Raw genomic sequence first — 57,671 nt, forward strand, 5'->3', positions numbered from 1 at the left:
TATTGTTGTTGTCGCTAGGTTTATTGTTGTTGTCGCTAGGTTTATTGTTGTTGTCACTAGGTTTATTGTTGTTGTCGCTAGGTTTATTGTTGTTATCACATGGTTTATTATTGTTATTGCCAGGTTTAATATTTATTTTTTTACAAGATTTATTGTTAATAGATTTAATATTTATTTTATTACAAGATTTATTTTTGTCATTATCACAAGATTTATTATTATCGTTGTTACAAGATTTAACATTGTTAGATTTGGTATTTTTATCTAGAGAACAATTAGATACAAAGTTGTTGCATTTAGCTTTAAAATCCGATATATTGTATTTGGAGTTAAGACTTTGTGCATTTGCAGTACCTACGCTTCCTAATAATACTGCACCTGCTATTAATGATGCTGATATTTTCTTAAACGATTTTTTCATTTGACATTCCTCCTTAAAGATTTGTACTAATTTGCTTTTTGAAAATGACTGAAATTTTCTAAAAGCTTTTCTTTGTTGTACAGTATATCATTTAAAAAGAAATTTTTAAGAGGAAAATATTAACACATAAACCCCTGTATTGATCAATCGCAGTAAAATACAGGGGTTTACGTGTGCATGCTATTTTTAACTAAAATGTAATTAATATTAACTGAATTGTAATAATTTAGTCATTATTTTTCAATCTATATTCGAGGGGATACGCTATGGAACAAGTAATATTAGGCATAATACTTTTATTTTCTATATTAGGAGCTATGGATAAAATATATGGGAATAAGTTTGGATTAGGTGCAAAATTTGAAGAGGGATTTATGTCCATGGGAAATTTAGCGTTGGCTATTATAGGAATATATTCTCTGTCTCCAGTCATTGCTAATGTTTTATCCTATGCTATAGGGCCATTATTTAAAAATATAGGAATAGATTCTTCTATTTTATCAGCATCCATATTAGCTTGCGATATGGGAGGATATATTTCTTCTATGAAATTAGCTCAGTCTAAAGAAATAGGACTATTTTCAGGAGTTATATTGTCTTCTATGTTAGGTACTACGGTGATATTTACTATTCCTGTAGGTGTTGGAATTATAAAAAAAGAAGATCATTCTTATTTTGCAAAGGGAATATTAGCTGGAATAATAACTATACCGTTAGGAAGTATCGTTGGGGGATACTTGTTAGGAATATCTTTTAAAAGTCTTATTTTAAATGCTTTACCAGTTATTATGATTTCTGTTTTACTAGCTATTGGGCTTACTAAGTATCCTGAAAAAATAATAAATTTATTTAGTATTTTAAGTAGAGGAGTAACTGCTATTAGTATGTTCGGATTAGTATTAAGTATGATTGACGTAATTACTGGAATTAAGATATTAAAAGGAATGGGATCTTTTACAGAAGGACTTAAAGTAGTTGGTAGTGTAGTGATAGTTTTGTCAGGAGCCTATCCTATGATATACTTTGTTAGTAGGTTCTTTGGTAATACAATATCAAAATTGGGTAGAAGAATAGGTATAGGAGAAAAAGCTATAATGGGACTAATGGTATCTTTAGCTAATAATATACCTATGTTTTTTATGTTTAAAGAAATGAATAGCAGAGAAAAAGTTTTATGTAGTGCATTTATAGTGAGTGGAGCATTTACTTTTGGAGGACAATTAGGATTTATATCAGGAGTTGAAAAAACAGCTATAGTTCCATTTATAATCGCTAAATTAGCTGGGGGACTGAGTGCTTTGATTTTAGCTTTTATACTAACAAGACATGATGAAGTATGTGTTAGTGAAAAAGGAAGCAACAAGCTATTATCATAAAGTTATAGTTTAATTAAATGTAAGGATCATATAATGGGAGGTGCTTAATTTGACTAGAATATTAAAAGATAAAGATTTTTATAGAACTATGTTATCTATAGCTTTACCAGTTACATTACAAAACTTAATATCATCTTCTCTTAATATGATTGATACTTTTATGATTACTGGTTTAGGAGAAGCGAGTATAGCAGCTGTAGGACAAGCAAACCAAGTATTCTTCTTATTCTCTATACTTCTTTTTGGAATAAATAGTGGAGCATCTATATTTATAGCTCAATTTTGGGGAAAAAGAGATGCTTCTAATATAAGAAGAGTATTGGGATTAGGAATTATAATAGGTAGTATAGTAGGACTCATATTTACAATAGCAGCTTTAGTATTTCCAAGGACTATAATGAGAATACTCATAAATGATCCAGAAGTTATAGAGCTTGGAGTTAAGTATCTAAGAGTAGTATGTATAAGCTATATTTTTACTTCTATAACATTTGCTTATAGTGGTGCATGTAGGAGTGTAAGACAAGCAAGATTACCTATGGTAGTAAGTGGATTATCTATAATAGTTAATACTGTATTAAACTATTGTTTAATATTTGGTAAATTTGGTTTTCCACAATTAGGAGTGAGTGGAGCAGCATTAGCTACAGTTATAGCTAGAGTAGTAGAAGCATTGACTATCATATTTATTATTTATCGTGATGGAAGTAGGAATGTACTAGCAGCTAAAATAAAAGAAATGACAGATATATCTATTGGATTTGTAAAGAAATTTTTAAAGACTATATCTCCAGTTATATTGAATGAAGGATTGTGGTCATTAGGACTAGTTATGTATTCAATAGCCTATGCAAAAATAGGTAAAGAAGCTACTGCTGCAGTCCAAATAGCAACTACTATACAAAATATTTTTATGGTTTTATCATTGGGGTTAGCAGGGGCATGTGCTACAATGATTGGAAATAAGATAGGAGCTAATGAAGAAGAAGAAGGAATAAGTTATGCTAAAAAGTTTTGTATTATAGGAATTATTACTGGGACTATATTAGGAATACTATTATATGTTTCAGCTCCATTTATTTTGAAATTGTTTAGCAACATATCTCCAGAACTTTTTGAAACAGCTAAAAAAATAATAAGAGTAATTGCTTTCTATATTCCATCTAAGTTATACACAAGTATACTAGTAGTAGGTATATTTAGAGGTGGTGGAGATACTAAATACTCTATGATTTTAGAAGCTGGTTGCGTATGGATAGTAGGGGTACCACTTGCTTTTCTAGGAGCACTAGTATTAAAACTACCAGTTCACTGGGTTGTTGCGCTAGCATACTCAGAAGAAGCAGTAAAAACTATTCTAGGAACACCTAGAGCTTTATCTAACAAATGGATTAAAAATCTAGTAGATGATATATAAAGAGATTAATTATATTAAATTCTAAGGATTAATTTTAAATTAATAATATAAGTCGAAAAGATATAGAAAGAGACTATTGATAATAGTCTCTTTCTAATTATTATACATATAATAAAGCTTAATAATAAATAGTATATATAGATATACTTATCATGAATTAGAATTATAGTTTAAAAATTGACAGGATAAAACTATATTATAGGAAATATACAAAGATACTTGTCATATTTCCAGGGAAATTAATAAAAAAAGCATGTTTATGATGTCAGATTATTTGAGTTGATAAGATTATATATTTTAATGTTCTATCCTTATGAAGACATGTAAGTATATCTCAAACATGTACTTTTAATATGAAGAATAATATAATTATTAATAAGAATGTAACACATAGTAAATATATATAACTAAGTCAAATGCTTTTCAGTATATACAAGGAAAATATTTTTAAAACAATTTCTAAAATTATAAACATAAATAATTTAAAAATCTTATTGTAAATCTAATATTTTATAAAAGCTTCTAGGTAACATAGTATTTTTAAGGCTTTATAGGATATTTAATGATTTAGAATATAGATACTCTAATTAATAAAAATTTATTAACTTAAAAAATAACATATTTATTTAGGAGGTTGAGTATGGAGACTAATCATAAATTAAGGAGTCTTAGAAAACTAATGTTAGAAAAAGGCATAGATGCATATATAATACCAAGTTTTGATGCACATCAAAGTGAATATGTACCGGAACATTGGAAATCAAGAGCTTGGGTTTCAGGATTTACAGGTTCAGCAGGTACTGTTGTAGTGACTATGAATGAAAGTGGACTATGGACAGATGGTAGATATTTTATACAAGCAGAAGAACAACTTAAGGGAAGTGAAATAAAGTTGTTTAAAATGAGAGAACCAAATGTTCCTACAGTTACGGAATGGATTGAAAATAATTTAGAGTGTGGAAAAACTGTAGGATTTGACGGGAAAGTTTTTTCATGTAAAGAAGTAGAAGAAATGAAAGACAGTTTCGACAAAAAAGGAATAAGAATTAATTCTGAATATGATCTTATAATGGATATATGGGAAGATAGACCAGATCTTCCACTTGAAAAAGTATTTATTCACGAAGTTAAATACACAGGTATGACAACAAAAGAAAAGATAGAAGTAGTAAGATCTAAGATGAAAGAAAAAGGAGTAGATCAATACATATTAAGTTCATTAGATGATATAGCTTGGTTATTTAATATAAGGGGAAGAGATGTATCTAATAATCCAGTTACAATTTCATATGCCTTAATCTCGCTGGAAGATGCATATATTTTTATAAATAATAAAAAAGTTACATCAGAAGTTAAAAAATTTTTAAATCAAAATGGAGTTGAAATAAAAGAATATTTAGATATAGAAGAATCACTAAAGAGTATAGATAAAACTTCTAAAATTTATTATGATCCTTCTAAGACAAGTATATGGATTTATAATTCTATACCTTCAAGTTGTGAAAAATTAGAAGGAAAAGATATAGTAATGTTATTAAAGGCTACAAAGAATGATGTTGAAATAGAGAATCTTAAGAAGTGTCATATTAAAGATAGCGTTGCAATGGTAAAATTCCTTTATTGGCTGGATAACAATGTAGGAAAGGAAAATATAACTGAGATTTCAGCTAGTGAAAAATTAGAGACATTTAGAAAAGAAAGAGAAAACTTTATAGAACCAAGTTTTGATACTATAGCAGGATACAAGGATCATGCAGCAATGATGCACTATAAAGCTACTGAACAAAGTCAGTATGAATTAAAATCAGAAGGGATGCTTTTAGTAGATTCAGGTGGCCAATACTTAGATGGAACTACTGATATTACAAGAACTATAGTTCTTGGAAATATAACAGAAGAAGAGAAAAGAGATTTTACATTAGTTCTTAAAGGTCATATAGCATTAAATAGAACTAAATTTTTATATGGAGTTACTGGTACTAACCTAGATGTTATTGCTAGGCTTCCACTCTGGGAGCATGGAATAGATTATAAATGTGGAACTGGTCATGGAGTAGGATATTTACTAAGTGTTCATGAAGCACCTCAAAGATTTGCGATGTATTATAATGATACTGTACTTGAAAGTGGAATGGTTATAACTAATGAACCGGGAGTATATAAAGAAGGTAAGTATGGAATAAGAACGGAAAATACTTTACTAGTTGTTGAAGATGAAGAAACAGATTCAGGTCAATTTATGAAATTCGAAGTTATATCATTTTGTCCTATAGATTTAAGAGGAATAGATATAAATCTTCTTACTAATGAGGAAAAGGAATGGCTAAATAGATATCACAAAGATACTTATATAAAATTATCTCCATACTTAACTCAAGAAGAAAATCATTGGCTAAAAAATGCAACTAGAGAAATTTAGAATGATATAAATTAATATAAAGATGGAAGTCTCAGATGATATATTTTCTGAGACTTTTTCATTATATAATTTTCGTATGATAAGGAATTGATAAGTATATATAAACATAATACTTATATTATAATGAAAATATTATATATGCATTTTGAATTGAAGTGTTTGTAATTTTAGCCACTTAAAGCTCACGAAATTTAGCTAATTTAAAATTGATATAATGAATCGCTAATATATATAGAAAATACCAATATATAATTATATAAAATATGTTAATATTATGATATATTTTACATAATATAGTATATTAATGATGAAGAAAAACATTTTATGAAATTAAAAGTAGTTGAAGCTATTAATAATTACAGGGGGGATAAAAGTGGGATATTCTATGGTGTTAGATCAATTTAATAATATACTTGAAAGCTTAAAAGAAGATTATAAAATATTTGCTCCAAAGGTATTTAAAGATAAAGGAACTTATTCTGATACGGATATGATAAGGTATGGAGAGATAAGTAGTGTAAAAGAAATAGAGTTTGATCAAAAGTCTTATTACTCAGCAAAAGAGCTTATATTACCTATAACTCAAACGTTGTTTTATTTTACAGAAGATAATGTAATAGAACCTAAAGTAGATAATGAAAAAGGCATAATAATTTTTCTGCGAAGTTGTGATATAAATGCGATCGAAAGATTAGATGAAATTTATTTAAGGAATGGTCAAGAAGATCCATATTATAAAAAGTTAAGAGAAAAAGTAAAATTAGTTCTTATAGAATGTAAAAATAGTTTTGAAAATTGTTTTTGTGTAAGTATGGGATCAAATAAAACAGAAGATTATTCTTTATTCATAAGAAAGAAAGACAACGACATATTAGTTGACTTAAAAGATGATGAATTTTTAAGATATTTTGAAACTTATGATAAATCAGAAGTCTTGCCTAATTTTATAGAAAGTAATGAGATAAAAGTTAATATACCAGCAAATCTAGGAATAGATGCTTTTAGTTATGATTTATGGGAAGATTATTCTTCAAGATGCATATCGTGCGGTAGATGTAGCACTGTTTGCGGGACATGCTCTTGTTTTACTATGCAGGATATATTTTATAGCGATAACTTAAGTACAGGTGAAAGAAGAAGAGTATGGGCATCTTGTCAAATAGATGGATATACAACTATGGCAGGCGGTCATGAATATAGAAAAGATAAGGGTGAACGAATGAGGTTTAAAACTATGCATAAAATATATGATTTTAATAAAAGATTTGGATATCAAATGTGTGTAGGATGTGGAAGATGTGATGATGCTTGTCCTGAATATATTTCTTTTTCACATTGTATAAATAAATTAGACAAATTAGTTAAGGAGGTTAAATAAATGAAAAATAATATTTATTTACCTTTTAAATCAAAAATCATAGACATAATACCCCAAACCGATATAGATTTTACATTTAGAATGGAATTTAAAGGAGATGTAAAACCAGGACAATTTTTCGAAGTATCAATTCCAAAGTATGGGGAAGCTCCTATATCTGTATCAGAAATAGGTGAAGATTATGTAGATTTAACTATTAGGAGAGTTGGAAAGGTCACAGATATAATACATACATTTTCTCAAGGACAACATCTCTTTTTGAGAGGTCCTTATGGAAATGGATTTGATATAAATATATATAAGAATAAAGAAATAATTATTGCTGCCGGTGGGACTGGACTTGCACCTGTTAAAGGTGTTATAGATTACTTTATTAAGAATTTAGAAGAAGTTAAGAAATTTACTCTTATATGTGGTTTTAAGTCTCCAAAAGATATACTTTTTAAAGAAGAGGTTGAAAAATGGAATAAATATATAGATGTTATGCTAACAGTAGACGAATCAGATGAAGAATACAATGGAAGGAAAGGACTTATTACAGAACATATTAAAGATATTTCAATAAAAAATTTAGATGAAACAAATGTAATAGTGGTAGGCCCTCCTATTATGATGGAATTTACTACAAAAGAATTTATAAAAAGAGGGATAAATGAAGAAAATATATGGGTTTCTCATGAGAGAAAGATGTGTTGTGGAGTAGGAAAATGTGGTCATTGCAAAATTAATGATGTATATATTTGTTTAGATGGTCCTGTTTTTAACTATAGTAAAGCTAAGGCACTAGTAGACTAAGGGGTGAAAATATGGATATAAACACAAAAAAATTAAAGAAAAATGCTTTTAGAGTGACTAAGGAAAGAGGAAAGACAGCAGCTAGGATAAGAGTACCAGGGGGACATATAGAGTCAAAACATTTAAGAATATTACAAAACATAGCTGATAAATATGGGAATGGAACACTTCATATAACTACAAGACAAGGATTCGAAATACCTGGAATACCTATGAAATATATACCAGATGTAAATAAAGAATTACAAAGTATAATAGAAGGTTTAGAAATAAATCAAGTAAGTCCTAATAGCGGATATCCAGCATCAGGAACTCGAAATGTATCTGCATGTATAGGTAATAATGTGTGTCCTTTTGCAAATTACAACACAACTAAATTTGCCAAAAATCTAGAAAAGGCTATATTTCCAAATGATTATCATGTTAAAATAGCTCTGACTGGATGTCCTAATGATTGTATTAAGGCTAGAATGCAAGACTTTGGAATTATAGGAATGACAGATCCAGAATATGAGGCTTATAGATGTATAGGATGTGAAGTATGTGTTAAGAACTGTAAGAAAAAAGTAACTGGAGCTTTGAAATTTGAAAATTATAAAGTTAAGAGAGATAGTGAAAAGTGTATAGGATGTGGAGAATGTATATTAAAATGTCCTACTTCTGCTTGGACTAGAAGTAATGAAAGATATTATAAACTAGTTATTATGGGGAGAACAGGAAAGAAAAGACCAAGAATAGCGAAAGAGTTTGTCACATGGATAGATGAGAAAAGTATAATTAAAATAATTTTAAATACTTATGACTATATAGAGAAGTATATAGATAAAGATGCCCCAGGAGGAAAAGAACATATAGGATATATAGTAGATAGAACTGGGTTTCAGGAATTTAAAAAATGGGCGTTAAAAGATGTAGAATTGGGTGAAAAGGCTATAGTAGAGTCTAATATATATTGGGAGTGAACTACTACCACTTATAGAAGTGGATGGCTTCCTAGTCAATATCTCTAATGAGACAAGTTTATCTAGGCTCTAAAGGTTGAACCAACCTCGGAATATAGCATAAGAACTTCTATATTGGCGTATATACTTGGTTTTCGCTATACCAACTGGGCGAGTGCTTGAATATTTTACGCTATAGAGTATTTCCTATAGCAACTCTATATATTCAGTTTTTAGTTGTTCTTGAAGTTATAGCATCACAATTTAGTAAATACATCTAGTATTTACTAAATTAGTATTAGCTATCTCACACCTAGAGAGTATGGGAGAATTTCACACAGTCTGTTAAAAAGAGCAGGATTACATCCTGCTCTTTAATCTTTTGTATTTATTTAAACCTATTACAGCTGCACCTATAGCACCATTAAGTTGGGATAAAGGAGATGTGTATACTTTTTTCTTTAATTTATTGCTTATTATATTTGTAAGTTCATTACTTTGAGCGAGACCGCCAGTGAACATTATATCTTCTTCTATACCAACTTTACTTGCTAAAGTCACGATACGATTTGCAATAGAGTGTAGTATTCCACTTGCTACAGATTCTTTAGAGGAACCATTTGCCAACATACTTATTACTTCAGATTCAGCAAATACAGTACACATACTATTTATAGATTCAGGTACAGCTCCTTTTGTTAAATTATCTATATCTTTGATATCAGAACCTAGTAGATTAATCATGACTTGAAGAAATCTGCCTGTACCTGCAGCACATTTATCATTCATTAGAAAATCTACAACGTTACCGTTATTATCTAGTTTTATAACTTTACTATCCTGACCACCTATATCTAGTATAGTTCTGACATCATTATTTAAAAAATGAGCACCTTTAGCATGACATGTAATTTCTGTTAAAGTTTTGTCTGCAAAGTCAATAGATACTCTACCGTATCCCGTTGCTACTATAAAAGCGTGCTCCTTTTTTATACCTGTTTTATCTAATAGAGTTAGAAGAACTTCTTCACATGCATTTTTGGGACTCCATCCTGTAGGAATAATAATATGTTCAATTATTTGTCCATCAAATACAATGCCTTTTGTTGCTACAGATCCTGAATCTATTCCTATAGAATACAATGTGTCACCTCCTAAAGACATTAAAGCATTTCTATAAATGCAGAAATACGAGTTTGTAACTGACCAATATCTGACTTAGAATAATCAGTTTCTATACTCATATAAGGAATATTTTTATTTTCGTTTAAGAATTTTTTAATTCTATATGTTTCAACATTATATGTGTGACATGCTTGAAGAACAATATCTACAACTCCATCTACTTTATATTCATCTACTAATCTATCTAATAGTTCTATTCTGTTATCATTAGGAGATATACAAGAGCATGCAACGTTCAGATATTTATCAGTTAATGCATCAATAGGATCAATGTCTTCATTAACTAGAGTGTCATTTCCTTTGACACCAGTGCAATTCTCAAAGCAGACAACTGCTCCGCCATTTTCTTCTATTATTTGAATTACTTTTTCTGTTGCTCCACCTGTAGGACAACCAGTTATAAGTATTCTAGGAGCATCTTCAGATACTTTTCTGACACCGTTATTATATTCCTCCATAACACTTTTAATCATATTATCTATAGTTTGATTTTGTTCATTTTTATCAGTTTTAAATGTTGCACCATATAAAACTTTTAGAATTTCTAGTCCTGTGATTGGAGGAGGACAAAGAGTTCCTAATTCATAGAATTTTTTTAACATACGTCTTTCTTCATTACGAGCTTTAATAGCTTGTTTTAGATTTTCATCTGTTATTTCAACATTGAATTCTTTTTCTATTCTCTCTTTTAAAACTACCATTTCATTACGCCAAAGGTTATAAGAATCATCACCTATAGTAGTTTGAGGTAACTGCATTACATGGACAGGTTTTATGTCATTCATATATTCATACATTTTTTTCTTTCCATCGCAAGTAGTTTCACCAACTATTAAATCAGAGAAATAAAAATATGGACATGTATCTGTTATAGCAAATCCATAGCTAGACTTAATAAGAGGACAAAGATTTCTAGGAAGATGTTTTTCTGCTTCTGGAATTGGTTCATCACTCATAGCACATAAAGATATAGGAATAGCATCAGCTGCTAATATAATTTCCCAAGGAGTGAAAACACAATAAGTACCTACGATATTTTTGCCTTTCTCCTTTAACTCTTTTACATCTATGAAACCTTTTTGTCTAGCTTCATCAAACTCATTAAAAGCTTTTGGTAAACTAATAGACATTCAAATCATCCTAACTTTTTAAATTTTTTAAATTATGTCACAAAAACCATTTTATTGTAACAATCATATTTTAATATTGTTTAAAAAAATACTCTAATAGAAAAAGCCTATACTTGATTTGATGTGTATAGACTTTTCCTATTAGAACATTTAGTCTTATTTTAACTTTAACATATAGAAGTCAACAGGATAATGTTAAAGGTTGATAACATGAATTTAAGTTGAAAAATTTATCAAAGCATTTCTATAAATGCAGAAATACGAGTTTTTAACTGACTAGCGTCAGATTGTGAATAGTCTGTTTCTATGCTCATATATGGTAAATCTTTTTTGTTATTAACAAACTTTTTCACTTTGAAAGATTCAACATTATATGTATGACAGGACTGAAGGATGACTTCAATTATGCCATCTACTTTATATTGATCTATAAGTTTGTTTAATAATTTAAACCTTTTCTCATTTGGAGATATACATGAACAAGGTATATTTAAATACTTTTGTGCTAATGCGTCTATTGGATCGATATTTTCATCTACTAGTTCGTCATTGCTTTTTGCACCACCACAAGTTTCAAAACAAACAACTACTCCACCATTATCTTCAATAGTTTTTATTATTTTTTCAGTCGCTCCACCGACAGGACAACCAGTTATAAGTATCCTAGGAGAATCTAAAGATATTTCTCTCAAGCCATCATTGTATTCTTCAAGAATATCATCAGTAAGTTCGTTGATGATTTCAATCTGACTTTTTTTATCAGTTTTAAATCCTGTGCCATGAAGTACCTGTAACATTTCATAGCCTGTCATAGGTGGAGGACAAAGACAGCTTAGTTCATAAAATCTTTTTAAAGCTTTTCTATATTTATTACGAAGTTTAATAACTTCTCTGAGCTTATCATCGGTTATAATAACATTAAATTTATTTTCAAGTTTTTCTTTTAGAGAAACTATCTCGTTACGCCAAAGGTTAAAAACGTTTTCCCCTTTATTAGTTTGAGGTAATTGCATAACATGAACAGGCTTTAGCTCATTCAAAAGTTCATACATTTTCTTTTTACCATCGCAAGTAGTTTCACCAACTATTAAATCAGAAAAATAAAAATATGGACACGAATCTGTAACAGCAAATCCATAACTGGATTTAATAAGAGGACAAAGGTTTCTAGGTAAATACTTTTCCGCTTCTGGTATAGATTCTTCACTAGTACCACATAAACTAACTGATATGGCACCAGCTGCATCCATAATTTCAACAGGAGTGAATGCACAGAAAACTCCTACAATGTTTTTCCCTTGCTCTTTCAATTGCTTTATTGCTATAAAGCCTTGTTGTCGAGCGTCAGTGAAATCATTGAATTTTTTAGGTAAACTAATCGTATTCAATTGCATCACTCCTTGAAAAATATAGAAAAATAAATATAAATTATAGAGTATGGAGGTAATACTATAATCAAATTCTAGTTCATTATAGTCAATATGTCTAATAGAAAAAGTGTATATTTATATTAAACTGTATTGATAGAAGTTATTAATATAAAAAAGAAGCAGTAAATTTCTTTACTGCTTCTTGAATAATGCCTATTTTCCGTAACGATTCAAAATACCTTCTAGCATTCGTGCATGACGTCCTTCATCTTTTGCAGATTCATAGAAATAGTCTCTTGCTGATAGTAGTCCTAGTTCTTCTGCTTTTTCTGCGGCTTCTTTTTTACCTTGATTTGCAAAAATTTCTCCTTCTAACATTTGTTTAATGTTATCAAATATATTATCTTGAATCATACCATTTAATTCTGCAAAATGAGCAGCATGTTCAGCTTCTTCCCATGCCATAGTTTTTAATACTTCGGCAATTTCAGGATATCCTTGTCGTTGAGCTTGGCGTGCCATAGCAAGGTAAATTCCTGCTTCACTGGTTTCACCATTAAAATTTTGTTTTACGATTCTTTCTAAGGCTGTTCCCTTAGTTTCACCAATTTTATTTTCAATTGTTAAATTTCTTTTCTCCATTTTAATTCCCCCTATAACTATATTGGTTTGAAGACACTCAATATTTTTTTTGATATTTCTTTATTTGTACGTTCCAAGTCGGCAAAATACATAAAATTACTTCCTTTATAATCTAAAGCATCTCCAAATAGAGCCACTTCCATGGCACTACGGATGATGTTAATAATACAGTCTTCATCATGATAAAGTTGACAATTTTTACATTGATTCAAAATAAAAATAATTGAATTGATAAGTGCTTCTTCATCATAAATTTTCGTATCGTTATATGGAATTCTATCCATTCCTCCATCAATAAATTCATCTTGTTGTTTAAAACAAGTAAGTAATGATTGTTCACAATAACCTATTAGACAGTCATCTTTTTGACAAGAATTACAATGGTCTTCTGATAGACAACATTTGCCTATCTCTTGAATCAATGCATTAAAGTCAATATGTCTGTTCAATCTAATTCTCCTTTCCCCTAAAAATACTACAATGTAGTAACTACCCTAATACAAAGTGAATAAACAAATTTTAACATTTTTACCATAGCTACTATAAAATTGAGTATAAGGAGAGATAGGATAAAAATCAATACTAATATTTATTAATAAAGTTTAGTAAATGCTTATAAGGTAGAATTGAAGATTAAAAGATTCGAATCTTGCTTTTTATTTTGAAGATAACAATGGTATGTTTAATAAATATATAGAATAGAAAATAACAATATTGCAATTCAGATCCATTATCTTTTTCTATTTGACATAATTGGTAGTATTATGTAGAATTGTTTTGGATATCGATATAATTTTAACAATGAAGTCGAATGTATTTAATATCCAAATAACAAAAAAAGGGGGAAAATGTTGACTTCTGAAATAAGAAAGCTATATGACGGATAAGGTCAACATAAAGTATGAGTATTATATCTACTTTAGAGAATATTATAAGGTCATCTATTAGTGCATTAAATGGATCTTCATTTTGGATAGTTATAAGCTATGCATTAGCTGGAATTCTACATAATGTATTAAATCCGGAAAAATTTCAAAAGATGCTAGGGAATAAAAAGTTCTCCTCAATATTAAAAAGTACTATATCTGGAATGTTACTACCAATATGTAGCTGTGGAGTATTTCCTTTAGGTGTTAGTATGTATTATTCAGGAGCATATTTAGGTCCAACACTATCATTTATGACAGCAACTCCTATTATAAATCCAGCTGCAATAATATTATCTCTTGGACTTTTAGGTAAAGAAATTACAATTATATATCTTATTGCTGGCTTCACAGTACCAATAATAACAGGATTGTTGGCTAATAAATTTGCAGGAGATGAGATTTGCTACATAGATGGTGCAGATGAATTTGACGATGATTTTGACATATTAGATGATGAAGAAAAAGACAGTAGAAGTTTAAGAGAAAAGCTCGTTGAAGGGCTAAAATGGGGATTTTTAGATTTAGGAAAATCTATAAGTAAATATATAATACCTGGAATGTTACTTGCTGGATTTATTCTTACAATAGTTCCACAACACTTTATACAAGAATATCTAGGTAATCCAAGCTTGATATCATTAGGTGGTATAGCAATAATAGCAGCATTAATGTATGTTTGTGCAGTAGGTCACATTCCATTCATAGCAGCTATAGTTGCAAGTGGAGCATCACCAGGTGTTGCTATAACTTTTTTAATGGCAGGGGCTGCTACAAATCTTCCAGAGTTGATAAGTATGTATAAGATGATTGGAAAACGTACTACTACAATTTATCTATCTACTACGCTTATATTTTCTTTTATGTTTGGATATTTAGCGAATAGAACTTTATTAGAAAACTTCATTCCAGTAGTTAATTTTGATAGTTCCAAAAAGACTATAAAAATAGCTAAATCGCTGATTATAAATGCACCTGATTCTGTAAGATATTTATGTTCTTTAATTGTATTTTTTCTATTTGTATATGCTATTTGGCCAAAACTAAAAAAACTTGTAATTAGTGAGAGTGTATAAGTGTGAAAATAAAAAAAATTTTTATTTTGATAATTTCTTTATTTCTTATAGGATGTAGCAATATATCAGCTAATGAAAAGAAAAAAGATGTTGGTGTAAAAGAAAACAATAAAGCTTTAAATTATTTTAGAAAACATTTTCCAGAAAAAGAGATTATTAAATGTTCAGAAAAAGATATAAATGGAGATAAAATTAATGATTTAGTAGTAATTTTTAAAGATGGGAAAAAAGAAAATTCAATGGTTGTAGTATTTAGTGAAAATAAGAGTTATGAGGTTACAAATAAAGTTCATGCTCCAATCTCTAATCAAAATATACAGTTTAAAGATATAGATAATAAGATACCCATAGAGATAATAGTGTCAGGTTCTAAGAATAACAAAATAGGATATGCTGTTTTTAGGTTAGAAGATGGAAAGATAATAGATATATTTGGAGATGGAATGGATGATTGTTGTTAAAAATAAGGAGGTAATGAACTATGATTAAAAAAATTAAAAATATATCATTATTTTCAATAATGATATTATTGGTAGCAACTTTTATATCTGGATGTTCAAATAAAGATAGCAAAGAAAAAAATATAACTATATCTAAAACAGATAACTACAAGATAAAAGTCGGATACTACAATTGTGACCATATGGTATCAGCACCTATAGCAGATGCAGCAGGTATATATAAAGAACTAGGAATTGATGCAGAAGTTATAGGAAATGCAAAGGTTCCTCAAGCTATGTTAGCAGGTCAAATGGATGTAGGATACATAGGAATAGATAATGTAATTAAATCTGTAGATAATAAAGTTCCTATGATAATAGGAGCAGATAATCATATAGGTGGTTCATATTATCTTGTGGTATCAAATGACATAAAAGATCCAAAAGATTTAATAGGACAACCATTAGGAATAGGTTCAAATCCTGAGAAAAGTTCAGGTTGGGTTGAATTTGCAAGAGAACTTGGTATACCAGTAGAAGGTAAAAACTATGAGGCAATTGATTTTGCTTCAGATAAAGATGCTTATTTAGCATTCAAAACTGGAAAAATAAAAGGATTTATTGCTTGTGATCCATGGGGATCAATGGCGGAATATGAAAAGACAGGGAAAATATTAATAACTTCTTCAAAATTAGAAGGACAATGGGGAGATTGTTGTGTTCTTTCCATAAATAAGGATTTTGCAGAAAAACATCCAGAACTAGCTAAGAAGGTAGCTCTTGCTCATACTAAAGCTATGGAATTTGTATATCTAAATCCATTAAAAACAGCTAAAATATTTGCTAAAACTTATATGGTGCCTGAAGAGGTTGGACTATTAACTGTTTATAAGAAAACAGTTAAAGAAGGTAGAACACTGTCATGGAAGATAGTACCTGAGCAAATAAAGCATGAATTAAGTTGGAAGCAAGAAAATGGATACGTTCCAAATACAGTAACATACGAAGAACTAGTAGATAGTAAGTTTATAGATGAATCTGGAGCAGATGATTTTGATAAATTCATAAAAGAAAAAGTAGATCCTGTATTTCCAGTAGGAATGTCTTATGATGAATGGAAAACAAAGGCAAAGAAATTAGGAAAATAAAGATATAAGCACATTAAATATAGCAAGGGGTATCATATGAATAGCTTAACTATAGACAAACTATTTGCTGAAAAGAAAAAGTATGAAGATTTAAGAAAATGTATAGATAAAGGAATGTTTAAAGAATATTCATTAGATGAACTACTTATTGATAATAAATATTTGGATCTAACAGAAATTGAAAAGAAATTGAGAAGAAGCTTAATGAATTATACTTTACAATATAAAAAACCATTTAATATAAAAGCTCCATCAATAGAAGTTATAAAAGATATAGGTTTAAACATTGAAAAGCTTAATGAAATCATAAATCGTTTTGTAGAAAAGAATATAGTAGTCGTGAATGATAAGGGAGATATTAATTTTATATATCCAGTTTCAGCACTTCCTACTCATCATTTGGTTACATTAAGTGACAAGAGAAAATTCAATGCTATGTGTGCAATAGATTCACTAGGCTCAACCTTTACATTTGGACAAGATATAGAAATACTTTCTGAATGTAGTGAGTGCGGGGAAAAAATAAAGATAGAAATTAAAAATGGAAAAATTAAAAGAGTATCTTCTAAGAATATAAGAGTATTACATGTAGACTTAAATAAGCATAAAAACTGGAGTGGAAGCTGCTGAAACATAATGAATTTCTTCTGTAAGAAGGAACATTATGATACTTGGGTTAAGAATATGAATTTAAGAGAATATAAAATATTTTGCTTAGATATAAGGGAAGCATTTCATATAGGTAAGATAATTTTTGATGTAGAGTAATTGAAAAGATAAGGATTATAAGATATGAGACTTATAAACAAAAGAACAGTATTACTTTTGATAGTAATGATAATTATAGTATTAATTATAAATCTGCCAAAAGAATCATCATCAGAAAAAATTAAAGTAGGGGTTTCGGATGATTCTTCAGGTATAGTATTAAACTATATGATAAAAAATGGATTTAAAGCAATTCATATGCAAAAAGATTTTGAGACATATTCAATAAAAGACTGTTGCAGTAATACATCCCAATGGGCTTTGACATCAGATTTATTGGATATATCTATATTATGTCCAGATGCTGCAAAAGCCTTAGTAGAGAAGGATAGTAGATTTGAAATAAATTCTATAGTTATGTTGAATTCAGATATATTTGTATTGAGAAAAAATAACCCTAAGAAAATAGGAATAACGCAGAAAAGATATTATCAAAAAGACTTAGTTAAAGAAAGATTTGGAAATGATGTTGAAATAGTACCTATGATTTCAACAGCTCTTCCCTATGCTCTAGAAAAAGGGATGGTTGATGGTATTGTCATAGACATTTTAAAGGGACTGTCAATAGATGGAGAAAAACTTTCAGCACATACAAATAAGGATATACCTACTTATGTGTTAGTAGTAAGAAAAGATTTTAAAAAAGACGCAAGATATAAAGAGTTTATAGAAAACTTCAAGATAGCTACAACTAAACTTAATAACGAAGAAATACTTTTAAATGAGCTTAAAACTGACAAAGAAAATAACTTTGGTAGAAAGGAGGTTGAAAATTGGAAGAATCTCAAAGTAAAGCTAGTATATATAATAAGTCAGGAACATTAGTAAAGAGTTCTTTATTAAATAATCCTAAAATTTTTATATATAAGTTAATATTTTTTTCATTAATTATATTTATTTGGTATTTTTTGGCTAAATACTATAATAATGACTTAATACTTCCTAGTCCATATAATACAGGAAAGTCTCTGATACAGTCTATTACAAGCAAAGAAGTGATTACAAATATACTTATAACTTTAAAAAGAGTTTTAACAGGGTTTCTGTATGCTTTTTTAATAGGTGTTCCAATAGGATTTCTAATGGGATATTCTAAAATTGCAAATGGTGTTGTAGAAGGATTGATTCATTCATTAAGACAAGTTCCACTTATGGCTTGGGTACCACTTACAATAGTATGGTTTGGGTTAGGTGATGGGCCTACTATATTTTTAATAGCATTTACAGGAGTATTTCCTATTATTCTAAATACTATTGATGGAATCCAAGGTATATCTAAAGACTACTATAATGCTGCAAAAAGTATGGGAGCAGGTCCAGTTAGTATATTTAAAGATATAATTGTACCAGCTACTATTCCTAATATATTAACAGGATGTAGGATTGCTATAAGCAATGGTTGGATGTCGGTAATCTGAGCGGAGTTCATTGCTACGAGTGCTGGGTTCGGCTACTCTTTAGTTGAAGCTCAAACAATGATGCAGACAGATAAACTAGTTGCCTTAATGATAATGGCTGCATTAGTTGGATTTGGGATAGATATACTTTTACAATTACTAAATAAAACTCTTACCAAGTGGAGGGTTAATTAAATAATGCGACTTGAGATAAAAAATATTTCAAAAACTTTTACAAATAAAAAAGAAGTAAATAATGTACTTGAAGATATTAGCTTCAATGTAGGAGAAGGAGAATTTGTAACACTATTAGGACCATCTGGATGTGGTAAAACAACACTCTTAACAATTATAGCAGGATTTCAAAATCCAAGCAGTGGAGAAATCTTCTTAAATGGAAATAAAGTAACAAAACCAGGACCTGATAGAGGATTTGTTTTTCAAAATTATGCTCTTTTTCCATGGATGACTGTTAAAGAAAATATTACATATCCTATGAAACAACTAAAGTTATCTAAAAATGAACAAGAAGAAAGATTACAAAACCTTTTAAAGATAGCTCAGCTTCAAGGAAAGGAAAATTTATATCCTCATCAAATATCTGGAGGAATGAAACAAAGAACAGCCGTAGTAAGATCACTTGCTAGTAAGCCAGAAGTTTTACTTATGGATGAGCCTTTAGGTGCTGTAGACTTTCAAATGCGACAGATACTTCAAAAACAACTAGAGGATATGTGGATGAAAGACAAAACTACTGTAGTTATGGTAACACACGATGTAGATGAGGCAGTATATTTAAGTGATAGAGTTATAGTTATGTCAGACAAAAGGGGAACGGTAGTTGAAGATATAAAGATAGATATCTCTAGACCTAGAGATAGAAATAGTAAGCAATATGATTCTTATAAAAAGCATCTTATGGGAATTCTAAAAATAGCTTTAACTAAAAATCAAATTGAAAATGAGGTAGCTTTTGCTAAATAAAAGGGGGAAATCAAAGTGAAAGTAGCGTATGTTTTAAATACTGATAATTCAAGAACTATACTTAGAGATATGATTATTCCACAACTAGAACAAGGAATACATGGAGCAGAGGTAGTGGGAATGTTCTTTTTAATGGACAATACTTATATGCTTCTAGAAGATTGCGAAATAGGAGAAAAGCTTCAAAACTTACATGAAAAATTAGGAATAGTTCTTTTAGCTTGTGATAAATGTGCATTAGAAAGAGAAGTAGCAGATAAGATGATTGCAGGGGCATCTATAGGATGTTTTCCAACATTATACCCTACTTTGAATTCAGCAGGAGTAGAACATATTATAACATTATAATAAAGAAATTAGTTAGATGTAGAATAAAAAGTATCGACATATATAAGAGTTACTACTCTGTTAAACATAAAACAAAATAAGCTTATATCTTAATCTCCGAGAGAGTAAGATATAAGCTTTAAATTTTTTTATTTATGTATTTTTATAAGAACTTAATAGAAGTAGATTTATTAGAAACTAAGTTCTTTTATAAATGTTTCTTGAAATTCATCACTCATTGATAATTCTAATACTTTTATGTTTTCTTTTATATAAGACATTTTGTCTAATATATCTTTATTAATCAAAGATAGCCTAGCCCCTTCGATAGATGAATTTCCTACAAAAGTTATAGTACCTTTGAATCCTTTAGGAATTAGGGAAATCTTTTTAATACTTTCAGGATTAAGATGATATCCAAAGGCACCTGCAACTACTACTTCATCTACATCATCTATGGTCATACCAAATTGTTTTAAAAGAAGTAATATTCCTGTAGATATAGCACCCTTAGCAAGTTGAACTTGTCTTATATCACTTTGAGAAATATAGATGTCATCTGTGATATAAAAGTTTTTATCTACAAGCCTTTCTAGCAAAGGTTGAGGCATATTTTTATTAAACCTACCAGATTTCAGAACTACTTTTTTATCAATGAGTTCACTCATGATATCTATAAGGCCACTACCACATATACTTTTTGCTTTAATGTTACCTATTACCCCTATGTTAAAGTTGAAGTTATCATCTATATTAAAAGTTTCAATAGCACCACTTTCAGCTCTTGATCCACATGATATGTTCATACCTTCAAGTGCTGGACCAGCAGCAGTTGAAGTTCCAGATAAAATAGAGTTTGATATTAATACTATTTCACCATTAGTTCCAATGTCTACAAATACAGCAGTATTTTCTTTATTGTCAAATCCAGTTGCAACTACTCCAGAAACTATATCGCTTCCTACGTATCCAGATGCACTTGGAAGTAAAGTTACTATGCCTAAAGAGTTAATATTAATTCCTAGTTCTTCAGCATTTATATCAATTTTATCAAGAAATATAGGTTTGTAAGGGGCTCTTGATATAGATATAGCACTTACTCCTAATAAGAAGTGAAGCATAGTAGTATTTGCAGATATAACTACATTATAGATATCATCATTAGAATACTTATTTTCTAATAGAGAATTAACTAAAAGATTAATTTCGTTTATAATACTTTCATGTAGTTCTTTAAGTCCATTTTTATTAGTCATAGAATAAGTAATTCTAGATAATACGTCACCACCAAATTTAGATTGTGGATTTAGAGAGGAGATTTTATTTATAATTTCTCCTGACTGAATATCAACAAGGTAACTTGATATTCCAGTAGTTCCAATATCTATAGCTACTCCTAATAGATTATTAAAACTTTTATCTATATCTAGAATAGTATTGTCAAATACGATCCCTTCTAGTGAATTAATTTTATGATCTAGTAAGTAAGATAGTTTTGAATATATTTTAAGATTTTTAATATCATAATTTAAAGATTCAATATATGGAGTAGAATTAGATTGATCATATTTAGGTAAATTTATTTTTTTAAATCTACTTTCTAGTTTAGTATCTATGGAGTATCCTTTGTTTATAGTCTTTAAATCGTTAGAGTTAAACTTTAAAAGAGTTACTTCAATATCTCCTTGAATCGATGCTTGACATGCTAATCTTATATTTTCTTCATTTTTAATCAAACTTTTTTCTTCATCTAAAGGAGCTGAAAGATTACCTTTAACTTTAACTTTACATTTACCACAAGTTCCAGCACCATTACAAGGAGTTTCAAAGTCCACATTCCCTTTTCTTATAGCATCTATAAGTAGAGTATTTTTAGGAACTTCAATAACTTTATCAAGGTTCTTAATATGAACTTTAACCATTTTAATATTGTCCTTTCTTAACGTAGTCTGTCATAATCTTTAAGTTTTCTATTGGAGTTGACATACCTAGTCCACAGGCTGGAGAGACTATATTTACACCTGCATTAATACATGTTTTAGTTAAACCTTCTATTTTTTCTTTAGAGCCAAAGTTTAATACATGAGTGCTTACATTACCCATTAGTCCAGTCTTAACTATATTTCTAGTGACTTTCATACTTACTATTGAATCAAAACTTAAAGCATCTGCACCTATTTCATTTAAGCTTTCGATTATGTTGTTGGCATTCCCACATATATGAACAATTACGGGTACACCTTTCGCATGTACTCTATCTATGAATTCTTTAAATAAAGGAACAATAAATTCATTAAAACTTTTCGTGCCTAATATTTCACCTGTAGCAGTTGGGTCAGAAACAGCTATAACATCTGCACCAGCATCTATCATACATTCAGCATAGTCTATAGTATATTTATTTACGAATTCTAAAAATTCATGAGCTTGTTTTGGATCTTTTCTAAGCATTTTTAATAGCTTCAATGGATCTATAACAGATGAAGCTGTACTGAAAACTCCTGTTATGTTACCTATTACAGGAACTTCATCATTTTTTAGTTTTTTTATAGCGTTAATTACTTCTGGCATTCTATCAGCAGAAGTAGTATGAATATTATACCTTTCTATAATTTCTTTTACTGAAGATTCATTATATTTACTTACAAGAGGCTCTACTAGTTTTGAACCTAGATCAATTTCTACACCTAATGGCTCAGCTTCTACAGTTAAGCAAAAAGGAACGCCATAATTTTCAAATCCTGTAAGATCATAAACTTTTTTAGCTGCTTCAGCCATTGGATTTGCATCCTTATTATGATTGCCAGAAATATCTTCTAAAACTTCAGTTACAGCAGCATTCATCATACCACCTGGACATATTACAGGAGGTCTATCGACTTTCTCACCTTTTAATACTTTAATTAATCTTTCTTTAGCATTCAAAATCAACACCCCTAAATTCAAAAATATTTGATTTATATTGTCTAATAACTTATAAAAATATTTTAAAATTAGTTTTTAGCCAATATAAGAATCCAATATAACTACTATATAACAATAATATATCAGAATATGTTGGACTTTCGTTATCAAAATATTGTATATAAAAGTAAAGATTAATTCGTTATATATATACTACTTTGTTTTTAGTATGAAGTTATCCAATAGATTAAATGATTTATCTAAAAGTCAAAAAAGATAGTGTAGTGGGAGAAATACACTACTTATAAATTTAAGATTGTAAGTTATTTCTATAAATATATCATATAACGTATTTGAGATATGAATAAATCTGTAAATCCTTAGGTCTTTAGATTTTAAATTATTATAGAAAATATCTATAAATTAAACAATATATATTAGGTTTTGCTATTCGACATATCACAACATTTATATAATAATTGTGATTGAAAGCTTTAAATTTTGTAAGTTTTATCTAAATACTAGGTCAGGATTGTACAATAGTCTATGTAATTCAAAATTAGTTCAGAAAGATATAACTTATATAAATCACGAGATTTATGGATTAGAGATAAGACCATTAAAAGATTTCATTGAAAAACCAGATATAGTTATAATGATAACTAATCCATATCAATCAATGAGAATAATTCAAGGATACACTTATCAATTAGGAGTTCATAAGAATATTAAGATTGCAGGTAATCAAGTATTTTGTTCTGAATGTACAGCAACACCTTATGAAAGTAATGATTTAAATATATCTATGCTGTGTTCTGGAACTAGATATTTTGCTAAATGGGATAATAATGAAATGACTATAGGAATTCCATATAATAAGCAAGTATATTAATTAATGGAATAATGAAAACTATGAATCCTGTAGAGCCAAATAATATTAAGAAGGAAATAGAAGACAGAGCAAATAAACTGGGAAAAAGCGTTGATATATTGTATGATAAAAACTATTATGATGGACAGCTAAAAGTTAAATAGGAAGTTTATACTCGCACTCACGAATTTTAATCATGAGTATATTTATATAATAGAACTTATTTTTAAGGTCTAATTTAATATGAGAGTTAATTAATAGATTTCGACGATCTATTTAAATAAAAAAATAGTGTACTGGGGGAGTACACTATCTGGAAAGTTAGGATTATAAATTATTTTTCTAAATCCCCACCTGATATGTTAAGTAATATGATAAAAACTAAAACTTATCAGGCCTTTTAAATATAGTAAAAGGGATTGAGGAGTTTTAGATACAAAGAGTTTTAGGATATAAGTAAAGTATATTTTAAAATATACTTTACTTATTTATATTATATCCAGATACTATGTTTTAACTCAGTAAATTATGAAATATAGTGAGAAATGTATAAATTTGATGTATTCATTTGAATAATTTACTTAATTAAAATATTAAAACTGTTAGTAAACAGCCAGAAATACCAATTAATAAAAATAGCCTAGATTATTAATAAGGAGTTACAAAAATACTCCTTTTTTTTATAATTTTGTAACTAAAATGACATAAACCTTTGATTTTAGAGAAGATTACTTATATAATAGAGAAGACGTAATTTTTTTGAGAGGATGATTATATGACAAAAGGCAAAAAGATAAAAATACCTAGAGAAATCATACTTGTCTTAGTATTATTATTCATAAAGCTAATTATATTTAATACAGTTACAGAAAGTTCACATGTTGGATTTACGCTTATATTGACAAGTACAATATATATGATATTTATAGGTTCTGCCTTTAATCTAGTTCGGGCTAAGAGACGTAATTTAGTTATCGGAATTACCTATACAATTATATCTGTTATAATCTTTGCAGATTGCTTATATTATTCATATTTTAATCAATTATCATCTGTTGTACTTTTAAAGCAAACTTCACAAGTAACTACAATAAAGGATAGTATAATTTATCTATTAAAACCTGCTAACTTAGTAATGATAGTAGACATAATCCCAGTGCTTATATATTTGTTTATAAGAAATAAAAGAAGAAAAACAAATAGCTTAAAAAATGAAGAAAATATAAGGTTTAAAGGTTTAAGTTTAGGAATATCACTTGTATTGATTATAGTTTCTGTATTTGGAATTAGTAAGTTTAATAAGAAAGTTAACTTATTTAGACAAGAGTTTTTCACATATCACATAGCTGACATTTATGAAAATTTCAAAAAAGGCGGAAAAGATGATAGCGTAGAAGCAGCAATATTGACAGACATGGCAAATCAGAAAAAGACTTCAATAGAAGAAAATAAATATTATGGAATAGCAAAAGGAAGAAATGTAATTACTATTCAGGTAGAAAGTCTTCAGAACTTTGTAATTAACAACTTTTATAAAGGCCAAGAAATTACTCCAAACTTAAATAAGCTGTTGAAGAAAGATACTTTATATTATGATAGATATTATCAACAACTTGGGAGAGGAAATACTTCTGATGCAGAGTTTGTTACACATAATTCTCTTTATCCTGCTATGGATGGACAGACATATAGTCTTTATCAAGACAATACTTTCTATGGATTACCTTGGATACTAAAAGAAAATGGTTATTCAACTAAGGCTTTTCATGGATATAAGGCTGAGTTTTGGAATAGAAATAAGGCTTATCCGAATCAAGGATTCGATGAGTTTATAAGTCAAGAAAAACTTGGATCTAAAGAGATTATAGGATTTGGACTAAGTGATAAGGAATTTTTTAAGGAAAGTATGCCTTATTTAAAACAAACACAATCCCCTTTTTATGCGTTTCTTGTAACACTTACTAGTCACCATCCATACAATATGCCTGAGAAATATAAAGAGCTAAAACTAGAAGATAAACATAAAGACACTTTATTTGGACAATATATCCAATCAGTTCATTATGCAGATGCTGCTTTAGGAGAATTTATAGAAAATTTAAAAAAAGAAGGGCTATATGAAAATTCAATTATAAATATATATGGAGATCACTTTGGTTTAAACTCAGACTTTACACCTAATAAAAAGTTATTAACAGAATATTTAGGATATGAATATGACTATGATGAAATGATGAGAATACCACTTATAATGCATATACCTGAAAGTGGAATCAATGAAACTAATTCTTTGACAGGAGGACAAATTGACTTTTTACCAACATTACTAAATATAATGGGAATTGAAAATAAAAAAGGAATAATGCTTGGTAGAGACTTGAATAATTCTGAAGAAGGATTTGTTGCACAGCAAACATATATGATAAAAGGATCATTTATAGACAATGACAATGTGTTTTCTATGTCAAGAGATAGAATATATGAAAATAGTAGAGCTTGGAACTTTAAAGTTAGAAAACCTGTAGATATACAAAAATTTAAAGATGGATATGAAAAAGCAATAAAAGAAATAAATAAATCAGAATATATTTTAGAAACAGATTATTTATCTAATTTTATCAAAGATAGAAAGAACAAATCGGAAAGAAAAAATAAGCGTATAGAACCTCAAGAAATGGTACTTGATTTAGGACTTAGTGAAGATAAAATAACTTCTAAAAATATAAAAGAAATTTTGGATAAAGGCTATAAAGAAGGTTTCAGATTCTTTAAATTAGACTTTGAATTAACACATGAAGATAATATAGAAATGAACTACTCTCTTAAGAATACAAATATAAATGATTACTTTGAATGGATAAAAGATAAAAAGGATGCTTATTTCATTACAAATATTGAAGGTGATGGAATGAAAGCACTTAGAATTATAAGAGAGACAAAACCAGACATAGCAAACAAACTTGTACCACAAATATATGGTTTAGAAGACTATTTTACAGTTCAAACACTACAATATCTAAATATCATCTTTGTCCCTGAAGAAAACTATAAAGATAAGGAAATAATAGATTTTGTTAAAAGGGAAAGATTATTAGGTATTAACTTATCAGCTTCACGTGGAGCCACTAGTCTCTCAGCTAAGTTAGATAAAGAAGGCGTATTTGTATATGTATATACTGTAAATGATAAAAATGAGATGAATAACTTAAGGAAAAATAAAGTAAAAGGATTTTATACTACAAATCTAGATAAATAAAAAATGACCCCATAACTTGGGGTCTTTTAATTTTTTTTGAAAGCTCTATACTAAAAAATAACAATTATTTATTTGAAGCTAATAATATCTTTTCTAAATCTTTTGTAGGGTGGTTTGGATAATCAATAACCTTACCTTCCCATGTTCTTATTTTTATAAAGTCCTTACCCCTTGAGATTAAATATTGTGGCATTAGAGGTGTTTTACCATTTCCGTTCGGTGCATTAACAATATACTGAGGTATTGCCATACCAGATGTATAGCCTCTTAAATATTCCATTATTTCCAATCCATCATCTACAGAGGTATTAAAATGCATTGTTCCGACTACATTTTTCGCATGAAATATATAATAAGGTCTAACCCTACATTTTAAAAGCTCATGATTTAAAAGACGCATTACATACTTATCATTATTTATACCGTTTAAAAGAACAGCTTGGTTTCCTAATGGAATACCTGCATTAACAAGCTTTTCACAAGCTTCTTTAGATTCCTGCGTAATTTCCATAGGATGATTGAATTGAGTATTTATATATATAGGAGCATACCTCTTCAATATATCTATCAAGTTGTCAGTTATTCTCTGCGGCAAGGTTACGAGGACTCTTGTACCAAGTCTTATATAATCAACAGTAGGAATAGCATGTATTTCTCTTAGAAGCCAATCCAATGTATTATCAGATAAGGCTAGAGCATCTCCACCTGTAATTAAAACATCTCTTATTTCAGGATTATTTCTTATATATTCAATAGATTCTTTTAAAGTATCTTTTGAATTATGGCAATCTTTAGACTTTATGTTTCTTCTTCTTTGACAATGTCTGCAATACATAGCACATTCATTGGTAACGTTTATTATTAGTCTGTCAGGATATCTTCTAGTTATTGATCCAGCAGGATTAGTATACTCTTCACCCATAGGATCTTTTTTTCCTTCTTCTATAAGTTCTAAATTAGTTGGAATAGATTGTAGTTTTATTGGATCTAGCTCGTTATCATCATCAATTAGAGCTAGATAATAAGGAGATATTGACCATCTATATTTTTCTTGAACTTTTTTTATAGAATCAATTTCTTTATCAGATAATTTTATAATTTTAGATAACAAGTCTACATCAGAAATTCTATTACTAAGTTGCCACTTCCAATTCTTCCAGTCTTCTTCTGTTGCATTTAAAATCGAAAGTATTTTTTCCTTTTTATCTTGTATCTTTTTTTCCTGAGCTTTAGACAAACCCTTTGGGATGGAATCTTTAATAGAAAGGTAATCCTTAATTCTAGACTTAAGTTCGTCAGCTCTTTGAAGTGATATTTTTCTTGTATCTATAGTTCTATTCATACAAATATACCTCCTTTTTTAAGTTAAGTATAATTGTTTAATAGAGCTTTCCATGAAACTACTATTATATAAATAATTTTAGCCACAAAGTATAAAAGTCACCCAATCGTATTGATAGACATATCGGACAACTCTATTATTATATTATAACATAAGTTAAGCTTATTAATCAAAAAATTAATTTAGAAAACCAATATTCTATTAGCTTGAAAATAAACTTAATATTATAATAGTACTTTTAATAAATTCCTATGATTTTATATTTAATTTTATATTATAAAACTAGAACGAGAAAATACGTGCATAATGGAGTTTTACAACACTTAATTTAAAAATTATAATGTTTAGGTTAAAAAAATTAAAAATTAAATATAAATAGAATACTAAAAACAAAATAAATTACATATTGGAAGGGCTGAATAATAATGAAAAATATTTTAAGGATTTATAAAAGAGACATTAAAAATATATTATCTGACTGGGTAGTATTAGTAGTGATACTAGGACTTATGATACTCCCGGCACTTTATGCATGGTTCAATATAAAGTCTTCTTGGGATCCTTATGGAAATACTTCAGGAATAAAAGTAGCAGTAGTTAATAATGATAAAGGTGATAGTTTTAAAGGTACTAAGATAAATGTAGGTAATCAACTTGTACAACAACTAAAAGGAAATAAAAACATAGGATGGAACTTTGTAAGTGAAAAGGAAGCGGATAAGGGACTAAAGAATGGAAAGTATTATGCAAGTATAAAAATAACAGATGATTTTTCTCACAAGCTACTTTCAATAGTTAGGGATGAACAAGAAAAGCCAAGTATAATATATTCAGTAAATGAAAAAATAAATGCAGTAGCGCCAAAGATAACTCAGAAAGGTGTTACAAGCTTACAGGGTGAAGTAACTAAAAATTTTGTAAAGACTGTAAATGGAATTATATTTGATTTATTTAATAAATTTGGAGTTGAATTAGAACAAGGGAAGCCTAAACTAAAAGAGTTACAGAACTTAATATATTTTGTAGATGAAAAGATACCTCAAATCAATAAAGATATTGAGGAATTTGATAAAGGATTAATAACTTTAAATGGATTAACAAAGAAAGTGCAAGGAAATGTTCCGTTAATTCAAGATTCTATTAAAAAAGGTTCTAATGCAGCAAATAAAAGTAAGGATTTTTTAGTAAGGGCTAAAGATGGAATTCAACAAGCTGGACCTAGTATTAAACAGGACTTAATTTTAGCAAGGCAGATAACAAGTGGAGCTGAAAATATGATACCTGAAGCTATAAACTTGATAAATACAGATGCTCCTAAAGCTAAAGAAATGTTAATAAATATAAAAGATAAGTTTAATAATGGGACAAGTATAATAACTAACATTACAAACTTTTTAAGATCCATAGATAAAGATTCAAATAGTAATATTATTCAATCTATCATAAATAAGCTAGCAGTCATTAAGAGTAACATGAATAATAAAGTTCAACTTATAAATAAAGTAATAGACATAATTAACAACGGACAACAGCCTTCTGTGGATATATTAAATAAAATAAATGATTTATCCACAAGAGTAACTCCTACCTTGAATGCAATTATAAATAGTTTTGATAGTAAAGTTATTCCTGCTATAAATAATATTACTGGTGAGTTAATAAACGTTACAGATAATGCTATAAAATTATTAAACGATGCAAATGAAGATTTACCTGTTGTTGAGGACTTAATAAACAAGGCTTACAAAGGTAGTGAAAAAGGAGCAGAAGGCATTGATCTTCTAAAGAAAAAGCTACCTGGAATAGAAACCTCTATACATTCAGTAGCAATTAAGCTAAGAAAATTAGATAATGATCAAGATTTAAATGAGATAATTAAGCTTCTAAAAAATGATGCTAGAAAAGAGAGTGAATTTCTATCTAATCCAATAGAGATAAAGGAAAATAGGATATTTGCTATTCCAAACTATGGATCTGCAATGTCACCTTTTTTTACAACGCTGTCTCTATGGGTAGGTACACTATTACTAGTATCATTATTATCTACTCATGTAAAAAAACTAGATGATAATAAAAATTTAAAAGCTTATGAGAAATATTTAGGAAAATACTTAACCTTTATGACAATAGCAATATTTCAAGCTATTATAGTAAGTACTGGAGACATTTTTATACTTAAGACATATGTGTCAAATAAATTAGTATTTTTATTGTTTTCAGTATTCATAAGCATAGTATTTTCAATGATAATATATACTTTAGTATCTGTGTTTGGAAATGTAGGAAAAGCATTAGCGGTTATACTTTTAGTACTACAGATATCTTCTTCAGGAGGTACTTTTCCTATAGAAGTTACTCCTACATTTTTTCAAAAAATAAATCCTATGCTACCTTTTACTTATGCTGTATCAGGCATGAGAGAAGCAGTTGGAGGGGTAATTCTAGAATCATTAAGATATAATACTATTATTCTTTTACTATATTTCTTTATATTTTTAGCTATAGGACTTCTATTTAAGAAAAAATTGGACAATATAAATAGTAAGTTTGTAAAAAGATTTAAAGAAAGTGGGTTAGGAGAATAACATGAAAATCAATGATTTTCTAGTTGAAGCAGGGGCAGACTTTGCTAGTGATTATATTAAGAATCTGAAAGATAAGGATCCAGAAAGACTAGAAGAAATAAATAAGTTAATATGTAACTTTACAGATGTAGCAATTAATCTCTTAAAAGAGAGTTCTGAATTTCGTAAAAAATTTGCAGAAATTCATGCTGAATTTTTAAAACATCCTGAATGTAAGCAAGTTATAGACGAGACTTTGAATTCTGTTAGCAAGTATAGGCCAGATTTAATTAAAAAATAGAATATAAAACTGTTTAAGATAATTAAATTAATCTATTGAAAAAAGTATGTGAGTATTAAAAAAAGCGTTTGATAAAAAATCAGACGCTTTTTTAATATGAGCTATTCATAGCTTTTCCAATATTCTTCTAAAGTAATATTTTTTGAAGTAATATATTTAGCAACTTCTGTGCCCACATATCTTATATGCCAAGGTTCATATTTGTATCCTGTTATTTGTTCTTTTTCTTTAGGATATCTTATAATGAAACCATATTTCCAACAATTTTCTTTTAGCCATTTTCCTTCTTTTGTAGTACCAAAACTTTCAATTAGTCCAAATCCTGCACTTTTACTTGAAACATCCATTGTAAGTCCTGTTTGATGTTCACTTTCACCTGGATGAGCACTTACCCTATTAGCTTCCTTTTCACCTGAACGTCTAGCATTATTTCTAAAAATATCAGTTTGCTTTTTATACGATCTATATCCTGAAACAGCAAAGAGCTCAATATTATCATCTTTAGCAGCCTCAAATAATTGTTCTAAAGCAAATGCGGCTTCTTTTCTAAGCTGTTTTTTAGGAACATTTCCACTAAACGAAAAAGAAACATTAGGTACAACTAAATCTTTTGGTATATAATTAGATGGTAAACTATGTTGCTTGTTAACTAGTGCAACTATACTTTCAGGATTAGTCATATCTTCTTTTTTTCTTAAAGGTTTATCTTTTTCTTGTTTCTTCTTATTAATATTATTTCCATCTGATTTTTTATTGTCTTTTGAAACTTTCTTTTTATTTGAGGAACTAGATTTACTTAAATTATTATTTGAACTAGATGCTTTACTATCGTCTTTTTTGATGAAAGTATTAGATATTACGATGCCTAAAATAATAAATACTGAGACTGCAATTATTCTTCTAATCATCATCTTTCTTCTTCTTCTAAAAATTTTCTTCTTGCTCATTACTTTATATTTTTTCATTGAAAACATCTCCTAATAATTCTGAATATATTATAAATGTATGATAAAGGTTAAACCCGTTTAATAGCTCGTCCAATATTTTAAAATATATAAATATAAATCTTTATAAGATTCATATCAAAAGAACATTCATTTATAAATTTTATTATATAAAGGATTAAAATTCAATTCTAGTTAGCTAAGGTTAGTAGAGCTTTAAAAATTTTAAGTTAGTTATTTAAGCATATTCTTTGAATAATAGAGTTTATGTGCTAGATTCTATTATTTAATATATATTATTTTGATATATGTGGAAGAAGTTTTATGATACTGAATAAAAATTTATCTTAATTGTTATATCAATTTTTTTATAGTTTTTGAACTCAGTATAAGTAATTTTAGATATATAATAGCTTGTTGAATAACTAAACATAGAAATAATAAAACATTAGGATAAAGTAAAACTATTTATAATGTTATTACGAATATAAAGATGGAATGATTGAAAAGCTACTTATGGATTTATTAAGAATATATAGATAAGTGATAAAATGGTGAAATATGGATAGAGAAAAACGACTGATAAAAAAAATTAAATTAAAGTCAAGTCAAGCTGCAGCAAATGAACTTATTTCTAAATATTATAAGGAAATATATGCATATGTGTATAAACAAACAATTGATAAAGAATTATCTATGGATTTGACTCAAGAAATCTTTATAAGCATGTTAAAGTCAATAAATAGCTATGATGAAAATAAGGCATCTTTTAGGACATGGCTATATAAAATATCAACCTATCGAGTTGTCGACTACTATCGTTCAAAGTATTACAAATATAGTAGTAATATAGTATCAATTGACGATTATGACATATACGATAATGAGGATATAGAAATTACAATGGAATATAAGCAAGATATCGAAAAAATTATTAATATAGTAAATCGATTAGATGCTTCAACACAACAAATATTTAGACTAAAGTTTTTTGCAGAATATACTTTTTTAGAAATATCAAATATACTGCAGATATCTGAATCTACAGTTAAGACAAAATATTATTCAATGCTTAAGAAGATTAGAAAAAATTTTGAGGAGGAACAAAATGAGCAAAGATAAGTTTTCTATAGATATGCCTGATGAAACTATAATAGAAGCTCAAATAGATACTATTGTGAAAAAGGGTCTTAATCCAAAGAATTCATTTTATTCAGATTTAAAGAGTATGTATAAGCAAATAGGATTCAAATATTTATTTCATGACATGTTAGAGATTACTTTTACTGTTCTGATAATATTTTCTATGTTGCTTGTTCCAGTTATTATAAGCAGTGAAATACATGACAAAGTAAATAGCCGATATATATATGCTTTTATATTTACAGTTTCTCCTATTATGTATTTAGTTATATCATTATTATCATTTGTTAATACAAAGCAAAAGGGAACTTATGAAATAGAAATGACATGTAAGTATAATATATATCAATTAGCGACTTTACGAATGCTTGTATTCAGCGTTTTGTGCATTTTATTTAATAGCATATTTGTATATACCATTAATGTTATATACGAACAAATAGACTTTTTAAGAGCATTTATAGTTTCATCCACATCATTGTTTCTATTTTCTACAATTTTTCTATATATGATAATTATTACTCGTTCAAAACTAATAAAGTACATTGTAATAACATCGTGGATAGTACTAAATTCATTATTAGTAGTATTTAATATAGATTTTTATATTTATCTACTTATAAAAATACCTATATATGTTCATTTGGTTGTAACGGCCATTTGTATATATGTTTATATAAATAAACTTAAAAAGCTTATTACTTTTAGAAGTGTACAAGGAGTGATTTAGAATGTTAACAGTAAATAATGTTAGTAAGAATTATGGAAATTTTTGTGCTCTCAAAAATATTGATCTTGAATTTACGAATGGGGTATATGGTCTTTTGGCACCAAATGGAGCTGGAAAGACTACCCTTATTAAAATGCTTACTACACTACTTTTTCCAAGTGAAGGTGAGATACTTTATAATGGAACAGATATTATTAAAATGGATCAAGAGTATAGGGATATATTAGGTTATTTGCCACAAGAGTTCGGATATTATAAAAACTATAGTCCAAAACAATATCTTCTTTATTTATCAGCATTAAAAGGGATAGATAATAGGATTGCTAGGAATAGAGTGGACGAGCTTTTAAAGCTAGTAGCTCTTGAAAATGTAGGAAATAAAAAAATGAAAAAGTTTTCTGGAGGAATGATTCAGCGTGTAGGAATAGCTCAAGCAATGCTTAATGATCCTAAAGTTCTTATATTAGATGAACCTACTGCTGGACTAGATCCAAAGGAAAGAGTGCGATTTAGAAATTTACTTACAGAGCTATCTAGAGAAAGAATAGTTATTCTTTCTACTCATATAGTATCTGATGTTGAATCAATAGCTAATGAAATTATTATGATAAAAGACAGTGAAATTCTTTATAAAGATAGTATAGAAAACATATGTAAAATACTTGATGAAATTGTTTATGAAACAGAAATAGAATTTGATGATACTTCAGTATTTAGAAAACAGTATCTTTCATTATCAGAAAAACAAGAGGAAGGAAAAATGAGAATAAGATTTATATGTGAGGAGGAACCACATAGCTCTTGGAAAGCTGTTAAACCAAGTCTAGAGGATGTATTTCTTTATGTCTATAATGATGAAATCTTAGAAAAGGAGTAAGTACTTGTGAATATAAGAAAATATGAATTTAAGAAAGCTATGACTTCACCAGTGATAATAGGGCTAATGTTGGTATTTATATTTTTTAATGTTTTTATTATATTTGAAAATAGATATTTTAGTGATGAACTAAAAGTTTTAAACAAAGTTGTAGATAAGTTCGGCTATAAAATAAATAATGAAATGACAACTAATTTAAAGAAATACTACACAGATGGACTAAATAAGATGAATCAAATCACCAATCAGAAAGTATCAAAGACATACGAAAATGTATCATCTTTTTTTGAAGAAGGTATGACAGAATCTCAGTATGGTCATAAAGAGGATATTTATAGCCAAGAAGATATGAGATTTATACAGGAACTAAATATTGTTGAGTCTTATTATTATATGATTAATGACATTGATAATAGTTATGCACAGATTGATTTAATGAAAAAGGCTGAAGATGAAATAGAAAAGTATAACCTTAGTGGTGAAGCCGCTAATACAGTAAGAAATGAATATAAAAAATTTACAAAAAGATTTGATGAATTAGTTAAAAATGAAGAGCATAAGAATCTATTTTTTATGGGACCTATATATAGAATGCATTCACTACTGTTTAAAACTTTATTTAAAAGTTTTATCTTTGAGATAATAATATTAGGAGTAATTATTACTTCATATTTAACAAACTATGAGTTTGATAATAATACACACCTTCTAACATACTCAACAAAAAGAGGGAGAAGTCTAATCAAGGACAAGCTGTATATGTCTATGTTTGTAAATATAATAGTAGCTACGATTATTATAGTCACTGGACTAATGGCATATTTTATTATGTTTGATTATTCAGGGCTTTGGAATGTTCCTATAAGTAGCTATTTTAATATTGAATTTAAATTTCCATATATGTCATGGTGGAATATGTCATTTATTCAATATTTATTTTGCGGTATAGGTCTTATCTATATCTGTACCTTAATTTTTACTGGTATTACTTTTGTTATATCAAAGTTTATAAAGAATAGCTATATTGCGTTTTTTATATTCTTTATAGTATTTGGTACGTTATTATCTATACCGAGTATGCTTGCAACTGATAGTAATACTATTTTTATGGGTTCATTTACGCCATTTATTCTTATTATAAATTCTTCACAGTGGTTTATGGAAAGTGGAGCTTTTAGTACTTTTAAATACTATGAGGCTATTACGGTAGGAACATGGTCAGTATCACTTATAATTTTAAGTAGTTTATGTATCAAAAGATTTAAAAAACAAGATATATATTAGGGAGGGATCTGATTGAGGATAGTTTTAAATGAAATGAAGAAAATATTTAGCTTGAAAATGATATCTTTACTTATAATTATCAGCTTAATAATATACTATTTATTTATTAGTTTTTACATTCAATATTTTCCTAATGGTAGGCCTGAATTAGATATTTACAATGTATCGGTAGAAATGATTGAGAATTATGGGGAATACATGGATGAAGATGAATTTAAAGATTTTAAAGTTAAGTATAATGAAAAAGTGAAAGAAGCAGACAAATATATTAAATCAAATGAAAGATTTAAAAAGGCAGGTATAACAACATATAAAGAATTTGAATACACAGATACAATGAATGATAAAACTTCAACAAAACTTCAAGAATTACATGACTATATCCTATTTGAACAAAAAGTAGATTTATTTTGGGAGATACCTGAAAGAGAAGATATAATAAAATCCTACGAAGAAAAAGAAGAAAATATGTTAAAAAAATATGAACCGATGGATGAAAAGCAAGAAATAAGAGTTAAAGAGTTATTAAAAAAAGGTAGTGATGAATCGATTTTACCAAGCTTAGTATTTGGAAACTATAATAACTTAATAAAAAATGTATGTATGCTTATATTAATTAGTATAATGTTTATAATATCTTTAATATATATAAAGGATAGAAAAAATAAAGTAAATTATCTTCAATATACATCTAAAATAGGAAGAAAGATATTTAAAAATAAGATAATAGCAGGATTATTGTCTTCTTTTATAATAACAACATTACAACTTATAGTTTTCTTTGTTGTGTATTCATTTAATAACGTGTCAATGTTTTTTAACTCTGATATAAATTCAGTCTTTAATAGCAATATCTCATGGTATGATATTACATTTATACAATATATAATTATTACAATAGTAGCAGTATATATATTGTCATTCATTTTTGCTTTAATGTCTATGTTCGTTTCAAGTATAGCTAATAATTATATAGCTTTAGTAGGAATACAGTTACCAATAGCTTTGGTTACTTTTAAGTTATTTTTAAGACGACTTATAGTTTTAATAGTAGATATTGAAGTTTCACAAATATTATTACCATTATGTTATGTGGCTTTAATTTTTACTTTTGTGACAATAATGATAATAAGATGGAGAAGAGAAAAAACGTTAGACGTTGTTAATTAATAAAAAACTTAATATATGCTTTTATAATTATAAATAGACACTATAAATATTAATGATCATTAATATTTATAGTGTTTTTGCTATATTTAAATGTACTTGATAAATATAATTAAAAATTATATGAAAAATAAAAAAGGGGAAGCGAAACTTTATTAAATTTGATAACGTAATTTACAGAGTATAAGTGTGTAATATTATTATGTATTTAAGACTACTCTAGTACATGCCATGAATAATAAAGTTTTATTGTACTAAACTTCATTATTTGATATTATTTACTATGTTAAAGGTTAGAATAATTATGAGACTATAGAGTCTCAACTGTGAATTTATAGCTGGAGATGTTATGAAAAAAGTCGAAGAATTAAAAGAAAAGCCAGATATTATAATATTAGACCCACCAAGAGATGGTATACATCCAAAAGCTATTCATAAAATAATAGACTTTAACCCAGAACAGTTTATATATGTATCATGTAAACCAACGTCTTTAGCTAGGGATTTACCTATATTTGTAGAGAGAGGGTATAAAGTGGAGAAGGTTAAGTGTGTGGATATGTTTCCTATGACTCCCCATGTTGAGTGCGTGACATTGATGTCAAGGGTGGAGAAATAGGACTACTCAAAACACTGATAAATAAAGGGTTTTCTAGGTTGAAAGATTTTCTGCCTAATGTCTGGCAGTGCCTTTTAATCTTGAAAATCCTTATTTTTGTTTATGAGGAAATAGGTCAACTGTGAAAAATGTGTGTAGGGTTGAGTTGACAAGTTAGATAAATTCATAGGGTTGTGTAGACAGGATAGATGTAAGTTTTTTAATATTTAGGCTGTTAATCTCCTGTATATTATTATAAGAAATAGATATGTACTACCTTATAAGAAACAAATTATAGGATGCAGTAAGTTACTTATGGAAATCAAGCCTTGTAATAAGTACATTTCATTGTTATAATATGTAATTAAGATAAGAGAGTGAGGAGAAGAGATGCCTGATAATGTTGTTGAAGCATTACGAGAAGCTTCTATAAATAAATTGTTTTCAGCTAATGTATTTGATAATAGCTTTTCAACATGGACTCCAGTTATAAATAGCCTTATACCAGCTAGAACATCAAGGCAAGTATTAGATTTGGGCGATCATTTATCTGATATTTTTAGGACTACTAGGACTGGTGGTAGGGGGCAAGGAGAAGTATCTGGTGGTGGAGCGGCATGGGAATCGCTAGTCTGTTGGTATTTGAACTTGTGTTTGATAGGGCGAAGAACTGTAGTAATTAAGCACAATCGAGAATTGATTCCACAACCTGTAAGCGATGCAATAACAGTAAATTATCATAATTTTGTTTCCAATACTGAATCAGACTTGATTGCAATTACATTTCCTGACAGACCAGAATATTCAATAAATAAAGATACTATCAATATATTTGATGAGAATGGTGCATCCGTGTCTTTACGGATAGGAAGAAACAATCGCTATAACTTATTAGCTGTTTTAAATGCTCTGTGTCATAGGGACTTTACCGATCTTGAGATACATATAATCCAATGTAAAACAAATTGGAATGATAATGCACAGATTCCAATGCTTTGGGATATGATATATTCTGCAACTAATTTCCGTACAAATGTTACCGTTGGAAGAAACGGATATGCTATAGCTGATGTTGCTAGATTTACATATTCATTTGTAACCGTACCAACTAGTAGAATGAGTGGTATAAATGCGAATTCAACGTGTGTCAAGAGAGTAACGAATATGACTGGAGGCAATTATTGGGGCAGACCAACAGTGAATAACGTTGCAAATTCAATAAAAGAAATGTTACAACGTAATCTTTCTACTGGTCACAGCCGAAACCATTTAACTACGTTAAATGGTGAACTTCCAAATCTTAATACAGATTATTCTTATTTTAGATTATAAAAAGAGGGTGGTACAAAGACTACCCTCTTTTTATTTAATTATTTAATGTTTTTTAATATCTCCAATGCTATTGCGTGTGCCATAAGTGGTGGCACTGCGTTTCCCACTTGAGTATACTGTGGGGTTTCAAGTTTTCTGCGATCTCCTCCAGTAGTACGCTTACCTTGAAAAACAAAGCTGTCGTCAAAGGACTGTAAACGTGCCATTTCACGGACCGTTAAAGAACGATTAGCACCATAATGTGTAAAATCGTCCCCGATTGTAAGAATTGTAGTACTTGGTTTATCTGGATCTAAACAGGAGTAGTTGCGTTTATTAGTTCCAGTTAACAGTTTGTTGTGGGGCTCTTTTTCCTTGGCTAAAGAAAAACTACCATATTTTCGGATGAGAGCATATCGTTTTTGTACGTCTGAATTATGTCTGGATGTTTCGTGGTTAGCCAACTGTATGGTTTCTAATTCTGAGTTAGAGATTTCTTCTGCAGAATTTGCCGAAGTATAAACTGGCGCAGGAACCGGAAACCGCTTAGGATTAAGACGACCTTGTCGGCTCCATTCAGCATATGATTTCATCTCAGCATAACGACCAGTTCCTTTTGCATCTTTATTTCCCAGAATTGTTCTTTTAGTACTCCCTGCTTTTGTTTTACAGAATTTTTTATAAAATATATCATCGTATTCTGTTGCTTTGCAACCAATACCAATATAATTTAGATCGCCGATAGCTTCTTCAACAGTTACTTTTTCATTTTCTGTAACTGTTGCAGGTATTGAGGAAATAACTGGTTGGTCATTGCGACAACCTATGAAAACAACACGTTGTCTATTTTGTGGCACACCGTAATCAGAAGCATTCAACACAATTGGCTCATTAATACGATAAAGTTGAATCTGCTCAACTAAATCATTGAGCTCATTTATGTATGATGCATCTGCCTTTGAACTAGCAAGTTTGGAAATCCTATAAACAGTAGCAATAGTATCCTCACATAATATTTCTACTGCGAGCCTTGTATCTTCAAGCACCTTCAAGGTATTGTTATCAGATGCACGAGTTGAAAGTGAGTCAATAGCATCGTTGAAAATTCTGGTTATTTCTTCAAGTTCGAGATAATCAGTCATGGTATCAAATCTTTCTTTGTAGATGCTACGATTGAGGTGGCACTCGTTTATGCATACCTTTAGTTTGCGGGAGATGGCTTCTAATCCACGATGTGATTTTATCAAATTAAGTGCCTGTCTCACAACGTTCCTATCATCTTCGCTAATTACTTTGTTATTTCGGAATGCACTAACAAATCTGTCAGCAATTTTATCAATAAAAACGCTTAAGGGCTTATTCTCTATATTATTCTTCTCCGCAAGAATGGACTGTAGTAAAAAATCTTGCTCGGATTCGGAAAAATAATCGACACTAATTTTTTTAAGTATAGAAAGATAATCAGCCCTTCTACTATTTATAGCTTCTTGGTGTTGCAATATTATACTTAATTTTTCAAGAGCATATTGCAGTTCAATGGAGCTATCTTCATTGAGGCTTTTTTCAAGTTCTGATTCTGAAACAAAACCATATAGAGTTTGTAAATGATCATAGTCAACAATGTTCCTAATTTCACTTAAAATACGGTCTTTTATCTTTCCCTTGTCCTTTGTTAGGATTCCAGCCACATTTTCCATTACAAAATACTTGGGCTTGATTACTTCAATTACTCGCAGGTAATAAGCGAATAAATCATCTTTTTTATCGTTTTTCCGACGTTCACCTGCTAAGCTAAAGGACTGACAAGGAGGTCCACCTACTAATACATCAACTCTAACATCCCCATATTTCTTTTCAATAGTGGCGCAGAGTGTTTCTATATAGTCAGGATCAGTTATATCTTTTGTTAAAAATTCTGTGGAAAGCCCAAGTTGTTTATTATAACGTATTCTATGAGTTACTTCGCAAGTTGGGTTTATATCACTTGCTAATAAAAAATCGTAGTATTGGCCATTATATTCAGCCTGCAAAAAGCCTTCGCTAAAGCCCCCTGCACCGGCAAATAAATCTATAAAGGTTGGCAAACAACCACACCTCCTTATTCGTTTTAAGTTTTATGATATGTTGTATCTAAGGTAACAGCAGTAATTATAGCATGGTAGAGGCTAAAAGTCCAGGCGTTTATTCAATTTTTTTCGACTTCTTAATCCACTACTTACGGCTTAACCGTTCCATCCTTTATGTGAAAGCTGATGTTTCTTTCTCTACAGAATTTAATTACAATTTCAGCTTGTTCATTATAAAACTCTTTGTGCTTCTTAAAAGCAGTAATTTCTTTACTATAGTTTGTTCTACCAAATATTATTTTATCGGTAAAACTTATTGCTTCAAGAATATCATCTAGATTTTGTTCTATTATATTTGGAGTAGGATACGGCTCAATGCTTACCCATGTTTTAAATCCAGCATCGTGTAATGCTCGTAATGAAGATAATCGTTGCTTGTAAGGAGCCGCACCAGGCTCTATTCTTTTCCTATAATCCTCGTTAAGTGAAACCAGCGTTATACCATATTCGTTGTCTTTGGAATATTCCTTAAGTTCAATTGGTAATAAACCTTTAGTAAGGATAGAACACTTAATGCCAGCATCATTGAGTTTTCGTATAACCGCAAGACTCAATGCTTTTATTTCATCATATCCGTACATAAAGGGATCTGTAGTAAAACAAAGATGTAGAGTTGTTATTTTATCCTTGAATTTGGGTATTTCCATATCAAGTAATTCTAAGGTGTTTTCTACAATTGCTGGTTTTATCCAGTCTTCATAAGTTTTGATTTTACCGAATCGCTTTTTCATCATATAGGCATAACAAGGATATTTACATCCATGAGAGCAACCTTGAATATGATTAATTGTATAATCGCCATACTCTACATTTGTTTTATAAATTAACGATTTTCTTTGTATGAAATTATTGACCTTTTTCATTGTAGCCACCTTATTTTTATTGTTTTCCCTTTTCCTTCATCCATAAAGGAGGAGGGTTTACCCCTTTTTGTTGTTGCAGGATTGCGAACAACCTCAATACGGTTTTCCTTTTCTAATCTTTTAATTATTCCTTTCACTATGCTTGTTGAGCAAATAGCACCATGTTTGATAAAAAACGCAGCAAGAGCCTCGTATAGAGATATATAGTTTTTATATTGTGAAAAATGCTCTATAGTCTTTTTTTCAATATCTTCATCATCAACAATTTGGTTCTCACAATTTTCTTCCCACAAGGTAAGCTGACCACAGGTTTGAATTTCTTGCAACGCCTGCCAGCGATTGCATATATTATCAACCATAAGCAGACAGCCATCTCTATGGTTTGTTGCGTGAATCATCCGATATTTAGGTCGTTGACCTTTTCTAATTCTTAAAGGCATATTTAAGACATAAGAATAACTTAGTTTTAACCTATTGCAATATTGTTCAGCAAATAGAGATTCTGCTTCATAACCATCAATATTATTCTTTTTATAATCTTGGATAATGGGTTGCCAATAATCCCCGCCTGCAATATCGTCAAGTTCTGCAATAGACTTTTCTGAGGCATCCATTTTAGTGGAATCATACTCTATAAGATCATCAAAAACAGAAACATCTTTATATGTAGTGCCAAAGGCATGACAAGCTTCTCTCACAAAGCCAAAGGAGTTCATATTTATTAATAGTTCTATGGAATTAAAGCGACCCATAGCAAAATTGTCGAAAAGAGAACACTGCAGTGCCTTTATCCCATATGGGTCGATATATAAAAAAACATTACAACCGTTTTTGTCTGACAGCAAATCTACAATCGTGTCTTCATATTTTCCTGAAATTATATTAACATCTGGATAATCTTTTAGGTTTTCATGTAAGTCATCAGCATAGTTTAGGTCAATAAAATTAGTGCTTATTTGTACCGAGTTCATTCGGGTGTTTTTCATGCAATCTTTTATTATATCAAGTGCAATTATTGGTGAACCCGGTTTACCATCTTCAAATTTTCCTTTACCAGCAAAACAATCCACGTAAACAAGTGGCTTATATGTATGAAGAATTTTTGATACATAAGGTTTAAAATAACAACCTAGAAGTTCATCTTTAACCTCAGACCAAGGTTTTTTTTCTTTAAAAAAATCATCATTCTTTTTTGCCATGCTTTTCCACCCCTCATGAAAACATTTTATATCCAGTGTTAATTGATATCTCTTTGTTAGGACAAATTCCTGTTAGTCATCGTCGTTCACAATTTCCATAATATCTGAAATGTCGCAATTAAGAGCCTTACATACTTTTAATAAGATTTCAGTATTAACATTTTCGTTTTTACCCAGTTTAGCCATCGAGGCTGTACTGATACCAGCTGCTTCTCTCAAATCCTTCTTTTTCATGTCTCTATCAATAAGAAGCTTCCATAGTTTTTTATAACTTATGGACATATTGTCACCTCGCCTTAGTTATTAAATAAAGTCTATCATAAAGTTTGTAAAGGTACAATTAAAATTTACGAATGTAAAATAAATATTGAGATACCGATAACATGTGCTATAATTTACCTATAGGATAATGTTCTAAACAAAGGAAATTTCTTAATAAATTCATATGGGGTCAGGAGGGAGTGTTTTGGCAAGCAATCGTTCATTTAAAGACTATGTGGCAGATAGATTCTATAATGAAGTATTTGCTGCTATACAAAGTTACACCACGGACAACTACGATGATTTGGACTTAAGGCTATATAGGGTTCGAAATATTGGAGGCATAGAATTATCAGATATAGAGGTAAAGTTTGTATCTGTTAATGACTTGCCAGATATGAAAATAGAATTTGATATTGTTGTGGAAGCCGAATTAGAAGTCCGTGAGTCGGACTATCATTATGATGAATCGGAAAACTGTAGACAGTGGTTTATGCTGAAATGCACAGGTGATTTAGATTGCAATTTAGATGACTTTACAATCTCTAGTGTAACTGAGTATACCAGTAAAAATAAACAGCCAAAACCTATGTCGGACTCTCTTGTTCCTATCATCTATAAGGAGCAACTGGAATCTGTCGCTACAGACTTTCTTCGCAGACACTACCCAGAAGCACTAAAAACCCCAATGGCAATTGAACCACAAGTACTAGCAGAAAAAATGGGTCTTACAGTGGAAATGAGAGAAATTACAAAGGATTTCTCTGTTTTTGGACAGCTATACTTTCATGATTGTGATGCAGTATTCTATGATGAAGACAGTGATGAGATGGTACAGACCCATGTAGATGCCAGAACTATCATAGTTGATCCAAAAGCGTTCTTCCTACGTAATCTAGGATCGGTAAACAATACCATTGTCCATGAGTGTGTTCATTGGGATCAGCATAGAAAAGCATTTGAATTGGAGCGGCTCTATAACAACAGCCTAACACGAATTAAGTGTCAGGTAGTTGGTGGCATAAAGGACAATAGCAGAGATGCAACTGATTGGATGGAATGGCAGGCAAATGCTCTCACTCCAAAGATACAAATGCCTCTTGCAATGTTTAAAACCCAAGCGTTTAAGTATATTAAGCAATTTCGTACGGAGTTAGGAACATCTGAACTTATAGATGTAATGGAGCCAGTTATTGACGCTTTGGCTACGTTTTTCTGTGTTTCTCGAACCGCAGCAAAAATCCGAATGATTGATGCTGGGTATGAGGAAGCAATTGGAACTTTTACTTACATAGATGGTCGTTACGTCAAACCTCATAGGTTTAAGAAGGGTGCACTTGAAAAAAACCAGACATTTTCCATTGGTGCGGAAGATGCGGCAATTCAGGGACTTACCAACCCTACATTAAGTGCTCTTGTAAGGGATGGTAGTTACCAATATGTTGATGCACATTTTGTTTTAAACCATCCCAAGTATGTAACTCAGGATATATTTGGGGAGACCGTACTAACTGACTATGCACGTAACCATATGGATGAGTGCTGCTTGATATTTGATTTATCAATAAAGTCGGGATGTAAGGAACGATATCATAGTGAATGTTTCTTAAATAGGGATGAAACTTCAGATATCGCCTTTGATATAGTATATGGAAGAGGATATCAGCATGCTTCGCCAGAAAAAAAGGCAGAAATGCTGGCAGCAAAACTTATGGAAGAGAATCGTATATATGGTGAACTGCCAACTAACTATCATACTAGTCTGAAAATAGTGCGTGAGTGGAAAGATGTAACATTTAAAGAATTAGCGGAGAGAACGATGGTTAACGAACGCACTATAAGGCGAATCGTTAATGGTGAAGAACAAGGGTCATTAAATTCAATCATTTTAATTTGCCTTGGATTACATCTCCCACCTAGAATCAGCTATCATATAATTAACAACTCTCCTTTTCGGTTGAATTTTCATAATAACAATAGTCATATCTGGTATGATTTTGCTCTAACATACCTTTACCCCCAAACGATGGACGAAATACGAGCTTTCTTACTAAAGCAAGGTGCAGATCCATTATAAAATTTCAAAATATTTTTGAAAAATCGGACACGGGATGTCCGTTTTTTTAGGTGTTAGGCACATGAGCCATACATGAATCCTTTTAGGGGTTTGCGTATGGCTTTTTTTATTGCTGTTTTTAGGTATTTATGTGGAGAAAAGCATCATTTTGAGTCTGAAATTACCGGGCATGAGGTGTCCGCCAAGGCTGTCCATTTCTACCTTACAATAATATTAGACGAAGGAAAGGTCCTTCGTAAGTAGCTAGATTAAGACCGTCCCTCGTCTACAAAAAAATATCGAATGCCTGATTTGCAATAAGGGCAGAGGATACATATTGTTTCGCTCCAATCCGTAAGGATTGTTGCGGTGCAATAGAAGTACCTTACCTTATTGCGCTCATTTTCAGGATAAAAAGGTCTGTGTACTTCTGGTACAGGCCTATTTTTGTATCCTTTGCCGCCAATGCAATCCGGCGGAAAGGGTGCAAAATGAAAATTAGAATTCAGCACGAAAACAAATCTATCTACCTAGAGGTACCAGACGAGGACTTCACCTTAATGATTGAGGCGGATTATGGGGACAGGCTATCTTCTGCAGAGGACAAAGAAACTGTGACCCGGCGCTCTCCACAGGAGATAATGGACGAACGTTTCAACAAGCCGGAATACAATAACTGGCACAAGTTTGACAGGCATAGAGGTATGCCAAAGAAACCATTCCGCAAGGATGACCAAGAGGTTGATGAAACCGACCATATGGACTACTTTCCTGACTACTCAGATGAAACGGCTCGAGAGAAAAAAGAAGAGTATGAGCATATCTGTGAAATTATTCGCAAGGCTCTCAAGGAAAAACAAGCAGAGCTACTGATAGCCATAGTCTTGGATGGTGTTTCGGTAACGGAGTATGCAGAACGTGAGGGAGTAAGTGTAAGTGCCATTTCCCACCGTTTAGATACAGCTAAAAAGAATTTCAAAAAAATCTATCCCAAATCCTCAACTTTCCCCTCTTGCCATGGCTAATAGTTAGAGGGCAGCACATAAACGCTCTCGGAAAGAGGTGAATACATGAAGCACAACTTGAAAATCAGTGTTTCAAAAAAACCACAGACTGGCGGGATTGTTTCCTGTCGAAACGTCACCATAAGGGAGCGTTTCCTTCGTTTCTTACTTGGTGATAAGCAGAAACTGACCATCCTTGTTCCGGGTGAAACCGTACAGGAACTCGCCATCAGTGAGATTAAGGAAGGAGGAATAAGCCATGAGCAAGATCAAGCTACTCCTTGATGTGGTTTCCGATATGCGCTCTTTGGCAGACAGCATACAAGCGGTTGCGGATGTAATGGCGGGCAATGAACCTGTCGAAACAAAAGAACCAACTACAACTGTAAAAGAGCCTGAACCAAATAAAAAGGAAATCACTCTAGAGGAAGTCAGAGCAAAACTCGCTGAAAAGAGTCAAGCCGGTCTTACTGCCCAAGTAAGAGAAATTATCCAAAAATACGGTGGCTCTAAATTAAGCGAAGTTGACCCGAAACATTATGCAGATATGTTAAAAGATGCGGAGGTACTTGGGAATGAGTGATCATGCAGTTCTTTCCGCATCAGGAGCACATAGGTGGCTGAATTGCCTTCCGTCTGCACGATTGGAACTGGAGTTTGTAAATAACGAATCCAGTGCAGCCGCTGAAGGCACCGCTGCTCATGCTCTCTGCGAACATAAACTTAAAAAAGCACTTCATATGAGAAGTAAGCGTCCAGTCTCAATTTATAACTCCGATGAGATGGAAGAACACAGTGATGCCTATGTGGAATTTGTAATGGAACAGCTTGAGCTGGCAAAGCAGAGCTGCACAGACCCTTTAATACTAATCGAACAGCGTCTTGATTTTTCCTGCTATGTTCCACAGGGATTTGGAACCGGTGACTGCATCATTATTGCCGATAGGAAACTTCACATTATCGATTTCAAGTATGGCATGGGAGTATTGGTGGATGCGGTGGACAATCCACAGATGAAACTGTATGCACTGGGTACTTTAGAAATTTACGATAGTTTGTACGACATTGAGGAAGTTTCCATGACCATTTTCCAGCCACGCAGAGAGAATGTCAGCACTTGGACAATCCGGGTAGAGGATTTAAAAGCTTGGGCTGAAAAAGAACTAAAACCAAAGGCTAAAAAAGCTTATGACGGTGAAGGTGAATATCTTCCGGGTGAGTGGTGTACTTTCTGCCGAGCGGCAGTTAAATGCCGTGCTAGGGCTGAGGAAAAACTGAAATTGGCACAATCGGAGTTTAAACTACCTCCACTACTTATGGACTCTGAAATCGAGGAAGTTCTATCTAAACTGTCCGACCTTACGAAGTGGGCAAATGAAATCATTGCTTATGCCACCGATGCAGCTGTTAATCACGGTAAAGAGTGGCATGGTTTTAAGGTTGTTGAGGGCAGATCTGTCCGCAAATACAAGGATGAAGATGCTGTGGCTGAAGTAGCCAAAGCAAACGGTTATAAAGATATCTTTCGTCAGAGTCTCATCACTCTTACGGAAATGGAAAGGCTGATGGGCAAATCAAAATTTGAGAAGATACTCGGTGATCTTATATACAAGCCACCGGGAAAGCCGACTCTGGTCCCGTTATCGGATAAGCGTCCGGCTATGAACGTATCAAACGCAAAAAACGAATTTAACGAAATAACGGAGGAATGTGAATATGAATAATAAAAACAGAACGAAGGTTATTACTGGTGTAAACACACGTCTCAGCTACTTTCATGGCTGGGAACCGGTATCCATCAATGGTGGAGCAGAAAAGTATAGTGTATCGGTATTAATTCCTAAAACAGATAAGGAAACCATAAATGCCATCAATGCAGCAGTTGATGCAGCTATTGAAGAGGGCATTGCAAAGTTTGGCGGTAAAAAACCAAATAAGGCTGCTATCAAGCTGCCACTTCGAGATGGTGATGTAGAACGAGATGATGAGGCTTATAAAGGACATTATTTCGTAAATGCCAACAGTACTACTCCGCCTCAGATTGTAGATAAAGCAGTCAAGCCCATTCTGGATCGCAACGAGGTATACAGTGGTTGCTATGCAAGAGTGTCACTTAATTTCTATGCTTTCAATTCTAACGGGAACAAGGGTGTGGCCTGCGGACTTGGTAACATCCAGAAGATTAGAGACGGAGAGCCTTTAGGCAGCAGAACCACAGCGGCTGATGATTTCACCACAATTGAAGATGATGATTTCCTAGCATAACAGCTAAAGTATGAATACAAACGGGGTGGTGGAAGTTGTTCTTCTGTCACCTCGTTTGCATTGGAAAGGGTGTAATACATGAATTCTATTTCAATTGATATTGAAACATTTAGTAGTGCCAATCTTCAAAAATGTGGAGTCTACCGTTATGCCGAGAGTGATGATTTTGAAATTCTATTGTTTGGTTATTCGGTTGATGGCGGTGCAGTTCAGGTGGTCGATCTTGCCTCCGGAGAGAAAATCCCTAATGAAATAATCAATGCTCTTATGGATAATTCCGTTACCAAATGGACCTTTAATGCTATGTTTGAGCGTGTTTGCCTATCAAAATGGCTTAACATTACTGATTATCTTGACCCTACATCCTGGAAATGTTCAATGGTATGGTCGGCTTATATGGGACTTCCGCTTTCTCTTGAAGGTGTCGGTGCAGTCTTAGGATTGGAAAAGCAAAAATTGACGGAAGGCAAAGACCTCATTAAATATTTCTGTACACCTTGCTCCCCTACTAAATCAAACGGAGGACGAGTTCGTAATCTGCCAAAACACGATATTGATAAATGGGAGCGATTTAAAGCATATAACCTCCGTGATGTGGAAGCCGAGATGTCAATACAGCAGAGACTATCTAAATTCCCGCTTCCAGAGAATATATGGTCAGAATATCATCTTGACCAGAAAATAAATGACCGTGGTATCTCTATAGACATGGCTTTTGTAAAACAAGCCGTCAAGATGGATGAAAAGTCGCGGGAAAAGCTAATGGCTTTAATGCAAGATATAACTAATTTGGAGAATCCAAACTCTGTACAACAAATGAAAGAATGGCTTGCTGATAATGGATTGGAAACAGATAGCCTTGGTAAAAAAGCGGTTGCTGAGATGTTAAAGAAAGCACCTGAACCACTAGACACCGTTTTGGAACTTCGTCTGCAGCTTGCGAAATCATCAGTAAAAAAATATACGGCAATGGAGAATGCGGTATGCAATGATGGCCGTGCTAGAGGAATGTTTCAGTTTTATGGAGCCAACAGAACAGGCAGATTTTCGGGTAGGCTGATTCAACTGCAAAATCTCCCTCAAAACCATATGCCCGATTTGGAACAGGCTCGTGCTTTAGTTCGTAGCGGAAACTTTGATGCTCTTACCTTACTTTATGATTCTATCCCGGAGGTACTATCGGAACTTATCCGTACTGCTTTTGTACCGCAGGAGGGTATGAAGTTTATAGTTGCAGATTTCTCTGCGATTGAAGCTCGCGTTATTGCCTGGCTTGCGGGAGAAAAATGGAGAATAGATGTATTCCAAAATGGCGGTGACATTTACTGTGCAAGTGCATCTAAGATGTTTAACGTACCTGTAGAGAAAAACGGTGTTAATGGACATCTTCGTCAGAAGGGAAAAATTGCTGAATTAGCCCTAGGTTACGGTGGATCTGTTGGAGCACTAAAATCAATGGGTGCTTTGGAGATGGGAATTGAAGAAGAGGAACTTCAACCTCTTGTAACGGCTTGGAGACAATCCAATCCCAATATTACAAAACTATGGTGGGATGTTGACCGCGCTGTAAAAACCTGCGTTAAGCAGAAAACTCCTACAGAAACACACGGCATTAAATTTATATATCAAAGTGGAATGTTCTTTATTGTCCTTCCTTCCGGCAGGCGGCTTTCCTATGTGAAACCTCGTATGGGAGAGAATGTATTTGGTGGCGAGTCAGTCACTTATGAAGGGGTCGGAGGGATGAAAAAGTGGGAAAGAATCGAAAGTTATGGACCAAAATTTGTAGAGAATATTGTCCAGGCAATCAGTCGTGACATTTTGTGTCATGCCATGCAGACGTTAAAGAATTGTTCCATTGTGGCTCATGTACACGATGAAATTATAATCGAAGCGGATATGAGTATGTCACTTTCTACTATTTGTGAACAAATGACTAGAACACCAACATGGGCAAATGGCCTGTTACTTAGTGCTGATGGCTATGAGTGTCAGTTTTATCAAAAAGATTAAATATATTTTTTCAAAATCCTCAACATTTATTAGCTCCTGTGGCTATTAGGTAGAGGGGTTTCCTCTCTGACTATATTACAGGAGGTAATTCGTATGGACGAATTAGTAAGAATCAACTATGAAAAAGACCGCCCCACAGTGCTTGGCCGTGATTTGCATGCAGTTTTGGAAGTGAAAACACCCTATGATAAATGGTTTCCAAGAATGTGTGAGTATGGATTTGTGGAGGGTACGGACTTTTCGACATTTCTGTCGGAAAGTACAGGTGGAAGACCAGCTGTGGACCATCAAATAACAATTGATATGGCAAAAGAGCTATGCATGATACAGCGTACTCCAAAAGGAAAACAATGCCGCGGGTACTTTCTTGAAATTGAAAGACGATGGAACTCTCCAGAAGCAATCATGGCAAGGGCATTACAGTTTGCCAATCAGCAACTAAATCAAGTAAGGAATCAAAATAAATTACTTGAAGGTACGATTGCTGTTCAGAATCAGCAGATTGCGGAAATGAAACCGAAAGTCTCCTATTATGATGTAGTTCTAAATTGCAAAGACCTCATTTCTACATCAGCAATTGCCAAAGATTACGGCAAGTCAGCTATTTGGATGAACCGCTATCTTAATAAAAAGGGCATCCAATTTAAACAAGGTGGTATCTGGCTTTTATATCAGAAGTATGCAGAAAAAGGCTATACCAGCACCAAGACACATAGCTACATTGGTAGTAACGGTGAACTGCATACAAAAGTCCATACATATTGGACTCAAAAAGGCAGACTCTTCATTTACGAACTGTTGAAGGCAGATGGTATTTTGCCGCAGATAGAAATGGAGGGTGTGTAATGGGAATCGATAAATTCAATCATGAAGGATACCATGACCCAACTCCCCATGAGGCACTGACCAACATAATAAGAAAGAAAAAGGCAGAGAAAAAATCTGCCTTTAAGCCGCTTGTATATATTTGTTCTCCCTATTCCGGTGATGTAGAAGGAAACGTTAAAAAGGCTCGCAACTTTTGTAGATTTGCCTTGGAGAATAATTGCATCCCAATTGCTCCCCACCTTATGTTTCCGCAGTTTATGGATGATGAAGATCCAAAGGAACGGGAACTCGCCATATTTATGGACATCGTGCTTATGGGTAAATGCTCCGAAGTTTGGGTGCTAGGCAATACCATTTCAAGCGGTATGGCAAGGGAGATTGAAGTAGCCAAGAAACGCAGACAAACGGTCAGATATTTTAGCCCGGAGCATGAGGAGGTCGAAAGCTTATGAAAATCGCTGTGGGCAACAGCCGGATGGACAAGAAATGGAAAAACAAAGATATCTCGTGGGAGGATTTTTGTGCCCGTGTAAAGACAACACAACGTACTACGGAAACAGTAGAAGAATATCGGAAATTAAAAAGAGGCCAACAAGATGATATCAAAGATGTGGGTGGTTTTGTCGGAGGGCATTTAAAAGGGGGAAGGCGAAAGAAGGGCAATGTTTTATGCCGTTCTTTGCTTACCCTTGATATGGATTACGGTAGGCCAGACATCTGGGAACAAATCAGTATGCTTTTTGATTTCAAATGCTGTGTTTATTCCACCCATAAGCATACACCAGAAAATCCAAGACTTAGGCTAATCGTTCCTCTCGCTCGTGAAATCAGCGAAGAAGAATACGCAGCCGTTGGACGTATGGTGGCAAAAGAAATCGGCATTGACCTTTTTGATGATACGACTTATGAAGCCCATCGCCTTATGTATTGGCCATCCACTTCATCTAATGGTGAATTTGTCTATGAAGAGCAGGATGGAGAACTGCTTGACCCCGATGTTTATCTTTCAAAATATCAAAACTGGCGGGATACATCAACTTGGCCGGTATCAAGCAGGCAGTCTGAAGTTATAAATCGCAGTCTTAAAGAACAAGCAGATCCGCTTTTAAAGGAAGGTGTGGTAGGAACATTCTGTCGTGCCTATCCCGTTCGAGAAGCAATTGAGAAATTCTTAGGTGCAGTTTATGCCCCATCTGCTATGGAAGGACGATACGATTATATTCCAGCTGATAGTAGTGCTGGTGTGATTATCTATGATGATAAATTCGCATACAGCCACCATGCTACAGACCCAGCAAGTGGATTACTCCTCAATGCTTTTGATCTCGTTCGTATTCATAAATTCGGTTCTTTAGATGATAAAGCTTCTACCACTACAGCTCCTGGTAAGATGCCATCTTTTGTGGCAATGTGCGAGTTTGCTATAAAAGATGAAAGAGTAAAAGCTGAGTTTTCTAAGGAAAGACAGGCACAGGCTGAAGAGGAGTTTAGTGATGAGGATTGGCAGACAGCTTTGGAATTGGATAAGCAAGGCCGAATAAAAGACACGCTAGACAACATCGTTTTAATTATTCGGCATGATAAGGAATTACAGCATATAGCTTTTAATTGCCACCGTGATGGTATTGATGCCAAAGGAGGTCTGCCTTGGGAACAGATCAAGGTGGGTTGGAATGATTCAGATAATGCACTTCTTAAAGTGTATTTAAGCAGCAAATATGGAGTCTATTCACCTACCAAGACCAAGGATGCTGTGTTAGCGGTAGCGGCTGAACGAGCCTACCATCCTGTAAAGGAGTATCTGGACTCCCTGCCAAAATGGGATGGAATTAGTCGAGTAGATAATCTATTAATTGATTATTTCGGTGCAACAGATAATTCCTATACAAAAGCAGTCATCCGCAAAACGATGGTTGCAGCGGTAGCCCGCATTTATAGACCAGGCACAAAGTTTGATAGTGTCCTTATCTTAAACGGTCCTCAAGGTATCGGTAAGTCAACCTTCTTTGCAAAACTCGCTGGAGATTGGTTTTCAGACAGCTTGACCATTACGGACATGAAAGATAAATCTGGGGCTGAGAAACTTCAGGGATATTGGTTATTGGAACTGGGTGAGCTTGCTGGTATGCGTAAGACGGATGTGGAAATTGTGAAGTCTTTTATTTCGAGGGCAGATGATAAGTACCGGGCAAGTTATGGAGTCAATGTGGAAAGCCATCCCCGTCAATGTGTGATTGTAGGTTCTACAAATGCAGAAAGCGGGTTTCTTCGAGATATAACTGGCAATCGAAGATTCTGGCCAGTCCGTATTAGTGGTAATGGTAAAAAGAAAGCTTGGCAGATGACCAAAGAGGAAGTACAGCAGATTTGGGCAGAGACACTAGTGCTTTATGAGAAGGGAGAAAAACTCTACCTTGAAGGTGATGATGCATCCATGGCAACTAGTGAGCAGGCAGATGCCATGGAAACAGATGAACGAGAAGGATTGGTTCGTACCTATCTGGATACTCTTTTGCCGGATGATTGGGACACTATGTCTTTATACGAGCGTAGAAATTTCCTCGGCGGTAGCGAATTTGGCGGCGGCACCCGTGTTGGAACAGTAAAAAGAACCCTTGTCTGCAATATGGAGATTTGGTGTGAATGTTTTGGAAAAGATGCATCCTCAATGAGAACATCTGATTCTTATGCCATCGGTGCCATTATGAGAAAGATCAGTGGGTGGAACAAGTACACCGGGAACAAGAACGGAACAATCAATTTCCCTATCTATGGAAAGCAACGAGCTTATTCCCGAACCGAGGAACAAAGCTAGTTGTACCTTACCTTGTTCTCATACTGGTTCTTTCCCCAAAGCTAGTAATCAAAAGGAAAATCTACGGTTCGGAACAAGTGGAACAAGAAGTATCCTATTTATTTATTAATAGTAAAAAAGAAGAAAGTGTAGCCTGTGCATACACGCATACGCGCACGTATAGGAAAAATGGGTCAAAGTTGTTTTCTTGTTCCGAGCCTTTTTATATGGGAGGCATTTATGCTTGAAAAATATATCGAAAAGAAATTGGTGGCTGAGGTAAAAAAGATGGGTGGCATTGCAGCAAAGTTTGTTAGTCCGGGTTTGGATGGGATGCCAGACCGCCTAGTGCTTTTACCACTTGGAAAGATGGCATTTGTGGAATTAAAGGCTCCCAGAAAGAAACCTCGTCCACTACAGATTAGAAGAATAAAGCAATTACAAAAATTAGGCTTTACCTGTTATGTCATTGACGATGTTGAGCAGATTGGAGGGATACTCGATGAAATACAATCCTCATAAATATCAAACATATGCTACGAATTTCATACTTGAGCATCCCATAGCAGCGGTGTTTTTAGAGATGGGTCTTGGCAAAAGCGTAATCACTTTAACTGCTATATTTGATTTATGTCTTGATAGTTTTGAAATTGGAAAGGTTCTGGTCATTGCCCCTCTAAGGGTAGCAAGGGATACTTGGCCAACTGAGATAAACAAATGGGAGCATTTAAAAGGACTGGAGTATTCAGTGGCTATTGGAACAGAACAGGAGCGGTTAGCAGCTCTTAGGAAACCAGCAAGTGTCTATCTTATAAACAGAGAAAATGTTGACTGGTTAGTAAACAAAAGTGGCATTCCTTTTAATTATGACATGGTGGTAATCGATGAGCTATCATCCTTTAAGTCCTATGGAGCAAAAAGATTTAAGAGTTTACTAAAAGTCAGACCTAGGGCGAAACGCATCGTGGGTCTTACAGGTACTCCATCCAGTAACGGGTTAATGGATTTGTGGGCAGAGTTTCGTATTCTCGACATGGGTAAAAGACTCGGCAGATACATAACTCACTACCGCAATTCCTTCTTTACTCCAGATAAACGTAATCAGCAGATTGTATTTTCATATAAACCATTACCTGGGGCAGAAGATGCCATATATCGGCTCATTTCAGATATTACCATTTCAATGAAGTCGGTTGATTTTCTGAAAATGCCAGAGTGCGTGATCAATGAAGTGCCTGTGTATCTAAATGACAAAGAGCAATCCGTATATGATCGCTTTCGTGAAGAGATGGTTCTTGAATTTGCTGATGAAGAAATAGATGCCATGAATGCGGCCGTCCTTTCAGGGAAACTCCTGCAAATGGCAAACGGTGCGATCTATGATGATGATAAAAATACCCATATTATTCACAACCGCAAGCTAGATGCTCTTGAGGATTTAATTGAAGGTGCAAACGGCAAACCTGTGCTTATTGCCTATTGGTATAATCACGATTTAGAGCGTATTAAGAAAAAATTCAATGTCAGAGAAATTAAGACTTCCAAGGATATCAAGGATTGGAACAACGGCGATATTTCTGTAGCGGTTATCCATCCTGCATCAGCGGGACACGGCCTTAACTTACAAAGTGGTGGTTCAACGCTTATCTGGTTTGGACTTACATGGAGTCTTGAACTCTATCAGCAAACCAATGCGAGACTTTGGAGACAAGGACAAAATGAGACAGTGGTAATCCATCACATTGTTACAAAAGGAACGATTGATGAAGATGTGATGAGAGCCTTGAAACGAAAGGAAAAGACACAGTCCGATCTTATTAACGCTGTCAAAGCAAATCTGGGGAAAGCGAGGGGTGTTGTATGATGGATGCATTTGAAAAACTGGCAAATGCCATTATTCTACAGGCGGTCAAGGATTATCGTTTTGCTCTGAAAAGACTAGCAAAATACCCTCGCAATGATTCTGCTAGATATACGAAAGGTGAGATTGAGCGTTTCTTTCATTCCGGGTATTTCACTACCCTAACATCCCTCGATCCTGAGATGCTAATTAAAAAGCTACATGAGGAGGTGGTGCGATGACGGCAAAGGAATTCTTGAAACAAGCATATCGCTTAAATGAGTTGATTAATTCCGATCTAGAGGAGTTACAAAATCTAAGGGAACTCTCAAGGAGTGTTTCATCTCCTGTTCTTGAGGAAAAAGTCAGTAAAACAAAAAGTACTGATCCACCTTTTGAAAAATACGTGATTAGAATAGTAGATTTGGAGAAGCAGATACAACAAGAGGTGGAACGTTTAATAAAGCTTAAGTCAGATATTCGTGAAGCGATTAACCAGATGGAAAACGTGGATGAGAAGTTGCTTCTTCGCTACCGTTACATTAACTTTCTTAACTGGGAAGAAATCTGTGTCAACCTTAATGTTTCTATGAGAACTGTGCATAGACTTCACTCATCAGCCTTGCAGCATTTAAAGGTGCCTAAATAAAAGTTGGCACACTTTGGCACAGGTTGGCATACGATGACACTGTTTGTCCGTAGTGAAAGCTATATAATGGTAGTATGGAATAATAGCAAACAGAAGCCTTCACGGGAGCATTTCTCCTGCGAGGGCTTTTTCTATGGGCAAAAGGAGGTGTAGTATGCCAAGGAAACCTAAGCGACCATGCTCTTACCCTGGTTGTCCAGAGCTGACTGACAGACGTTTTTGTGAAGAACATGCTAAAAAGGAAGCTGCACGGTATGAAAAGTATGACCGTGACCCAGCAACTCGTAAGCGATATGGTCGTGCATGGAAGAGAATACGTGACCGCTACATTGCAACTCATC

The 57,671-nt window shown here is 31.8% G+C and carries 54 protein-coding genes and 1 pseudogene (1 of these 55 running past the window's edge); 41 read left to right on the top strand and 14 right to left on the bottom strand.

All coding sequences use genetic code 11. The features are described 5' to 3' along the window. Positions 1-421: pseudogene (locus tag CLPU_RS08360) on the bottom strand (hypothetical protein); the annotation flags it as partial. Positions 422-687: 266 nt separating this feature from the next. Here CLPU_RS08360 and eutH point away from each other — a divergent pair. The 6 genes from eutH to asrC all read left to right on the top strand — a co-directional run bounded on the left by eutH (position 688) and on the right by asrC (position 8,768). Then, positions 688-1,797, top strand: coding sequence for an ethanolamine utilization protein EutH (eutH, locus tag CLPU_RS08365; protein WP_050355214.1), 1,110 nt, complete (start codon positions 688-690; stop codon positions 1,795-1,797). A 40-nt stretch (positions 1,798-1,837) separates the two neighbouring features. Then, on the top strand, positions 1,838-3,214 hold the full coding sequence (locus tag CLPU_RS08370; protein WP_235436145.1) for an MATE family efflux transporter: 1,377 nt from the start codon (positions 1,838-1,840) through the stop codon (positions 3,212-3,214). A 640-nt stretch (positions 3,215-3,854) separates the two neighbouring features. Further along, positions 3,855-5,633, top strand: a complete 1,779-nt coding sequence (locus CLPU_RS08375; protein ID WP_050355215.1) for an aminopeptidase P family protein — start codon at positions 3,855-3,857, stop codon at positions 5,631-5,633. Between the two features lie 373 nt (positions 5,634-6,006). After that, entirely contained in the window at positions 6,007-7,011 is a 1,005-nt protein-coding gene (gene asrA / locus CLPU_RS08380; RefSeq protein WP_050355216.1) for an anaerobic sulfite reductase subunit AsrA, read from the top strand. Further along, positions 7,012-7,806 carry an anaerobic sulfite reductase subunit AsrB gene (asrB, locus tag CLPU_RS08385; protein WP_050355217.1) on the top strand — a complete coding sequence of 265 codons (795 nt, stop codon included), beginning with the start codon at positions 7,012-7,014 and terminating at the stop codon, positions 7,804-7,806. A gap of 11 nt (positions 7,807-7,817) precedes the next feature. Further along, positions 7,818-8,768: a sulfite reductase subunit C gene (gene asrC, locus CLPU_RS08390; RefSeq protein WP_050355218.1), complete on the top strand. Its 951-nt coding sequence runs from the start codon at positions 7,818-7,820 to the stop codon at positions 8,766-8,768. A 339-nt stretch (positions 8,769-9,107) separates the two neighbouring features. Here asrC and CLPU_RS08395 read toward each other — a convergent pair whose 3' ends face one another. From CLPU_RS08395 to CLPU_RS08415, 5 genes are all read right to left on the bottom strand, one after another. After that, entirely contained in the window at positions 9,108-9,890 is a 783-nt protein-coding gene (locus CLPU_RS08395; RefSeq protein ID WP_050355219.1) for an acyl-CoA dehydratase activase, read from the bottom strand. A gap of 20 nt (positions 9,891-9,910) precedes the next feature. Beyond that, complete coding sequence (locus tag CLPU_RS08400) at positions 9,911-11,062, bottom strand: double-cubane-cluster-containing anaerobic reductase (protein ID WP_050355220.1); 1,152 nt, start codon at positions 11,060-11,062, stop codon at positions 9,911-9,913. Between the two features lie 233 nt (positions 11,063-11,295). Then, the gene (locus tag CLPU_RS08405) at positions 11,296-12,456 is read right to left on the bottom strand and encodes a double-cubane-cluster-containing anaerobic reductase (protein WP_097677554.1); all 1,161 of its coding nucleotides are present in this window, start codon (positions 12,454-12,456) and stop codon (positions 11,296-11,298) included. Between the two features lie 189 nt (positions 12,457-12,645). After that, positions 12,646-13,074 (bottom strand): ferritin-like domain-containing protein, encoded by a 429-nt coding sequence (locus CLPU_RS08410; RefSeq protein WP_050355222.1) that lies wholly within the window; start codon positions 13,072-13,074, stop codon positions 12,646-12,648. 17 nt (positions 13,075-13,091) lie between these two features. Beyond that, positions 13,092-13,523, bottom strand: a complete 432-nt coding sequence (locus CLPU_RS08415) for a hypothetical protein (RefSeq protein ID WP_050355223.1) — start codon at positions 13,521-13,523, stop codon at positions 13,092-13,094. A 452-nt stretch (positions 13,524-13,975) separates the two neighbouring features. Between CLPU_RS08415 and saoE the strand changes: the two genes are divergently transcribed. The 8 genes from saoE (at position 13,976) to saoD (ending at position 20,161) form a co-directional block, all read left to right on the top strand. Continuing rightward, positions 13,976-15,076 (top strand): efflux transporter SaoE, encoded by a 1,101-nt coding sequence (gene saoE, locus CLPU_RS08420; protein ID WP_050355224.1) that lies wholly within the window; start codon positions 13,976-13,978, stop codon positions 15,074-15,076. Between the two features lie 2 nt (positions 15,077-15,078). Continuing rightward, positions 15,079-15,537, top strand: a complete 459-nt coding sequence (saoC, locus tag CLPU_RS08425) for a Cys-Cys-COOH (seleno)protein SaoC (protein ID WP_050355225.1) — start codon at positions 15,079-15,081, stop codon at positions 15,535-15,537. A gap of 20 nt (positions 15,538-15,557) precedes the next feature. Then, the gene (gene saoX, locus CLPU_RS08430) at positions 15,558-16,664 is read left to right on the top strand and encodes an ABC transporter substrate-binding subunit SaoX (protein WP_200898541.1); all 1,107 of its coding nucleotides are present in this window, start codon (positions 15,558-15,560) and stop codon (positions 16,662-16,664) included. Between the two features lie 36 nt (positions 16,665-16,700). Further along, positions 16,701-17,294 carry a MerB-like organometallic lyase SaoL gene (gene saoL, locus CLPU_RS08435; RefSeq protein WP_050355226.1) on the top strand — a complete coding sequence of 198 codons (594 nt, stop codon included), beginning with the start codon at positions 16,701-16,703 and terminating at the stop codon, positions 17,292-17,294. Between the two features lie 162 nt (positions 17,295-17,456). Continuing rightward, complete coding sequence (gene saoB / locus CLPU_RS17665) at positions 17,457-18,257, top strand: ABC transporter substrate-binding (seleno)protein SaoB (RefSeq protein ID WP_050355227.1); 801 nt, start codon at positions 17,457-17,459, stop codon at positions 18,255-18,257. Continuing rightward, positions 18,206-19,024 (top strand): ABC transporter permease subunit SaoP, encoded by an 819-nt coding sequence (gene saoP, locus CLPU_RS08445; RefSeq protein ID WP_239591049.1) that lies wholly within the window; start codon positions 18,206-18,208, stop codon positions 19,022-19,024. The genes saoB and saoP overlap by 52 nt, the downstream gene beginning before the upstream one ends. Positions 19,025-19,027: 3 nt before the next feature. Further along, complete coding sequence (gene saoA, locus CLPU_RS08455) at positions 19,028-19,813, top strand: ABC transporter ATP-binding protein SaoA (protein WP_050355230.1); 786 nt, start codon at positions 19,028-19,030, stop codon at positions 19,811-19,813. Positions 19,814-19,828: 15 nt separating this feature from the next. Then, positions 19,829-20,161 (top strand): DsrE-related protein SaoD, encoded by a 333-nt coding sequence (saoD, locus tag CLPU_RS08460; RefSeq protein WP_050355231.1) that lies wholly within the window; start codon positions 19,829-19,831, stop codon positions 20,159-20,161. A gap of 170 nt (positions 20,162-20,331) precedes the next feature. Here saoD and CLPU_RS08465 read toward each other — a convergent pair whose 3' ends face one another. After that, positions 20,332-22,062 carry an ASKHA domain-containing protein gene (locus CLPU_RS08465; protein WP_050355232.1) on the bottom strand — a complete coding sequence of 577 codons (1,731 nt, stop codon included), beginning with the start codon at positions 22,060-22,062 and terminating at the stop codon, positions 20,332-20,334. 1 nt (position 22,063) lies between these two features. Beyond that, positions 22,064-23,065: a uroporphyrinogen decarboxylase family protein gene (locus CLPU_RS08470; protein WP_050355233.1), complete on the bottom strand. Its 1,002-nt coding sequence runs from the start codon at positions 23,063-23,065 to the stop codon at positions 22,064-22,066. A gap of 511 nt (positions 23,066-23,576) precedes the next feature. Between CLPU_RS08470 and CLPU_RS08475 the strand changes: the two genes are divergently transcribed. The 3 genes from CLPU_RS08475 to CLPU_RS08480 all read left to right on the top strand — a co-directional run bounded on the left by CLPU_RS08475 (position 23,577) and on the right by CLPU_RS08480 (position 27,171). Beyond that, a complete protein-coding gene (locus CLPU_RS08475; protein WP_050355234.1) occupies positions 23,577-23,936 on the top strand; it encodes a DUF169 domain-containing protein in 360 nt (119 codons plus the stop codon). A gap of 11 nt (positions 23,937-23,947) precedes the next feature. After that, positions 23,948-24,079 (top strand): hypothetical protein, encoded by a 132-nt coding sequence (locus CLPU_RS18010; RefSeq protein ID WP_268760461.1) that lies wholly within the window; start codon positions 23,948-23,950, stop codon positions 24,077-24,079. A gap of 611 nt (positions 24,080-24,690) precedes the next feature. Continuing rightward, entirely contained in the window at positions 24,691-27,171 is a 2,481-nt protein-coding gene (locus tag CLPU_RS08480) for a sulfatase-like hydrolase/transferase (protein WP_050355235.1), read from the top strand. A 64-nt stretch (positions 27,172-27,235) separates the two neighbouring features. On the opposite strand, the gene eam is transcribed toward CLPU_RS08480, so the two are convergent. Next, a complete protein-coding gene (gene eam, locus CLPU_RS08485) occupies positions 27,236-28,513 on the bottom strand; it encodes a glutamate 2,3-aminomutase (protein WP_050355236.1) in 1,278 nt (425 codons plus the stop codon). Positions 28,514-28,938: 425 nt separating this feature from the next. Between eam and CLPU_RS08490 the strand changes: the two genes are divergently transcribed. Both CLPU_RS08490 and CLPU_RS08495 read left to right on the top strand, forming a co-directional pair. After that, positions 28,939-31,098 carry a YhgE/Pip domain-containing protein gene (locus tag CLPU_RS08490; RefSeq protein WP_050355237.1) on the top strand — a complete coding sequence of 720 codons (2,160 nt, stop codon included), beginning with the start codon at positions 28,939-28,941 and terminating at the stop codon, positions 31,096-31,098. A 1-nt stretch (position 31,099) separates the two neighbouring features. Beyond that, positions 31,100-31,378, top strand: coding sequence for a hypothetical protein (locus CLPU_RS08495; protein WP_050355238.1), 279 nt, complete (start codon positions 31,100-31,102; stop codon positions 31,376-31,378). A 101-nt stretch (positions 31,379-31,479) separates the two neighbouring features. On the opposite strand, the gene CLPU_RS08500 is transcribed toward CLPU_RS08495, so the two are convergent. Further along, entirely contained in the window at positions 31,480-32,343 is an 864-nt protein-coding gene (locus CLPU_RS08500; protein ID WP_200898543.1) for a M15 family metallopeptidase, read from the bottom strand. A gap of 540 nt (positions 32,344-32,883) precedes the next feature. Here CLPU_RS08500 and CLPU_RS08505 point away from each other — a divergent pair. The 7 genes from CLPU_RS08505 (at position 32,884) to CLPU_RS08535 (ending at position 39,453) form a co-directional block, all read left to right on the top strand. Beyond that, positions 32,884-33,444 carry an RNA polymerase sigma factor gene (locus tag CLPU_RS08505; protein WP_050355239.1) on the top strand — a complete coding sequence of 187 codons (561 nt, stop codon included), beginning with the start codon at positions 32,884-32,886 and terminating at the stop codon, positions 33,442-33,444. Further along, a complete protein-coding gene (locus CLPU_RS08510) occupies positions 33,431-34,195 on the top strand; it encodes a hypothetical protein (RefSeq protein ID WP_050355240.1) in 765 nt (254 codons plus the stop codon). The genes CLPU_RS08505 and CLPU_RS08510 overlap by 14 nt, the downstream gene beginning before the upstream one ends. Before the next feature lies 1 nt (position 34,196). After that, positions 34,197-35,072, top strand: a complete 876-nt coding sequence (locus CLPU_RS08515; protein ID WP_050355241.1) for an ABC transporter ATP-binding protein — start codon at positions 34,197-34,199, stop codon at positions 35,070-35,072. 6 nt (positions 35,073-35,078) lie between these two features. Then, positions 35,079-36,356: an ABC transporter permease subunit gene (locus tag CLPU_RS08520; RefSeq protein ID WP_050355242.1), complete on the top strand. Its 1,278-nt coding sequence runs from the start codon at positions 35,079-35,081 to the stop codon at positions 36,354-36,356. Positions 36,357-36,368: 12 nt separating this feature from the next. Then, positions 36,369-37,526: an ABC transporter permease gene (locus CLPU_RS08525; protein WP_050355243.1), complete on the top strand. Its 1,158-nt coding sequence runs from the start codon at positions 36,369-36,371 to the stop codon at positions 37,524-37,526. Between the two features lie 346 nt (positions 37,527-37,872). Further along, positions 37,873-38,142: a class I SAM-dependent RNA methyltransferase gene (locus CLPU_RS08530; RefSeq protein WP_050355244.1), complete on the top strand. Its 270-nt coding sequence runs from the start codon at positions 37,873-37,875 to the stop codon at positions 38,140-38,142. Positions 38,143-38,511: 369 nt separating this feature from the next. Continuing rightward, positions 38,512-39,453 (top strand): hypothetical protein, encoded by a 942-nt coding sequence (locus CLPU_RS08535; RefSeq protein WP_050355245.1) that lies wholly within the window; start codon positions 38,512-38,514, stop codon positions 39,451-39,453. 38 nt (positions 39,454-39,491) lie between these two features. On the opposite strand, the gene CLPU_RS17670 is transcribed toward CLPU_RS08535, so the two are convergent. The 4 genes from CLPU_RS17670 to CLPU_RS08555 form a co-directional block, all read right to left on the bottom strand. Next, a complete protein-coding gene (locus tag CLPU_RS17670; RefSeq protein WP_050355246.1) occupies positions 39,492-41,516 on the bottom strand; it encodes a DNA cytosine methyltransferase in 2,025 nt (674 codons plus the stop codon). Positions 41,517-41,647: 131 nt separating this feature from the next. Further along, positions 41,648-42,421: a radical SAM protein gene (locus tag CLPU_RS08545; protein WP_050355247.1), complete on the bottom strand. Its 774-nt coding sequence runs from the start codon at positions 42,419-42,421 to the stop codon at positions 41,648-41,650. Next, a complete protein-coding gene (gene tcmP, locus CLPU_RS08550; RefSeq protein ID WP_050355248.1) occupies positions 42,418-43,620 on the bottom strand; it encodes a three-Cys-motif partner protein TcmP in 1,203 nt (400 codons plus the stop codon). Before tcmP ends, CLPU_RS08545 begins: the two co-directional genes overlap by 4 nt. Before the next feature lie 72 nt (positions 43,621-43,692). Beyond that, positions 43,693-43,902 (bottom strand): helix-turn-helix domain-containing protein, encoded by a 210-nt coding sequence (locus CLPU_RS08555; RefSeq protein ID WP_050355249.1) that lies wholly within the window; start codon positions 43,900-43,902, stop codon positions 43,693-43,695. Between the two features lie 184 nt (positions 43,903-44,086). On the opposite strand from CLPU_RS08555, the gene CLPU_RS08560 reads away from it, so the two are divergent. The 15 genes from CLPU_RS08560 to CLPU_RS08630 form a co-directional block, all read left to right on the top strand. After that, positions 44,087-45,958, top strand: a complete 1,872-nt coding sequence (locus tag CLPU_RS08560; RefSeq protein WP_050355250.1) for a helix-turn-helix domain-containing protein — start codon at positions 44,087-44,089, stop codon at positions 45,956-45,958. 470 nt (positions 45,959-46,428) lie between these two features. Continuing rightward, positions 46,429-46,962, top strand: a complete 534-nt coding sequence (locus CLPU_RS08565) for an RNA polymerase sigma factor (RefSeq protein ID WP_235436147.1) — start codon at positions 46,429-46,431, stop codon at positions 46,960-46,962. A gap of 45 nt (positions 46,963-47,007) precedes the next feature. Further along, positions 47,008-47,226 carry a hypothetical protein gene (locus tag CLPU_RS08570; protein ID WP_050355252.1) on the top strand — a complete coding sequence of 73 codons (219 nt, stop codon included), beginning with the start codon at positions 47,008-47,010 and terminating at the stop codon, positions 47,224-47,226. Continuing rightward, positions 47,201-47,524: an rRNA biogenesis protein rrp5 gene (locus tag CLPU_RS08575; RefSeq protein ID WP_050355253.1), complete on the top strand. Its 324-nt coding sequence runs from the start codon at positions 47,201-47,203 to the stop codon at positions 47,522-47,524. The genes CLPU_RS08570 and CLPU_RS08575 overlap by 26 nt, the downstream gene beginning before the upstream one ends. Beyond that, the gene (locus CLPU_RS08580; protein ID WP_050355254.1) at positions 47,517-48,665 is read left to right on the top strand and encodes a DUF2800 domain-containing protein; all 1,149 of its coding nucleotides are present in this window, start codon (positions 47,517-47,519) and stop codon (positions 48,663-48,665) included. The genes CLPU_RS08575 and CLPU_RS08580 overlap by 8 nt, the downstream gene beginning before the upstream one ends. Further along, positions 48,658-49,206, top strand: a complete 549-nt coding sequence (locus CLPU_RS08585) for a DUF2815 family protein (protein ID WP_050355255.1) — start codon at positions 48,658-48,660, stop codon at positions 49,204-49,206. The genes CLPU_RS08580 and CLPU_RS08585 overlap by 8 nt, the downstream gene beginning before the upstream one ends. Before the next feature lie 78 nt (positions 49,207-49,284). Next, positions 49,285-51,219, top strand: coding sequence for a DNA polymerase (locus CLPU_RS08590; protein WP_050355256.1), 1,935 nt, complete (start codon positions 49,285-49,287; stop codon positions 51,217-51,219). Between the two features lie 93 nt (positions 51,220-51,312). After that, positions 51,313-52,065 (top strand): phage antirepressor KilAC domain-containing protein, encoded by a 753-nt coding sequence (locus tag CLPU_RS08595; RefSeq protein ID WP_050355257.1) that lies wholly within the window; start codon positions 51,313-51,315, stop codon positions 52,063-52,065. Then, positions 52,065-52,499 carry a DUF7768 domain-containing protein gene (locus CLPU_RS08600; protein WP_035150310.1) on the top strand — a complete coding sequence of 145 codons (435 nt, stop codon included), beginning with the start codon at positions 52,065-52,067 and terminating at the stop codon, positions 52,497-52,499. Before CLPU_RS08595 ends, CLPU_RS08600 begins: the two co-directional genes overlap by 1 nt. Further along, positions 52,496-54,862: a virulence-associated E family protein gene (locus CLPU_RS08605; protein ID WP_050355258.1), complete on the top strand. Its 2,367-nt coding sequence runs from the start codon at positions 52,496-52,498 to the stop codon at positions 54,860-54,862. Before CLPU_RS08600 ends, CLPU_RS08605 begins: the two co-directional genes overlap by 4 nt. 219 nt (positions 54,863-55,081) lie before the next feature. Continuing rightward, positions 55,082-55,363: a VRR-NUC domain-containing protein gene (locus CLPU_RS08610; RefSeq protein ID WP_035150316.1), complete on the top strand. Its 282-nt coding sequence runs from the start codon at positions 55,082-55,084 to the stop codon at positions 55,361-55,363. Beyond that, positions 55,344-56,705 (top strand): DEAD/DEAH box helicase, encoded by a 1,362-nt coding sequence (locus tag CLPU_RS08615; protein ID WP_050355259.1) that lies wholly within the window; start codon positions 55,344-55,346, stop codon positions 56,703-56,705. The genes CLPU_RS08610 and CLPU_RS08615 overlap by 20 nt, the downstream gene beginning before the upstream one ends. Further along, on the top strand, positions 56,705-56,923 hold the full coding sequence (locus CLPU_RS08620; RefSeq protein WP_050355260.1) for a hypothetical protein: 219 nt from the start codon (positions 56,705-56,707) through the stop codon (positions 56,921-56,923). The genes CLPU_RS08615 and CLPU_RS08620 overlap by 1 nt, the downstream gene beginning before the upstream one ends. After that, on the top strand, positions 56,920-57,330 hold the full coding sequence (locus tag CLPU_RS08625; RefSeq protein ID WP_035150326.1) for a DUF1492 domain-containing protein: 411 nt from the start codon (positions 56,920-56,922) through the stop codon (positions 57,328-57,330). Before CLPU_RS08620 ends, CLPU_RS08625 begins: the two co-directional genes overlap by 4 nt. A gap of 154 nt (positions 57,331-57,484) precedes the next feature. Beyond that, positions 57,485-57,671, top strand: the 5' portion of a protein-coding gene (locus CLPU_RS08630) for an HNH endonuclease (RefSeq protein WP_035150329.1). Its footprint extends 173 nt past the window's final position; 187 of the gene's 360 nt are visible here — the first part of the coding sequence; it begins with the start codon at positions 57,485-57,487; its stop codon lies off the right edge, out of view.

Source organism: Gottschalkia purinilytica (genome assembly GCF_001190785.1).
GTDB lineage: Bacteria > Bacillota > Clostridia > Tissierellales > Gottschalkiaceae > Gottschalkia_A > Gottschalkia_A purinilytica.

Excerpts from the sequence above, each read along its gene's own strand:
- eutH (WP_050355214.1), top strand. The coding sequence starts at position 688 with ATGGAACAAGTAATATTAGGCATAATACTTTTATTTTCTATATTAGGA.
- CLPU_RS08375 (WP_050355215.1), top strand. The coding sequence starts at position 3,855 with ATGGAGACTAATCATAAATTAAGGAGTCTTAGAAAACTAATGTTAGAA.
- asrB (WP_050355217.1), top strand. The coding sequence starts at position 7,012 with ATGAAAAATAATATTTATTTACCTTTTAAATCAAAAATCATAGACATA.
- asrC (WP_050355218.1), top strand. The coding sequence starts at position 7,818 with ATGGATATAAACACAAAAAAATTAAAGAAAAATGCTTTTAGAGTGACT.
- CLPU_RS08400 (WP_050355220.1), bottom strand. The coding sequence starts at position 11,062 with ATGTCTATTAGTTTACCAAAAGCTTTTAATGAGTTTGATGAAGCTAGA.
- CLPU_RS08405 (WP_097677554.1), bottom strand. The coding sequence starts at position 12,456 with ATGCAATTGAATACGATTAGTTTACCTAAAAAATTCAATGATTTCACT.
- CLPU_RS08410 (WP_050355222.1), bottom strand. The coding sequence starts at position 13,074 with ATGGAGAAAAGAAATTTAACAATTGAAAATAAAATTGGTGAAACTAAG.
- saoE (WP_050355224.1), top strand. The coding sequence starts at position 13,976 with ATGAGTATTATATCTACTTTAGAGAATATTATAAGGTCATCTATTAGT.
- saoX (WP_200898541.1), top strand. The coding sequence starts at position 15,558 with ATGATTAAAAAAATTAAAAATATATCATTATTTTCAATAATGATATTA.
- saoL (WP_050355226.1), top strand. The coding sequence starts at position 16,701 with ATGAATAGCTTAACTATAGACAAACTATTTGCTGAAAAGAAAAAGTAT.
- saoB (WP_050355227.1), top strand. The coding sequence starts at position 17,457 with ATGAGACTTATAAACAAAAGAACAGTATTACTTTTGATAGTAATGATA.
- saoA (WP_050355230.1), top strand. The coding sequence starts at position 19,028 with ATGCGACTTGAGATAAAAAATATTTCAAAAACTTTTACAAATAAAAAA.
- CLPU_RS08465 (WP_050355232.1), bottom strand. The coding sequence starts at position 22,062 with ATGGTTAAAGTTCATATTAAGAACCTTGATAAAGTTATTGAAGTTCCT.
- CLPU_RS18010 (WP_268760461.1), top strand. The coding sequence starts at position 23,948 with ATGAAAACTATGAATCCTGTAGAGCCAAATAATATTAAGAAGGAAATA.
- CLPU_RS08480 (WP_050355235.1), top strand. The coding sequence starts at position 24,691 with ATGACAAAAGGCAAAAAGATAAAAATACCTAGAGAAATCATACTTGTC.
- eam (WP_050355236.1), bottom strand. The coding sequence starts at position 28,513 with ATGAATAGAACTATAGATACAAGAAAAATATCACTTCAAAGAGCTGAC.
- CLPU_RS08490 (WP_050355237.1), top strand. The coding sequence starts at position 28,939 with ATGAAAAATATTTTAAGGATTTATAAAAGAGACATTAAAAATATATTA.
- CLPU_RS08495 (WP_050355238.1), top strand. The coding sequence starts at position 31,100 with ATGAAAATCAATGATTTTCTAGTTGAAGCAGGGGCAGACTTTGCTAGT.
- CLPU_RS08500 (WP_200898543.1), bottom strand. The coding sequence starts at position 32,343 with ATGAAAAAATATAAAGTAATGAGCAAGAAGAAAATTTTTAGAAGAAGA.
- CLPU_RS08505 (WP_050355239.1), top strand. The coding sequence starts at position 32,884 with ATGGATAGAGAAAAACGACTGATAAAAAAAATTAAATTAAAGTCAAGT.
- CLPU_RS08510 (WP_050355240.1), top strand. The coding sequence starts at position 33,431 with ATGAGCAAAGATAAGTTTTCTATAGATATGCCTGATGAAACTATAATA.
- CLPU_RS08515 (WP_050355241.1), top strand. The coding sequence starts at position 34,197 with ATGTTAACAGTAAATAATGTTAGTAAGAATTATGGAAATTTTTGTGCT.
- CLPU_RS08530 (WP_050355244.1), top strand. The coding sequence starts at position 37,873 with ATGAAAAAAGTCGAAGAATTAAAAGAAAAGCCAGATATTATAATATTA.
- CLPU_RS08535 (WP_050355245.1), top strand. The coding sequence starts at position 38,512 with ATGCCTGATAATGTTGTTGAAGCATTACGAGAAGCTTCTATAAATAAA.
- CLPU_RS08545 (WP_050355247.1), bottom strand. The coding sequence starts at position 42,421 with ATGAAAAAGGTCAATAATTTCATACAAAGAAAATCGTTAATTTATAAA.
- tcmP (WP_050355248.1), bottom strand. The coding sequence starts at position 43,620 with ATGGCAAAAAAGAATGATGATTTTTTTAAAGAAAAAAAACCTTGGTCT.
- CLPU_RS08555 (WP_050355249.1), bottom strand. The coding sequence starts at position 43,902 with ATGTCCATAAGTTATAAAAAACTATGGAAGCTTCTTATTGATAGAGAC.
- CLPU_RS08565 (WP_235436147.1), top strand. The coding sequence starts at position 46,429 with ATGAAAATTAGAATTCAGCACGAAAACAAATCTATCTACCTAGAGGTA.
- CLPU_RS08570 (WP_050355252.1), top strand. The coding sequence starts at position 47,008 with ATGAAGCACAACTTGAAAATCAGTGTTTCAAAAAAACCACAGACTGGC.
- CLPU_RS08575 (WP_050355253.1), top strand. The coding sequence starts at position 47,201 with ATGAGCAAGATCAAGCTACTCCTTGATGTGGTTTCCGATATGCGCTCT.
- CLPU_RS08580 (WP_050355254.1), top strand. The coding sequence starts at position 47,517 with ATGAGTGATCATGCAGTTCTTTCCGCATCAGGAGCACATAGGTGGCTG.
- CLPU_RS08585 (WP_050355255.1), top strand. The coding sequence starts at position 48,658 with ATGAATAATAAAAACAGAACGAAGGTTATTACTGGTGTAAACACACGT.
- CLPU_RS08590 (WP_050355256.1), top strand. The coding sequence starts at position 49,285 with ATGAATTCTATTTCAATTGATATTGAAACATTTAGTAGTGCCAATCTT.
- CLPU_RS08595 (WP_050355257.1), top strand. The coding sequence starts at position 51,313 with ATGGACGAATTAGTAAGAATCAACTATGAAAAAGACCGCCCCACAGTG.
- CLPU_RS08600 (WP_035150310.1), top strand. The coding sequence starts at position 52,065 with ATGGGAATCGATAAATTCAATCATGAAGGATACCATGACCCAACTCCC.
- CLPU_RS08605 (WP_050355258.1), top strand. The coding sequence starts at position 52,496 with ATGAAAATCGCTGTGGGCAACAGCCGGATGGACAAGAAATGGAAAAAC.
- CLPU_RS08610 (WP_035150316.1), top strand. The coding sequence starts at position 55,082 with ATGCTTGAAAAATATATCGAAAAGAAATTGGTGGCTGAGGTAAAAAAG.
- CLPU_RS08615 (WP_050355259.1), top strand. The coding sequence starts at position 55,344 with ATGAAATACAATCCTCATAAATATCAAACATATGCTACGAATTTCATA.
- CLPU_RS08620 (WP_050355260.1), top strand. The coding sequence starts at position 56,705 with ATGGATGCATTTGAAAAACTGGCAAATGCCATTATTCTACAGGCGGTC.
- CLPU_RS08625 (WP_035150326.1), top strand. The coding sequence starts at position 56,920 with ATGACGGCAAAGGAATTCTTGAAACAAGCATATCGCTTAAATGAGTTG.